At 71.7% G+C, this 57,014-nt stretch carries 46 protein-coding genes and 1 tRNA gene (1 of these 47 only partly in view); 23 read left to right on the top strand and 24 right to left on the bottom strand.

What is annotated here, in order from left to right:
• Together ACFC51_RS23055 and ACFC51_RS23050 are read left to right on the top strand one after the other, a co-directional pair.
• Positions 1–1,051, top strand: the 3' portion of a protein-coding gene (locus tag ACFC51_RS23055) for a P1 family peptidase (protein ID WP_376530561.1). The gene continues 71 nt to the left of window position 1, outside the view; only the last 1,051 of its 1,122 coding nucleotides appear in the window; its start codon lies beyond the left edge, outside the window; its stop codon occupies positions 1,049–1,051.
• 131 nt (positions 1,052–1,182) lie between these two features.
• On the top strand, positions 1,183–1,929 hold the full coding sequence (locus ACFC51_RS23050; RefSeq protein WP_376377664.1) for a DUF6227 family protein: 747 nt from the start codon (positions 1,183–1,185) through the stop codon (positions 1,927–1,929).
• Between the two features lie 31 nt (positions 1,930–1,960).
• Here ACFC51_RS23050 and ACFC51_RS23045 read toward each other — a convergent pair whose 3' ends face one another.
• A complete protein-coding gene (locus tag ACFC51_RS23045) occupies positions 1,961–3,559 on the bottom strand; it encodes an MFS transporter (RefSeq protein ID WP_376530558.1) in 1,599 nt (532 codons plus the stop codon).
• A gap of 61 nt (positions 3,560–3,620) precedes the next feature.
• Between ACFC51_RS23045 and ACFC51_RS23040 the strand changes: the two genes are divergently transcribed.
• Positions 3,621–4,631: a helix-turn-helix transcriptional regulator gene (locus tag ACFC51_RS23040; protein WP_376377668.1), complete on the top strand. Its 1,011-nt coding sequence runs from the start codon at positions 3,621–3,623 to the stop codon at positions 4,629–4,631.
• 109 nt (positions 4,632–4,740) lie between these two features.
• Here ACFC51_RS23040 and ACFC51_RS23035 read toward each other — a convergent pair whose 3' ends face one another.
• Positions 4,741–5,742: a sigma-70 family RNA polymerase sigma factor gene (locus ACFC51_RS23035; RefSeq protein WP_376377669.1), complete on the bottom strand. Its 1,002-nt coding sequence runs from the start codon at positions 5,740–5,742 to the stop codon at positions 4,741–4,743.
• Positions 5,743–5,889: 147 nt separating this feature from the next.
• Between ACFC51_RS23035 and ACFC51_RS23030 the strand changes: the two genes are divergently transcribed.
• The gene (locus tag ACFC51_RS23030; protein WP_376530555.1) at positions 5,890–6,471 is read left to right on the top strand and encodes a GNAT family N-acetyltransferase; all 582 of its coding nucleotides are present in this window, start codon (positions 5,890–5,892) and stop codon (positions 6,469–6,471) included.
• Here the strand turns inward: ACFC51_RS23030 and ACFC51_RS23025 are convergent.
• Complete coding sequence (locus ACFC51_RS23025) at positions 6,419–7,201, bottom strand: dioxygenase (RefSeq protein ID WP_376530553.1); 783 nt, start codon at positions 7,199–7,201, stop codon at positions 6,419–6,421. The two genes, ACFC51_RS23030 and ACFC51_RS23025, sit on opposite strands and share 53 nt — an antisense overlap.
• Before the next feature lie 184 nt (positions 7,202–7,385).
• Between ACFC51_RS23025 and ACFC51_RS23020 the strand changes: the two genes are divergently transcribed.
• Positions 7,386–7,898, top strand: coding sequence for a MarR family winged helix-turn-helix transcriptional regulator (locus ACFC51_RS23020; protein ID WP_376377675.1), 513 nt, complete (start codon positions 7,386–7,388; stop codon positions 7,896–7,898).
• An 87-nt stretch (positions 7,899–7,985) separates the two neighbouring features.
• Here ACFC51_RS23020 and ACFC51_RS23015 read toward each other — a convergent pair whose 3' ends face one another.
• Together ACFC51_RS23015 and ACFC51_RS23010 are read right to left on the bottom strand one after the other, a co-directional pair.
• Complete coding sequence (locus ACFC51_RS23015; protein WP_376377677.1) at positions 7,986–9,506, bottom strand: MFS transporter; 1,521 nt, start codon at positions 9,504–9,506, stop codon at positions 7,986–7,988.
• A gap of 189 nt (positions 9,507–9,695) precedes the next feature.
• Complete coding sequence (locus tag ACFC51_RS23010; protein ID WP_376377689.1) at positions 9,696–10,358, bottom strand: TetR/AcrR family transcriptional regulator; 663 nt, start codon at positions 10,356–10,358, stop codon at positions 9,696–9,698.
• A 262-nt stretch (positions 10,359–10,620) separates the two neighbouring features.
• Here ACFC51_RS23010 and ACFC51_RS23005 point away from each other — a divergent pair, with 262 nt between their 5' ends.
• Positions 10,621–11,898: a M6 family metalloprotease domain-containing protein gene (locus ACFC51_RS23005; protein WP_376530550.1), complete on the top strand. Its 1,278-nt coding sequence runs from the start codon at positions 10,621–10,623 to the stop codon at positions 11,896–11,898.
• Here the strand turns inward: ACFC51_RS23005 and ACFC51_RS23000 are convergent.
• Positions 11,885–13,621 carry a class I adenylate-forming enzyme family protein gene (locus ACFC51_RS23000; protein ID WP_376530547.1) on the bottom strand — a complete coding sequence of 579 codons (1,737 nt, stop codon included), beginning with the start codon at positions 13,619–13,621 and terminating at the stop codon, positions 11,885–11,887. The two genes, ACFC51_RS23005 and ACFC51_RS23000, sit on opposite strands and share 14 nt — an antisense overlap.
• Before the next feature lie 310 nt (positions 13,622–13,931).
• Positions 13,932–14,777: an SDR family oxidoreductase gene (locus ACFC51_RS22995; RefSeq protein WP_376378901.1), complete on the bottom strand. Its 846-nt coding sequence runs from the start codon at positions 14,775–14,777 to the stop codon at positions 13,932–13,934.
• Between the two features lie 276 nt (positions 14,778–15,053).
• On the opposite strand from ACFC51_RS22995, the gene ACFC51_RS22990 reads away from it, so the two are divergent.
• The 3 genes from ACFC51_RS22990 to ACFC51_RS22980 all read left to right on the top strand — a co-directional run bounded on the left by ACFC51_RS22990 (position 15,054) and on the right by ACFC51_RS22980 (position 16,148).
• Entirely contained in the window at positions 15,054–15,479 is a 426-nt protein-coding gene (locus ACFC51_RS22990; RefSeq protein ID WP_376378904.1) for a winged helix-turn-helix transcriptional regulator, read from the top strand.
• 168 nt (positions 15,480–15,647) lie between these two features.
• Positions 15,648–15,720, top strand: a tRNA-Arg gene (locus ACFC51_RS22985).
• Positions 15,721–15,926: 206 nt separating this feature from the next.
• Entirely contained in the window at positions 15,927–16,148 is a 222-nt protein-coding gene (locus tag ACFC51_RS22980) for a cold-shock protein (protein ID WP_376378907.1), read from the top strand.
• Positions 16,149–16,301: 153 nt separating this feature from the next.
• Here ACFC51_RS22980 and ACFC51_RS22975 read toward each other — a convergent pair whose 3' ends face one another.
• Together ACFC51_RS22975 and ACFC51_RS22970 are read right to left on the bottom strand one after the other, a co-directional pair.
• Positions 16,302–16,691, bottom strand: a complete 390-nt coding sequence (locus ACFC51_RS22975; protein WP_376530544.1) for an FKBP-type peptidyl-prolyl cis-trans isomerase — start codon at positions 16,689–16,691, stop codon at positions 16,302–16,304.
• 494 nt (positions 16,692–17,185) lie between these two features.
• Positions 17,186–18,067 carry an aminoglycoside phosphotransferase family protein gene (locus ACFC51_RS22970; protein WP_376530541.1) on the bottom strand — a complete coding sequence of 294 codons (882 nt, stop codon included), beginning with the start codon at positions 18,065–18,067 and terminating at the stop codon, positions 17,186–17,188.
• An 83-nt stretch (positions 18,068–18,150) separates the two neighbouring features.
• On the opposite strand from ACFC51_RS22970, the gene ACFC51_RS22965 reads away from it, so the two are divergent.
• Positions 18,151–18,900, top strand: a complete 750-nt coding sequence (locus tag ACFC51_RS22965) for an ATP-grasp domain-containing protein (protein WP_376530538.1) — start codon at positions 18,151–18,153, stop codon at positions 18,898–18,900.
• 125 nt (positions 18,901–19,025) lie between these two features.
• On the opposite strand, the gene ACFC51_RS22960 is transcribed toward ACFC51_RS22965, so the two are convergent.
• The 3 genes from ACFC51_RS22960 to ACFC51_RS22950 form a co-directional block, all read right to left on the bottom strand.
• Positions 19,026–19,916 (bottom strand): adhesin, encoded by an 891-nt coding sequence (locus tag ACFC51_RS22960; protein WP_376530535.1) that lies wholly within the window; start codon positions 19,914–19,916, stop codon positions 19,026–19,028.
• A 48-nt stretch (positions 19,917–19,964) separates the two neighbouring features.
• Entirely contained in the window at positions 19,965–21,797 is a 1,833-nt protein-coding gene (locus ACFC51_RS22955; protein ID WP_376378920.1) for an MFS transporter, read from the bottom strand.
• A gap of 252 nt (positions 21,798–22,049) precedes the next feature.
• Complete coding sequence (locus ACFC51_RS22950) at positions 22,050–24,827, bottom strand: D-alanyl-D-alanine carboxypeptidase (RefSeq protein ID WP_376530532.1); 2,778 nt, start codon at positions 24,825–24,827, stop codon at positions 22,050–22,052.
• A gap of 195 nt (positions 24,828–25,022) precedes the next feature.
• Between ACFC51_RS22950 and ACFC51_RS22945 the strand changes: the two genes are divergently transcribed.
• The 4 genes from ACFC51_RS22945 to ACFC51_RS22930 all read left to right on the top strand — a co-directional run bounded on the left by ACFC51_RS22945 (position 25,023) and on the right by ACFC51_RS22930 (position 29,464).
• A complete protein-coding gene (locus tag ACFC51_RS22945) occupies positions 25,023–25,736 on the top strand; it encodes a GPP34 family phosphoprotein (RefSeq protein WP_376378926.1) in 714 nt (237 codons plus the stop codon).
• A 238-nt stretch (positions 25,737–25,974) separates the two neighbouring features.
• Complete coding sequence (locus tag ACFC51_RS22940) at positions 25,975–26,832, top strand: helix-turn-helix domain-containing protein (RefSeq protein WP_376378929.1); 858 nt, start codon at positions 25,975–25,977, stop codon at positions 26,830–26,832.
• A gap of 293 nt (positions 26,833–27,125) precedes the next feature.
• Positions 27,126–27,332 carry a DUF397 domain-containing protein gene (locus tag ACFC51_RS22935; RefSeq protein WP_329229919.1) on the top strand — a complete coding sequence of 69 codons (207 nt, stop codon included), beginning with the start codon at positions 27,126–27,128 and terminating at the stop codon, positions 27,330–27,332.
• Between the two features lie 551 nt (positions 27,333–27,883).
• The gene (locus tag ACFC51_RS22930; RefSeq protein WP_376378932.1) at positions 27,884–29,464 is read left to right on the top strand and encodes a sodium:solute symporter family protein; all 1,581 of its coding nucleotides are present in this window, start codon (positions 27,884–27,886) and stop codon (positions 29,462–29,464) included.
• Between the two features lie 101 nt (positions 29,465–29,565).
• Here ACFC51_RS22930 and ACFC51_RS22925 read toward each other — a convergent pair whose 3' ends face one another.
• Positions 29,566–30,684 carry an ADP-ribosylglycohydrolase family protein gene (locus ACFC51_RS22925; RefSeq protein WP_376530530.1) on the bottom strand — a complete coding sequence of 373 codons (1,119 nt, stop codon included), beginning with the start codon at positions 30,682–30,684 and terminating at the stop codon, positions 29,566–29,568.
• Between the two features lie 174 nt (positions 30,685–30,858).
• Positions 30,859–31,131: a hypothetical protein gene (locus tag ACFC51_RS22920; protein WP_376378938.1), complete on the bottom strand. Its 273-nt coding sequence runs from the start codon at positions 31,129–31,131 to the stop codon at positions 30,859–30,861.
• 129 nt (positions 31,132–31,260) lie between these two features.
• On the opposite strand from ACFC51_RS22920, the gene ACFC51_RS22915 reads away from it, so the two are divergent.
• Positions 31,261–32,088 carry a helix-turn-helix domain-containing protein gene (locus ACFC51_RS22915; protein WP_376378941.1) on the top strand — a complete coding sequence of 276 codons (828 nt, stop codon included), beginning with the start codon at positions 31,261–31,263 and terminating at the stop codon, positions 32,086–32,088.
• Positions 32,085–32,285: a DUF397 domain-containing protein gene (locus ACFC51_RS22910; protein ID WP_376378944.1), complete on the top strand. Its 201-nt coding sequence runs from the start codon at positions 32,085–32,087 to the stop codon at positions 32,283–32,285. Before ACFC51_RS22915 ends, ACFC51_RS22910 begins: the two co-directional genes overlap by 4 nt.
• Positions 32,286–32,335: 50 nt before the next feature.
• Here ACFC51_RS22910 and ACFC51_RS22905 read toward each other — a convergent pair whose 3' ends face one another.
• Positions 32,336–33,460, bottom strand: a complete 1,125-nt coding sequence (locus ACFC51_RS22905) for an alkene reductase (RefSeq protein WP_376530527.1) — start codon at positions 33,458–33,460, stop codon at positions 32,336–32,338.
• 166 nt (positions 33,461–33,626) lie between these two features.
• On the opposite strand from ACFC51_RS22905, the gene ACFC51_RS22900 reads away from it, so the two are divergent.
• Positions 33,627–34,022 (top strand): MerR family transcriptional regulator, encoded by a 396-nt coding sequence (locus ACFC51_RS22900; RefSeq protein ID WP_376378950.1) that lies wholly within the window; start codon positions 33,627–33,629, stop codon positions 34,020–34,022.
• A gap of 122 nt (positions 34,023–34,144) precedes the next feature.
• Here ACFC51_RS22900 and ACFC51_RS22895 read toward each other — a convergent pair whose 3' ends face one another.
• Both ACFC51_RS22895 and ACFC51_RS22890 read right to left on the bottom strand, forming a co-directional pair.
• The gene (locus ACFC51_RS22895) at positions 34,145–35,014 is read right to left on the bottom strand and encodes a hypothetical protein (protein ID WP_376378952.1); all 870 of its coding nucleotides are present in this window, start codon (positions 35,012–35,014) and stop codon (positions 34,145–34,147) included.
• Between the two features lie 59 nt (positions 35,015–35,073).
• Complete coding sequence (locus ACFC51_RS22890; RefSeq protein WP_376378955.1) at positions 35,074–37,650, bottom strand: bifunctional FO biosynthesis protein CofGH; 2,577 nt, start codon at positions 37,648–37,650, stop codon at positions 35,074–35,076.
• 119 nt (positions 37,651–37,769) lie between these two features.
• On the opposite strand from ACFC51_RS22890, the gene ACFC51_RS22885 reads away from it, so the two are divergent.
• Positions 37,770–38,609, top strand: a complete 840-nt coding sequence (locus ACFC51_RS22885; RefSeq protein ID WP_376530525.1) for an HAD-IA family hydrolase — start codon at positions 37,770–37,772, stop codon at positions 38,607–38,609.
• Between the two features lie 113 nt (positions 38,610–38,722).
• On the opposite strand, the gene ACFC51_RS22880 is transcribed toward ACFC51_RS22885, so the two are convergent.
• Entirely contained in the window at positions 38,723–42,205 is a 3,483-nt protein-coding gene (locus ACFC51_RS22880) for a hypothetical protein (RefSeq protein ID WP_376530522.1), read from the bottom strand.
• Positions 42,206–42,502: 297 nt separating this feature from the next.
• On the opposite strand from ACFC51_RS22880, the gene ACFC51_RS22875 reads away from it, so the two are divergent.
• Positions 42,503–43,717, top strand: a complete 1,215-nt coding sequence (locus tag ACFC51_RS22875; protein ID WP_376530520.1) for a hypothetical protein — start codon at positions 42,503–42,505, stop codon at positions 43,715–43,717.
• A 60-nt stretch (positions 43,718–43,777) separates the two neighbouring features.
• Here ACFC51_RS22875 and ACFC51_RS22870 read toward each other — a convergent pair whose 3' ends face one another.
• Together ACFC51_RS22870 and ACFC51_RS22865 are read right to left on the bottom strand one after the other, a co-directional pair.
• Positions 43,778–45,262, bottom strand: a complete 1,485-nt coding sequence (locus ACFC51_RS22870) for a peptidoglycan D,D-transpeptidase FtsI family protein (protein WP_376380488.1) — start codon at positions 45,260–45,262, stop codon at positions 43,778–43,780.
• A 136-nt stretch (positions 45,263–45,398) separates the two neighbouring features.
• The gene (locus ACFC51_RS22865; protein WP_376530518.1) at positions 45,399–46,244 is read right to left on the bottom strand and encodes an LLM class F420-dependent oxidoreductase; all 846 of its coding nucleotides are present in this window, start codon (positions 46,242–46,244) and stop codon (positions 45,399–45,401) included.
• Between the two features lie 181 nt (positions 46,245–46,425).
• On the opposite strand from ACFC51_RS22865, the gene ACFC51_RS22860 reads away from it, so the two are divergent.
• The gene (locus ACFC51_RS22860) at positions 46,426–47,157 is read left to right on the top strand and encodes a siderophore-interacting protein (RefSeq protein WP_376530516.1); all 732 of its coding nucleotides are present in this window, start codon (positions 46,426–46,428) and stop codon (positions 47,155–47,157) included.
• 5 nt (positions 47,158–47,162) lie between these two features.
• Here ACFC51_RS22860 and ACFC51_RS22855 read toward each other — a convergent pair whose 3' ends face one another.
• From ACFC51_RS22855 to ACFC51_RS22845, 3 genes are all read right to left on the bottom strand, one after another.
• Positions 47,163–48,731 carry an APC family permease gene (locus tag ACFC51_RS22855; RefSeq protein ID WP_376530514.1) on the bottom strand — a complete coding sequence of 523 codons (1,569 nt, stop codon included), beginning with the start codon at positions 48,729–48,731 and terminating at the stop codon, positions 47,163–47,165.
• 263 nt (positions 48,732–48,994) lie between these two features.
• Entirely contained in the window at positions 48,995–50,908 is a 1,914-nt protein-coding gene (locus ACFC51_RS22850) for an AMP-dependent synthetase/ligase (protein ID WP_376380500.1), read from the bottom strand.
• A gap of 400 nt (positions 50,909–51,308) precedes the next feature.
• On the bottom strand, positions 51,309–52,586 hold the full coding sequence (locus ACFC51_RS22845; protein WP_376380512.1) for an acetyl-CoA C-acetyltransferase: 1,278 nt from the start codon (positions 52,584–52,586) through the stop codon (positions 51,309–51,311).
• Positions 52,587–52,660: 74 nt separating this feature from the next.
• On the opposite strand from ACFC51_RS22845, the gene ACFC51_RS22840 reads away from it, so the two are divergent.
• The gene (locus ACFC51_RS22840; RefSeq protein WP_376530512.1) at positions 52,661–53,983 is read left to right on the top strand and encodes a 3-oxoacyl-ACP reductase; all 1,323 of its coding nucleotides are present in this window, start codon (positions 52,661–52,663) and stop codon (positions 53,981–53,983) included.
• A gap of 3 nt (positions 53,984–53,986) precedes the next feature.
• Entirely contained in the window at positions 53,987–54,817 is an 831-nt protein-coding gene (locus ACFC51_RS22835) for a MaoC/PaaZ C-terminal domain-containing protein (RefSeq protein WP_376530510.1), read from the top strand.
• Positions 54,818–54,827: 10 nt separating this feature from the next.
• Here the strand turns inward: ACFC51_RS22835 and ACFC51_RS22830 are convergent, their stop codons facing one another.
• Positions 54,828–55,451 (bottom strand): TetR/AcrR family transcriptional regulator, encoded by a 624-nt coding sequence (locus tag ACFC51_RS22830; RefSeq protein ID WP_376380514.1) that lies wholly within the window; start codon positions 55,449–55,451, stop codon positions 54,828–54,830.
• 233 nt (positions 55,452–55,684) lie between these two features.
• On the opposite strand from ACFC51_RS22830, the gene ACFC51_RS22825 reads away from it, so the two are divergent.
• A complete protein-coding gene (locus tag ACFC51_RS22825) occupies positions 55,685–56,893 on the top strand; it encodes an alpha/beta hydrolase family protein (RefSeq protein WP_376380509.1) in 1,209 nt (402 codons plus the stop codon).
• The last annotated feature ends 121 nt before the right edge of the window (positions 56,894–57,014 follow it).

Here is a 57,014-nt window from a genome sequence, read left to right as displayed (position 1 = left end):
CGCCCGGGTTCCGGGCGAGGGCGCACTGAGCGGGACCACCGTCGTCCTCGCCCCCGAGGGCGGCGCGGTGGCCGCCGTCGATGTGCGCGGGGGCGGTCCGGGGACCCGCGAGACGGACGCGCTCGACCCGCGCAATCTGGTCCAGCGGATCGACGCCGTCGTGCTGACCGGGGGCAGCGCCTACGGACTCGACGCCGCCTCAGGCGTCATGGCGTGGCTGGAGGAGCAGGGCCGCGGCGTCCGGGTCGGCCCGGACCCGTCCCAGGTGGTGCCTGTGGTGCCGGGGGCCTGCCTCTTCGACCTGGGGCGGGGCGGTGACTGGCGGGCACGCCCCGACGCGTCGACCGGCCGGGCCGCCGTCGAGGCGGCCGCAGCCTCCGAGCCGGGTGCACCGGTCACCGAGGGCACGGTGGGTGCCGGCACGGGCGCGGTGGCCGGCGGACTGAAGGGCGGGGTCGGCACGGCGAGCGTGCGACTGCCCTCCGGGACCACGGTCGCCGCGCTGGCGGTCGTCAACGCGGCGGGCTCCGTCCTCGACCCGCGGACCGGGGTCCTGTACGGGGAGTACGGCGCGGGGGAGCCTCCCGTACACCCCGCGCGCACGGTCCACGAGGCCGCGAGCCGTCGGCTGGCGGAGCTCCGGGCCGCACGGGCCGCCGCGCGGGAGGGCGGCACCGGGACCGGCCGAGCGCGCGGAGGCAGCGCCTTCAACACCACGATCGCCGTCGTCGCCACCGACGCCGCCCTCACCCGCGCCCAGGCGCAGAAGCTCGCGGGGACGGCGCACGACGGCCTGGCGCGCGCCGTACGGCCGGTCCACCTGCTCACCGACGGGGACACCGTGTTCGCCCTCTCCACCGACAGCCGCCCGCTGCCCGAGAACTCCGTCGTCGCGCTCAACGAGATCCTGGGGGCCGGGGCCGACGCCCTGAGCCGCGCCGTCGTGAAGGCCGCCAGGGCCGCCCACGGGGTCGACGGCCCCGGGGGCACCTTCCCCTCGTACAGCGAGCTCTACGGCGCATCCCCGGAGGGCCGGGAACCTCTTGCGTGAGAGTGCGACGCAGACCGGGAACTTTCTGCGTGCGCGGTACGTTTTTTGCGAACCCCGGTCACGATGTCAGACCCAGGGACTACGTTATGCACGCATCGGGTAACACGCGGCAACGGCCTGGAGACAGCACCTTGAGCGATCCGTACGAGACAACCGAGCAGCACCTCGAGCGACTCCTGCGATGCGCCCTCAACTCCTTCGATCTCTCCGACTCCACGGTCGACCGGCTCGGGACGGCACTGGCGCACAGCAGTGCCCTGTACTCGTCCCACCACAGCGCCGTGCTGCACCGTGAGACCTACCGGCACACCTATCTCCTCTCCGACGGCACCACGCTCACCCTGTGGGAGCTGGTGCACGGCGGCGGCAGGGAGGTCCCGGCACCCCGCCGGCACGAGCTGTACGACGACGAGGGCGACGCGCAGCTCGCCGCCGCCCGCCTCGCCGGCAGCTTCTGGGACACCCCCGCCTTCGGTGACGACAGCCTCCGGGAGGACCTGGAGGCCCTCACCCTGCTCATGAGCGTGCCTCCGGCTCCTCTGCCCCGCATGTACGCCCCGGACAACTCCGCGGACCACGCCCGCCGCGTCCTGCGCCGCGCGGAGAACGGCGACCGCCCGGGCGACGGGACGGCCCGTCTGCTCCGGGCGGCCTTCGCCCACCACATCACCCAGGTCTTCGGCCGGCAGTACCGCGTCGACGGGCGGGACGCAGGCTTCACGCTCTACGAGCACGCCTTCCTCCTCCTGGACGGCACCGAGACGAGCCTGTGGGAGGTCGAGCACACGGCCACGCCCGACGGCCGCCACATGTGCGAGGTCTACGACGAGGAGCGGACCGCCCGCATGGCCATGGAGAACCGCACCCACATCTGCTGACGCGCGGAAGGCCGGTTCCGCGGGGACCGGCTCAGCCCGCCGGCACGGGCTCCTTCGGGGGCGCGTCGTCCTCGGCCCGTGCCGGGTCCGTGGCGTCCTCGGCGTGTGCCCGGTCCGTGGCGTCTTCGCCGCCCTCCGGGAGCGCCCGGTGCCTCGCGGGGAGGGCGAACATCACGAGGAAGATCACCGTGAGCACCCCGGCCACCCACCACAGCGACTGCTGGAACGCGTCCACGAACGCCGCGCGCATCTCCTCCGGCGGCAGCCGGTCACCGACGGCGCCGAAGAAGACGACCGAGACGAGGCCGAGCCCCAGCGCCGTACCCATCTGCTGGACGGTGTTGATCAGGCCGGACGCCGAGCCGGAGTGCTCCCTGGGCACCCCGGAGAGCACCGTGTCCGTCAGCGGGGCCACGATCAGCCCCATGCCCACACCCATGACCACCAGGGGAAGCGCCATCTGCCAGGGGCTGATGCCCTGTCCGTAGCGGCCGGCCTCCCCGATGTAGAGGAGCAGCCCGGCGATCATCAGCAGTGCGCCCGCCTGGAGCACCTTGCGGCCGAAGCGGGGCACCAGCTTCTGCACGGAGATCCCGGCGGCGCACGAGACGGCGACCGAGAACGGGATCCCGGTCGTACCGGCCTTGAGGGCGCTCCAGCCGAGCCCCATCTGGAGGTAGAGCGTCCAGACCAGGAAGAAGATGCCCAGGGCGATACCGAAGGTCAGCTGCACGACCGTGCCCGCCGCGAAGCTCTTCACCCGGAACAGCGAGAGCTCGATGAGCGGTGAGCCGTCGCGGGAGGCCTTCCTGCGCTCGAACACGACGAGCACCGCGAACACCAGGAGACTGGCCGCCATCGACAGATGGCCCCACAGCGGCCAGCCCAGCTCGCGTCCCCGGGTCAGCGGGTAGAGCAGCATGAGGAGGCCGAGGGTCACCAGGGCAACGCCCGTCAGGTCCAGCCTCAGCGCCTTCGGCGCCTTGGACTCGGTGATGAACTTCCGTCCGAGCACCAGTCCCGCGATGCCGACCGGCAGGTTGATCAGGAAGATCGGCCGCCACTCGAGACCGAAGAGGTTCCACTCGGTGAGCAGCGCGCCCAGCAGGGGCCCTGACACCGCGCCGAGGCCGACGATCGCGCCGAAGAGCCCGAAGACCTTGCCGCGCTCGTGCGCCGGGAAGGTGGCGTGCACGATCGACAGCACCTGCGGCACCATCAGCGCGGCCATGCCGCCCTGGAGGATGCGCGAGGCGACCAGCATCTCCGGGTTCACGGCGAAGCCGCAGAGGGCGGAGGCGATCGTGAAGCCGCCGATGCCGATGAGGAAGAGGCGCTTGCGGCCGTGGATGTCCCCGAGCCGGCCGCCGGTGATCAGGCCCGCCGCGAAGGCCAGCGCGTATCCCGCGGTGATCCACTGGATCGAGGTGAACGAGGCCCCGGTGTCCCGCGTGATGCTCGGGATGGCGATGTTGACGATCGTGACGTCGACCAGGTCCATGAAGGCCGCGGTCATGACGATCGCGAGCGCGAACCAGCGGCGCCGGTCCGCGGGGTCCTGCGGTGTGGCCGGCTCCGGTGACGCCGTGCGGGCGGCTGCCGGGGTCGGCAGGGTGTCGGGTGAAGTCATGGGAGGAAGGTAGAGGCGCAACAGGTCAGCTTGTGACCTAATGGGCGGGCATCCTGTTCCCATGACCGACACCCCGGCACGACTGCTGAAGCTGCTGTCACTCCTGCAGACGCCGCGCGAGTGGCCGGGCAGCGAGCTCGCCGACCGGCTCGACGTCACCCCGCGCACCATCCGCCGTGACATCGACCGGCTCCGCGACCTGGGCTACCCGGTCGAGGCGTCGCGCGGTTCCATCGGCGGCTACCGCCTGGTCGCGGGCTCCGCCATGCCGCCGCTCCTCCTGGACGACGAGGAGGCGGTGGCCATCGCGGTGGGCCTGCGGGCGGGCGCCGGTCACGCCATCGAAGGGGTCGACGAGGCGTCCGTACGGGCCCTGGCCAAGCTGGAGCAGGTCCTTCCGTCACGGCTGCGGCACAGGGTCTCCTCCCTGCAGAACGCCACCGTGCCGCTGACCCGCGGCGACGGTTCGACCATCGACCCCCGCACGCTCACGGCGATCGCCTCGGCGGTCACCGGCCGGGAGATACTGCGCTTCGCGTACCGCTCGGGGGACGGCACCGGGTCCAGGAGGCGGGCCGAGCCGTACCGGCTGGTGAGCACCGGAAGCCGTTGGTATCTCGTCGCGTACGACCTGGGGCGTGAGGACTGGCGCACCTTCCGGGTGGACCGGGTGAGCGAGCCGCTCCCCACCGGGGCCCGTTTCACCCCGCGCGAGCTGCCGACCGACAGCGGGGACGCGGCGGAGTTCTTCGCCGCGTCCATGTCCCGCACGCAGCCCGAACTTCACCTCGACGTGACCTTCCGGGCTCCGGCGGCCTTCGTGTCGGCCCGGCTGCCCGCGACGCTCGGCGCGGTGGAGCCGACGGGTGAGCACAGCTGCCGGCTGCGCACGGTCTCCAGCGACTCGCTGGAGTGGGTGGCCCTGCGGCTGGCGCTCGTGGACTGCGAGTTCGAGGTGCACGGCCCCGCGCACCTGGTGGAGCATCTCAGCGGCCTCGGCGCCCGCCTGACGCGCGCCGCGGCGGGTGGACGGGGGCCGGGCGGACGGGGAGGGCGGGCCGGACATGGATGAGCCCCGGCGCCGGGGGGGTGGGCGCCGGGACTCAGCTCAGGGGACCGGAAGGAGACCGGTCGTCGGGCCGGTGCGAACCGGCTTGATGGGGAGATTACGGGTTATCGGCTCACGCCGCAGCGTCAAAGCCCGTGTCGTGAGCCATTCGCTTCAATTCGAGCAGTGCGTGCTTCTCGATCTGGCGGATCCGCTCCCGCGTCAGACCGTGCTGCTTGCCCACTTCGGTGAGGGTCCGCTCCCGGCCGTCCTCGATCCCGTACCGCATCTTGATGATGGAGGCGGTGCGGTGGTCGAGCTTGCCGATCAGCTCCTCGAGCTCCTCGCTGCGCAGCAGCGTCATCACGGACTGCTCGGGCGAGACGGCGGAGGTGTCCTCCAGCAGGTCGCCGAACTGCGTGTCCCCGTCGTCGTCCACGGACATGTTCAGGCTGACCGGGTCGCGGGCCCAGTCAAGGACGTTGCCGACGCGCTCGGCGTTGGAGTCCAGCTCGGCGGCGATCTCCGCGTGCTCCGGGTCGCGCCCGTGCTCGCGGTTGAACTCACGCTGCACACGCCGGATCCTGCCGAGCTCCTCCACCAGGTGGACGGGGAGCCGGATCGTGCGGGACTGGTCGGCGATGGAGCGGGTGATGGCCTGCCGGATCCACCACGTGGCGTACGTCGAGAACTTGAAGCCCTTCGCGTAGTCGAACTTCTCGACCGCGCGGACCAGGCCGGCGTTCCCCTCCTGGATCAGGTCGAGCAGGGGCAGACCCGCCCTCGGGTAGCGCCTGGCCACGGCAACGACGAGCCGGAGGTTGGAGCGGATGAATATGTCCTTGGCGCGCTCGCTCTCGGCGACCAGCGCCTCCAGCTCCTCACGCTTCGCTCCGCCGGCGTCGCTCTCCACCTCGCCCGCGAGGATCTGCTGGGCGAAGACGCCCGCCTCGATCGTCTGTGAGAGCTCGACCTCCTTGGCGGCGTCGAGCAGCGGTGTGCGAGCGATCTCGTCCAGGTACATGCCGACCAGGTCGCGATCGGCGATCTCCCCGCCCACGGCGCGAACACTGCTTGCCCGGTCGGTCCCGCCGGTGCTGGCGGACGAACGACGGGCGACGGCACGGGTTGCCATGCGTGCTCCCTTGTTGAGTAGGTCGCGACACCCTTTCGGGTGCCCTGCATCCGATGGAAACAACGACTGGAATCCGGACAGAATTCCCACGGAGGCCATTCACTTTCGAGATCATGCAGTACCCTGTCGCCCCCAGCCCGAGGACACATGGTGCAGATACCCACAGAAGTGCAGGTCAGACCTGGCGTCGAGGCGGACCTGGAGGCCCTCACCGACATCTACAACCATTACGTCCGTGAGACGGCGCTCACATTCGACACGGTGGCCTTCACGCCCGACCGGCGCCTGCCGTGGCTGCACTCCCACCCGGAAGACGGCCCCCACCGGCTCCTGGTTGCTCTGGAGCCGGGTACCCGGGACGACGCGCCGCATGTCCTCGGCTACGCGGCCAGCAGCCCGTACCGCCCGAAGGCGGCCTACAGCACCTCCGTGGAGGTGAGCGTGTACTGCGCCCCCGACGCCACAGGCCGCGGGATCGGCACCCTCCTCTACAAGGCCCTGTTCGAGGCATTGGCCGGCGAGGACCTCCACCGCGCGTACGCCGCGATCGCGCAGCCGAACGAGCCGTCCGCCCGGCTGCACGCCGCGTTCGGGTTCCGCCACGTCGGGACGTACTCGGAGGTGGGCAGGAAGTTCGGCCGCTACTGGGACGTGTCCTGGTACGAGAAGCCGCTGCTCAGCCGAACTGCACCGAGCGCTTCGCCAGACCCATCCAGAAGCCGTCGATGACACTGCGCCCCTGATCGAGCTCACCCTCGGCCGCGCCGAGGGTGACGAACAGCGGCGCGAAGTGCTCGGTACGGGGGTGGGCGAGGCGGCCCGCCGGTGAGGCGTGCTCGAAGTCCAGCAGGGAGTCGATGTCCTGGGCCTGGAGCGCCCGGTGGCCCCAGTCGTCGAACTCCGCCGACCAGCCGGGCGTGCCGCCGCCGGCGTGCCGCAGGGCTGCCAGGTTGTGCGTGAAGAAGCCGCTCCCGACGATCAGCACACCCTCGTCGCGCAGCGGGGCCAGCTTGCGCCCGATGGCCATCAGCTTCTGCGGGTCGAGCGTGGGCAGGGAGACCTGGAGGACGGGGATGTCCGCGTCGGGGAACATTTCCACCAGCGGGACGTACGCACCGTGGTCGAGACCGCGCTCCGGGATGTCCTGGACCGGGGTCCCCGCGCCGCGCAGCAGCTTGCGGACGTCGTCCGCGAGCTTCGGGGCGCCCGGGGCGCCGTAGCGCACCGCGTAGTAGTGCTCGGGGAAACCCCAGAAGTCGTAGACCAGCGGCACCGTCTCGGTGGCGCCGAGGGCGAGGGGCGCCTCCTCCCAGTGCGCGGAGACCATCAGGATCGCCTTGGGGCGCGGCAGCCCCTCCGACCAGGCGGCCAGCTCGCCCGGCCAGACCGGGTCGTCGGCGAGCGGCGGGGCCCCGTGGGACAGGTAGAGGGCGGGCATGCGTTCCGCGGTGACTGTCATGACACTCCCCATTCCTCTGCCGATCAAGGTATGTGTGTTCTCTACAGGTACCGGGAAGCGGCATCTGCGCGGGCACCGGGATTCGGCAGATCAGCCCCTCGGGGCCAAGGTCTTTGAACCTTCAAGTTCCAACTACCGGAGACCTTAGCTCTATCTAGTTCAACTTTCAAGAAAAGGTCGTACAGTGGAGTACATGACCACGGCATCCCCCGGCGGGCCCCGGTGGCTCACCGACGAAGAACAGGGCGTGTGGCGCGCCTATCTCCACGCCACCACGCTCATGGAGGACCACCTCGACCGCCAGTTGCAGCGCGACGCGGGCATGCCGCACATCTACTACGGACTGCTCGTCCATCTGTCCCGTGCCCCGCGGCGGCAGAAGCGCATGACCGAGCTGGCCAAGGACGCCAAGATCACCCGCTCCCGGCTCTCGCACGCCGTCGCCCGGCTGGAGAAGAACGGCTGGGTACGCCGCGAGGACTGCCCCTCGGACAAGCGCGGCCAGAACGCCGTCCTGACCGACGAGGGCTACGCCATGCTGGAGCGGTCCGCGCCGGGGCACGTCGAGGCGGTGCGCCAGGCGATGTTCGCCCGCCTCACTCCCCGGCAGGTGCGGGACCTGGGCGAGATCATGCAGGTCATCGCCGCCGGCCTGCAGCCGGAGGACACGGACGCGGATCTGCCCTGGCTCCGCTGAGCGGAACCAGGGCAGAGAGCGCCGGGCCGGTGGCCGTCGGGCGTCACGCCGGGCGGCCGGGCCTCCGGCCCGGGCCCGTCGCCGGGCTCAGTGTGCGACGACGGGGATCTTGAACTCGTCCTCGACGCCGTCCGCCAGGTCGCCCGAACCGCCGACCGCTCCGGTACCCGGGCGGCCGGTGTTGATCAGGGTCACCGCGATCGCCGAGGCGGCGACCAGGATGCCGACCGCCCACCAGATCGCCGCGGCGAATCCGCTGACCATGGCCTGCAGCTGGAGCAGCTTCGGGTCGCTCGCACCGGCGGCGTGATCGACGACGTAGGCGGTGGTGGCGCTGGCGGCGATGGTGTTGAGCAGCGCTGTACCGATGGCGCCGCCGACCTGCTGCGAGGTGTTCACCATCGCGGAGGCGACACCGGCGTCACGCGGTTCGATGCCGTGCGTGGCCAGGGACATGGCCGGCATGAACGCCGTGCCCATGCCCAGGCCGAGGAGCAGCTGGCCGGGCAGGATGACGGCCGCGTACGAGGTGTCGATGTCCAGCTGGGTCAGCAGGAGCATGCCGACGGCCGCCACCAGGAAGCCGGGGCCCATGAGCAGCCGCGGCGGGACCCGGGTCATGAGCCGGGCGCCGATCTGCGTGGAGCCGGTGATCATGCCCACGATCATCGGCATGAACGCGAAGCCGGTCTTGACCGGGGTGTAGCCCTTGACCACCTGGAGGTAGTACGTCAGGAAGAGGAACAGCCCGAACATCGCGATGATGGCGAGGCCCAGCGAGAGGTAGACGCCCCCGCGGTTGCGGTCGGTGACGACGCGCAGCGGCAGCAGCGGCGACGTCACGCGCGACTCGGTGACGACGAAGGCCAGCAGCAGCACGGCGGCGGCCACGAACATGCCGATGGTCAGCGAGTCCGACCAGCCGGCCGACTCGGCGCGGGTGAAGCCGTAGACCAGCGAGACCAGGCCCAGCGTGGACAGGACGACGCCGGGGATGTCGAGCGGCGAGCGGTTGCGGCCGCCGGCCGGCTCACGGATGACGAGGTAGGCGCCGACGGCGGCGACGATCGCGAACGGGATGTTGACGAAGAAGGTCCAGCGCCAGTTCAGGTACTCGGTCAGGAAGCCGCCCAGGATCAGGCCGACCGCGCCACCGCCACCGGCGATGGCCCCGTAGATACCGAAGGCCTTGGCGCGCTCCTTGGCGTCGGTGAACATCACGGCGAGCAGGGAGAGGGCCGCCGGTGCGAGCAGTGCGCCGAAGACGCCCTGCAGGGCACGGGAGCCGAACATCATCGCCTCGCCCTGGGCCGCGCCGCCCAGCGCCGAGGCGGCGGCGAAGCCGATCAGGCCCACGACGAAGGTGCGCTTGCGGCCCCAGAGGTCGGCGATGCGTCCACCGAAGAGCAGGAGCCCGCCGAAGGCCAGGGCATAGGCCGTGATGACCCACTGCTTGTTGCCGTCGGAGATGCCCAGGTCCGTCTGGGCCGAGGGGAGGGCGATGTTCACGATGGTCGCGTCGAGCACGACCATCAGCTGGGCGAGGGCGATGAACGCCAGCGCTTTCCAGCGACTGGGGTCCGGGAGGGTACCGGCTGTTTTCGACATGGGAGTAGCCACCTAAGGAGCGCGAGGAGTTGCTGGGCCGGCGAACGGGCCGCGCGAACGGGCCCGGCCGCGTGACCGGAAAAAGGGCGAGAGGTACCGGCCGCCGGACCTGTCAGGTCCGGTCGCAGGACTGGTGCGGCCCGTCGAGGGCCTGGGGTCTGAGGGTGTCGGTTCTCCGGTGCGCGGACGTCAGTGCCCGCTGCGCAGGACCTCCAAGGTCGCCGCCGATCCGGGCAGCTCGGAGCGGGCCGGGGCTTCCAGGCCGTCCAGGAAGAGCTGCAGATGACGGTGGGTGAACCGGTCGATGTCCGGGCAGGCGATGCCGGGCAGCGGCCGGGTGAGCTGGGAGAGGGCGACGAGGACGTCACCGACGGCGATGTCGGTGCGCAGCCTCCCTGCGGACATGGCGCGCTCCACGAGGCCTTCGACGGCCTCTTCGAGGCGACGGCGCTCGCTGAGCAGTTCGGGATGGTCTTTGTCGAAGCCGCCGGAGAGCATCGGGCACAGGGCACCGATCCGCTCGTCGGCCGCCGCGTGCACGAAGCGGCTGAGCGCGGCGAAGGGGTCGGGCTCGGCCGCGACGGCCTCCTCCAACCGGTCGGTGGTACGGGAGGTGACGGCGAGCACGACCTCGTGGGTCAGAGCCGCCCGGTCGGGGAAGTTCCGGTAGAGCGTGGCGTTGCCGACCCCGGCCCGTCGCGCGACCTCGTCGAGCGGCACATCCGGCCCGAACTCGACGAACATCTCGCGCGCGGCCGTCACGACCCGCTCCCGGTTGCGCAGCGCGTCGGCCCGCGGACGGGGCGTACGGCGCTCCACGGCGCAGGGGGCGGTTCCGGCGGCGGACTCCACGGCCACGGTCCTTCCCTTCAGGTGTCTGTCCGGCCTCCGGAAGGAACCGGGGACCGTGTCCCCGTTTCGCCGGGGACACAGGTGTAAACGGGGAGAGGATCCCCGGTTATTTCACCCCCGGATGTGACCTGCATCACAGGACGTCCGAGGTAAAAACCCTCCATCGGCGCACCCAGCGAGCGGTCCCCCGGCACCCGGAACAGGCTGATCGCCAGAGCGCAGTCAGGTCCGGCCGGCTGCCGCGGACCGAAGGCGACGCCCTATGCAGCAGCCCCGCCACCGGATACGCGCATACCGCCGCCCCCTCGCTCTCGCCGGAGCATCAGCCCTGGTCATCGCCACGATGGCCTCGGCGAGCTCCACCCTCCCCGTCGCCAGCCGCGCCTCCGCCGGACCGGTGGCCGCACCACGGGGGACCGGCCTCGCACCGTGCCGGATACCCGCGGCCATGGGCGTCCAGATGTCGGAGGGGATGCCCACACCACCCGGCTACGCCCGCTCGACCGGGGAGATCAGAGCCCTCAACCTGATGATCGACTTCCCCGACGCGCAGGCGACGGAACCGGCGGCCGACCGTCTCGCGGAATTCTTCCCGCAGACCGCCGACTGGTTCCGCACCAGCTCCTACGGACGGCTCACCTACCTGCCCGAGGCGCCCGTGAAGGACTGGCTGCGCATGCCCCTCCCGTTCTCCGAGTACGGGATCGAGCGCGGCTCACCCTACGAACCGGGCTACCGCAGGATGGTCAAGGACCTGGTGTCCGTCGCCGACCCGAAGGTCGACTTCTCCGCGTACGACCTGGTCAACGTGCTGGTCACTCCGAACGCCGGCCCCTCCGCGCTGGACACCGTCCTGTCGGTGACCTTCTCCGGCAACGACGACGCCCCGTTCGCCGACGGCATCCCGCTCGCCAACACGTCGTTCGTCTACAGCCGCCAGGACGACGGCTCGGGCTCGTACGCGGAGACCGGCTACCGCGTCCTGCCCCACGAGAACGGCCACGTCTTCGGGCTGCCCGACCTCTACACGACGGAGGGCGGCGGCTCCGTGGGGCACTGGGACATCATGTCCGAGGACTGGGGGGCCAACAACGACCTCCTCGCCTGGCACAAGTGGAAACTCGGCTGGCTGGACGGCGACCAGGTCAGCTGCGCCGCCATGCCCGGCACCAGCGAGCACCTGCTCGGACCGCTGGCCACGACGGGCGGCCCGAAGCTGGCCTTCGTACCGGTGAGCGCGCAGTCCGGCTACGCGGTCGAGGTACGGACCCCGGAGGGCAACGACGAAGCCGTCTGCCGGCCCGGCGTCCTCGTCTACAAGGTCAGCTCCGACGTGGACACCGGCCAGGGGCCGGTCTCCGTCGAGGACAGCACCGAGGACAGCGGCGGCTGCACCCGCCGGCCGAACGTCCACGCCGAGCTCTCGGACGCGCCCTTCCAGCCCGGCGAGACCTTCACCGACCGGGCCAACGGCATACGCATATCCGTGCTGGACAAGGACAGCGACGGGAACTACCGGGTGCGCATCACCCGCCCGTGAGCGCTCCGCCCCCGCCCCCACGCCCCTCGAACACCCCGCGCAGCTCCCGCTTCAGGACCTTCCCCGTGGCATTCCGCGGCAGCGGATCCGGTGTCACCAGCACATGGGCCGGCACCTTGAACGCGGCCAGACTCCGGCCGGCGTGCGCGCGAAGCGCGTCCGCCGTGACGGTGGCACCCCGGCGCAGCCGCACGACCGCGGCGACCTCCTCACCGAGCACCGGATGCGGGACACCGAGCACGGCCGCGTCCTCGACGTCGGGATGGCCGTGCAGAGCGGCCTCGACCTCCACGCAGTACACGTTCTCACCGCCCCGGATCACCATGTCCTTGATCCGGTCGACGACGGCCACCCGCCCGTCCCGGCGGACCGCGAGATCCCCCGTACGGAACCAGCCCCCGGTGAACGCCGCCGCGGTCGCCGCCTCGTCGCGCCAGTAGCCGCGGACCAGGGACTGGCCGCGCAGCCACAGCTCGCCGGTCTCCCCGTCGGGGAGCGCCTCTCCCGCGGGGCCCGAGATCCGCACCTCGGTGACGGGCGTCGGGGTGCCGACGGACTCCGGGTGCGCCCGGTAGGCGGCGCCGAAGTTGGCCAGCACCCCGCCGCTGGTCTCCGTCAGCCCGTAGCCGTTGCGCGGCTCGATCCGCTCCCCGTACCGGGCCGTGAGCCGCTCGACCAGGTCCGGCGGAGCCGCAGCGCCGCCCGTGTTCAGCATCCGCAGGCCGTCCAGGCCGTCGCCCGACCGGTCGGCCGCCGCGAGCAGCTGGAGCGCCGTGGCCGGTACGCCCGCGAAGGCGGTGGCCCCATGGCCGCGGATCAGCCGCAGGGCCTCGTCGGCGTCCCACTTGGGCATCAGGACGAGGGTCCCGCCCGCCGCCATGGCCGCGTAGAGGCTGGTGAACGCGGCGACGTGGAAGAACGGGAACGTCATCAGGGTGACCGGCGGCGCCCCCTGCCCCGGGATGACCCCGCGGCCCAGCGCCGAGGCCGCCGCCTGGTAGCGCGGGTTGAGGGCCGCGCCCGCCTGGGCGAGCTGGGTGGCCACGGCGCCCTTGGGCCGCCCGGTGGTGCCCGAGGTGTAGAGGATCGTGGAGTCGTCCTCGGGCCGGACCTCCACGTCGGGCGGCGCGGCCGCCGGATCGGGCTCCGGCAGGTCGGCGTACCGCTCGGCCCCCTCCGGCACCTCTCCCGCGTGGTGGAAGACGACGAAGCGCACCCCGGCCTTCACGCCCCAGGCCGCCGTCTTGGGCAGCTGCTCGCCGTCGACCAGCAGCACCCTCGGCCGGCAGTCGTCGAGGGCGTACCCGAACTCCTCCTCCGTCCACCAGGCGTTGAGCGGTACCGCGACGAGGCCGGCCAGCTGCGCCGCCCAGAACGCGACCTGCCACTCGGGGTGGTTGCGCATCGCGACGACGGCACGGTCGCCGGGGCGCAGCCCGTACGTCTCGGTGAACCGGCGGGCCAGCGACGACGCCGCGGCGAAGAACTCCCCGTACGAGCAGATCCGTTCACCCGCGATCAGGAAGGGCTGGTCACCGAACGCCCAGGTGGTCTCGACGAACTCCCGCAGGGTGCGCGGGCCGTGGGCGTAGACGAGCGGGCCGTGCTCCGCGCGTACGACTTCGAACGGCGCACCGGGCGCGGTCAGCGACGCCTCGACACGTGCTGCCGGATCGTCGGCGGGCGTGGACGAAGGGGAACTGCTGTGATCTGCGTGCGGCACGGACGGCCTCTCAGGTACTGCGGAGGTACTACGGACGGACCCGGCGGGACGGGGACGCTATGCCCGCACCGCGCCCCGGTCAACCGGGGCTGCCCTGCGGACCCGGAAACGGGTCGACGGATCCGGGACCAGGCCGGCGGCCCCGGTCGACCGGGGCGGCGGACCCGGGAAGGGGCTGGCAGGCCCGGGAACAGGGCGGCGGACCCGGTCGACCGGCGACGGACCCAGGACGGGCTGGCGGACCCGGGAACGGGGCGGCGGCCGCACCCGGACGGGGTGCGGCCGCCCGCCACCCAGGAGGGGTCTGCCCCTAGCGGAAGGCGGGCAGGGCGCGTTCCGCCCAAGCGGCGAAGGGAGCGGCCGGGCGGCCGAGGATCTTCTCCACGTCCGGGCTGACCTGCTGCTCCGCCGGGAGCGGCAGCCCCAGGATGTCGAGTGTCCCGTCGACGACACCCTCGGGCATGAACTGCGCCATGTGGGCGAAGGCGGCCTCGCGCGACAGCTCGACGAACGCGACCTCCTCGTCCAGCAGTCCGCCCAGGACTGCCGCCTGCTCACGCGGGGTGACCGCGACCGGTCCGGTGAGCTCGTAGGTCCGGCCCGCGTGCCCCTCCTCACCGAGGACGACCGCGGCGACCTCGGCGATGTCGGCAGGGTCGACGACCGGGAGCGCGACATCGCCGAACGGCGCGAACACCGTGCGCTCGGCGCGCACCGACTCGGCCCACGCGAAGGCGTTCGAGGCGAAGCCGCCGGCCCGCAGGACGGTCCACTCCATGCCCGAGCCGCGCACGGCCTCCTCGTACTCCCGCAGCCGGTCGTGCGAGCCCGCGTCCGGGCGGGTCACGGTGATCTGCGAGGAAAGCAGCACGACCTTGCGGACGCCCTCCTCCTCGGCGGCGCGCAGCAGGGCCTCCGCACTCTCGCCGCCTGCCAGCAGCTCTCCTGCCAGCAGGACGAACAGCGCGTCGGCCCCCTCCAGCACACCGCGGAGGCTCTCCGCGTGGCCCAGGTCGGCCTGCACATGGCGTACGCCTTCGGGCAGTTCACCGGCGTGCGGCCGGCGGGACACGGCCGTGACCTCGGCGCCCCGCACGGCGAGGGAGGCGACCAGCGTGCGGCCGACGTTACCGGTGGCTCCGGTGACAACAATCATGAGAATGCTCCTCGTTGACGGGCGTGATGGAGGAACAACCGCTGCCGGCAACGTCTCCACGACGGCCGCACGGCGCTCACTCTCCGCGACATCGCCGAAGCTAGCATCCTCAACATAGTAAGTACCTAGAGGAAAGTGACTATCCAGCTTCCCCACCAGAGGAAGTGAGATGCCCCTGACGGCTGTTGACGATCACGTCCCCTCGGTGTCGGCTGGAAAGTCGGCATCCTGCATAAAGTGGGTACACCAAGGAAAGTGACCACCGGGAGGGCTCACATGACCACCAGCACGCCCATGCCGGGCACCGGAACCGAAGGCGGGCACGGCTCGGCCCCGGCCCAGGCGTGCCCGATCTCCCCGGTGCTCGATATCGTCTTCAGCCGGTGGACGACCCCCATCCTGTGGACGCTCCACACCTTCGGCCGCCAGCGCTTCGTCGTACTCCAGCGCACCATCGGCACCATCACCCCGAAGGTGCTCACCCAGCGTCTGCGGCAGATGGAGCGCGACGGAATGGTGGTGCGCACGTACTACCCGGAGGTACCCCCACGGGTGGAGTACGAGATCAGCGAGCTCGGGCGCAGCCTGGCCCCGCTCTTCGCCCACCTCGCGGACTGGTCCGCGGACAACCTGCCGCGTGTCGAGGAGGCACGGCGGGCCTACGACGACGCGGAGGAGGCGGCCGCCGGCCGCGGTCACTGAACCCGCGGGGCGGGGAACCACCGCACCCGTGCGCCCACCGCCCCACCCGCTACACTGTCGGCGGTGGCCCGGCCCTCACCTGCCGGATCACCACACCTGTCGGCAAGCCGACCCGAGGCCCCTCGCCCACCCGGGCAGGGCTCAGGGACACGCTTACGGCAGATCCTCGCCTTCGTAGCTCAGGGGATAGAGCACCGCTCTCCTAAAGCGGGTGTCGCAGGTTCGAATCCTGCCGGGGGCACAAGCGAGAAGGCCACCTGGGAACGTTCCTGGGTGGCCTTTCGGCTTCCGCTTCCCGGCTCGACGCGGGCAGGCAGCACGGCCGGGGCGCAGCTGCCCGGGCGGTTGGGTGAAGGCCCTGGTCCGAGCGTCTTGTGTGTTCTCGGCCATGGACGAGGAGAGCGAACGATGGGTCGGCGCAGAGGCACTCGTACGGTCGCCGCAGCCGTGAGGGCGACTGTGCGTGAGTGGAGCGACGAGGAGGGCTGGGGCGTCCTCGACTCGTCCGAGACTCCCGGAGGGTGCTTCGGCCACTACGCCGACATCCAGGCGCCCGGCTTTCGCACGCTGTCACCGGGACAGCAGGTCGATCTCGTCTGGGAGGCACCCGGCTTCAAGCAGGACGGTTACGACTACCGCGCCGTGAGCATCGTCCCCAGGGCCGTCTGACCTCCACGCCTGGCATCAGCGTTCCGGTGCCCTGCGCCGTACGGTGATCCGACGCGTGAGGCGGGTGCCGCCGGTTCGGTCCTTCCCAGCGCGCAAGCGGAAAGGCCGCGGACGGACCGGGCATGCTCCGGGCCGGGGCCGCCGACCTGCACGTCAGGTGGGCCAGCCCACGACGGTGAGCAGGTCCACGACGAAGATCAGCGTCGAGCCCGCCGGGATCAGCGAGGAGGGGGACTGCTTGCCGTAGCCGAGGCGCGGGGGAACGGTGATCTCGCGCCGGCCGCCGGCCTTCATCCCCCTCACTCCGCGGTCCAGGCCCTTGATGACCTTGCCGCCGCCCACGGCGAACTTGAGCGGCCGGTCCGGCTCCCAGGAGGAGTCGAACTCCTTTCCCGACGCGAACGTGACCCCGACGTAGTGAACCCGGACGACCCTGCCCGGCAGTGCCTCGGGCCCGTCCCCGACCACGAGGTCCCGGATCGTCAGCTCAGTGGGCGCTCCACCCTCCGGAACCTCAATCCCGGGCTTCTCCAGTTCGCTCATCAGGTCCCCTCGCTCGCCACCGGAGCCCTCGCACGGGCCGGCCGGACACATGGGCCTTCCATGCGGGCAGGACGATCACGCTATCGGCAACGCCCACGCGCCGATGGGCTCCCCGCCCCCACGACTCCGGGAGAAGGCACGCCGGCGCGCGGCCGGCTCTGGCAGGTCGTCCGTTGGCCATCGACGAAGCCCGACCGTCGGTTGGGTCCCGGACGATTTCTCCGGGCCGCCCGCGACAGGCCGGGGATGCAACCATTCACTTCAGAGCTGGAACCCCCGGAAGCCGACCGCGCGTGATCGAGAGCCTAGAGGCCGGCACTGACAACGGCCCTGTGAATGACGAGCCGTTGAGCGGGTGAACAGGTACGAGGCCGGCACCGGGCGCCGCATCCTCGACGCCGTCGCCGGCAACCGCCGGGTCCGGGGGATTCGCCGGCGGCTGGGCCGCGGCCGCGCCGCGCGCCGAGGCGTCCGGGGTGCGGTGGACGGTGGGCTCAGTGGGCGTCCGCCAGGATCTCTTCGATCACGTGCCGGGCCGTCGCCGCCATCACGGGGTTCGTCGTCCGGTAGGCCGCGAGCTCCATGAGCGCGATCGACAGCGCCCAGCCCCGGCCCCGGGTCCACTCGGCCGCGTCCGCGCCCGTCCCCGTGCGGAAGATCCTCGCCCGGAAGACCCGCCTCGCGCCTTGCGGCAGCAGGTACCAGGCCGCGATCAGGTCGACCGCCGGGTCGGCCAGGCCCATGCAGCCGAAGTCGATGACCCCGCCGAGCCGGCCGCCCGCGACCAGGACGTTGCCGGGTTGCAGGTCCCCGTGGACCCAGACCGGCCCCCGGGGCCCGGGGACGCGCAGCGCGTCGGACCAGACGGCGGCCGAGGCCTCGGTGTCGACGACGCCGTGCAGCACCTCCAGGGCGTTCCGGGTGGCCGTGTCCCGTGCGGCGAGCGGCTCGTCCCGGTAGGCGGACGGCCCTCCGGTGGTGTCGAGGCGGCGCAGCGCGAGCACGAACTCCGCCACGTCGACGGCGAATTCGGCACTCCCCGTACCGGGGCCCGGGGTGTCGCCGTCGATCCAGCGGCACACCGACCAGGACCAGGGATAGCCCTCGCCGGGCCGGCCCTCGGCCACCGGGAGGGGGACGGCGACGGCCACGTGGGGCGCGAGACGGGGCAGCCAGCGGTGCTCGGTCGCCACGTCCTCGGAACCGCCCTCGACGCGGGGCATCCGCACGGCCAGGTCCGGCCCCAGCCGGTAGACGGCGTTCACCGTGCCGTGGGAATCGACGGGTTCGAGGGGAAGCCCAGCCCAGGCGGGGAACTGCGCGGCGAGCAGCCGCCGTACGAGCGCCACGTCGGTCTTCGTCCCGTTGCTGTGCATGCGGTCATGCAAGCCGACCCGGCACGTGGTGTCGAACGAAATCCGGTGGGACGCGGACCCCAGCTGGGGCAGAATCCGTGACCATGCCCCTCGTGCTCCCGCCCCGTCTCACCGCCTCCGCCCGGTCCCTGCGTGACACCGCCCGGCGGCGCGGCCTGGAAACCGTGCAGCTCACAGCGCCGGAGGTGCCCGGGGAGCTGTGCGGCGGGGACGCGTATCTGCACGCCGGCCCGTCCTTCGCCGACGCCGTGGCCCCCGCCCTGGGTGTCGTACCGCTGGAAGCTCCCCCCGACTGGCTGGCCCGGCTGCCCGACGCGTTCCTCGGGCGCGGGGTCCGTGCCGTGCCCCTCCGTGAGGCGTACGGGCTCCGCCGTCCGGTCTTCGTGAAGTCACCGAACGACAAGAGCATTCCGGCGCTGGTCTACTCGGACGGGTCCCGGCTGCCCGGGCCGGACGCGGTCGATCCCGGGACGGTGGTGCTGCTGAGCGAGATCGTCGTCTTCGAGGCGGAGTACCGGCTGTACGTGCTCGACGGCCGGGTGCACACAGGAAGCCGGTACGCGGCGTCGGGACAGCTGCGCCCGGCTCCCCTGTCCGCCGGTGCGCGGGCGTTCGGCACGGAGCTGCTCGACGCCGTCGCGCACACCCTGCCGTCCGCGATCGTCGTCGATGTCGGATTCACGGACGCGGGTCGATGGGCGGTCGTCGAGGCCAACGCGGCGTGGGCCAGCGGCTGTTACGCCTCCGACCCGGACCTCGCCCTGGACGTGGTGCTCAGGGCCGCCGGCCCCGCCGCACACCTCACGGAACGGGACAGCGCGTTCGTCCGGTGACCGGCGGGCGCGGTGTCGAGCGGCCCGGTGTGACCGGCGGCGCGGTGTCGGTCAGCCCGCTGTGACCGGCCGGCGCGGTGGGGAGCGGCCCGCTGCGACCGGCCCGGTCGCCGGCCACGCGGGGGTCAGCGGCAGGACGCCTTCAGCTGCGCCGCCGCGTGGTGCGCCCCCACCAGCTCCGCGTCGCCCCAGTCCCGGCCCCGGTCGACCATCTGCACGGCGAAGGTGTCCCCCTTGACCGGATAGGTCCGTACGTCGACGGCCGTCCCCCGGTGCTCGGGCTGGTCCACGGCGAAGCCCGTATAGGCCGAGTCGGCGTTCCGCGGGTCGGAGAGGACCCGGTAGACGGTCGGGTCTCCCGCGACATCGCGGGCGCGGGCGCTCCGTGGCACGAAGACCGTCACCGCGCACTCGCTGAAGCCGTCGCCCAGGTGCCAGGACCAGACGGCGTTGCTCCCCCGGTCCTGGCCGGGGCTCCCCGACATCGGGACGGCGCTGAACCGGCCGTCGCACGAACCGCCCGCGAAGCCGCCCGACTCGACGGTGTACCAGCCCGCGTCGCCGTTCTCGAAGCGCCCGTTCTCCATGTACACGCCGGTCGTGCAACCGGGCCCGGCCCACGCCGAGAAGCGGTAACGGCCGGTGCCCGCGGACGGTTCCGGCTCAGCCCCGTTCCCGCCGGGCACCTCGGTGTCCTCGGGTCCGATGCGGGTGGGTGCCCCGCCGCCGATCGGTGCCGGTACGGCGCCGGCCCGGCCCGTGGCCTCCGGGCGTGCGCCCCCGGCTCCGGCGGCGAGCAGGGACACGGCGGTGGCGAGCCCGCCCACGGCCACCGCCACCCCCGCGGCCAGCAGGACCTTCCGCCGCCGGGGCAGCGTGGAGACCCGGCCCGTCAGCGTCTCGTGGGCGACCCAGGACCCGCTACCGCGGGGCGAGCGCTCCGCGGAACCGCACCCGGGGCAGGCCATGCCCGGCAGCGGGCCGATGCGTTCGCCGCCGCAATGTTGGCACTTCATGGCAGCACACCTTGCCAGTGCCGCCCGCCCGGAGGGAGAGTTCCCGCACTATTGGCGCAGTTCCTCAGGACACGGCGTACCCGGCTGCAACTGGTACGGGGCCGCGAGGCGGTAGACACCCGGCCGCGGGGCGAGGAGCTCCGTCCACTCGTCGCCGTCGCCGTCCTCGTCCACCTTGATCAGACAGCCGTGGGCATTGGTGTAGTCCTTGGGAGCGTCCTCGTCCTCCGCGGTCCGCTTCTTGGAGGCCTCCGTCTCCTGCGGACGCTCCACGCTCCTGCCCTCGTCGTCCACGACCGCGAGCCAGCGGGAGTACGGGATCCTGATCAGGACCCGGCCGGCCGACTGCACGCGGATCGTCAGCTTGTCGTCGCCGGCGCGCTCCACGGTCGCGGGCGGGTCGGCGAGAGGCACCGGGTCCAGGACGCGGAAGAGCTTCCAGTTGGCGTCGCTCCAGACCGCCTTCAGGTAGGGCGTCCCCTTCTCGACGAGGGCCGCCTCCTGCTCGCCCCCGGAGTCCGGCTCACCGGTCGGCAGCACCACGTAGTGCACGGCCCAGCGGTCCAGCCACGAGCGGTAGTTCACTGCGTCGAGCGTGTCGTCGTAGAAGAGCGGGTTGCGCTTCATGTCGGCCTGCCGGTTCCAGCCACGGGCCAGGTTGACGTACGGGGCGAGCGCCGATGCCTCCCGGTGGCTGCTGGCGGGGACCACCTCGACCCGGCCCTTCTCCGCGCCCGCGGTCTGGAGCTGGTTGACCAGCGGGGCCAGCTCACGCGTCCAGGACGCCGTGGGGGCGGTGCGGACGATGTCGTCGACCCCCTTGAAGCCGATCCAGAAGTTCAGCCCCGCGAAGACGATGACCAGGGCGTACCAGCGGCGGGTGCGCGGCGCCGTGTACGGCAGGGCGGCGAGCAGGACGACGCCGGCGAACAGCATCGCCATGCGCGACACGTTCGAGCCGATCTGCGAGTCGACCACATAGGTCAGCAGCGTCCCCGCCCCGTAGACCGCGGCGGCCGTGCGCACGGTGCGCCAGTCACCGGGCACCAGGAAGAAGACGAAGACGGAGTACAGGAACGGCAGCGACAGGGTCCCGAGCGCCATCGGCTGCGTGCCCGAGAAGGGGAAGAGCCACGCGGAGAGGACCACCACCACGACGGGTGCCAGCCCGAGCGCGTACGCCCCGGGGCGCCGTTTGTTCAGGAACAGGGCGGCGGCGACGACGCCGAGGAAGAGCCCCGCGACCGGGCTGCCCGCCGTCGCGAGACCGGCCAGCGGCGCCGCGACGACGGCCTTCGCCCACCGCTTGTAGCGCCAGCGGTGCGGCCAGCAGAAGACGGCGGCGACGGCGCCGAGCGCGAACATCATGCCGAGCCCGAACGTGACCCGGCCGGACAGGGCGTTGCACAGGTACGCGAAGACCCCGGCGAGCGCGCACGCCAGGGGGTTGCGGACGGCGGGGACCCGCACCAGGATCAGCGCGGTGAGCGCCGAGGACACCGTCCCGGCGACCATCATCGTCGTACGCACGCCGAGCACGGACATCAGATAGGGCGACACCACGCTGTACGACACGGGGTGCATGCCCCCGTACCAGGCGAGGTTGTACGCGGTGCCGGGGTGACGGCCGACGAACTCGGCCCACGCGTCCTGGGCGGCGATGTCGCCACCGCTGTTCGCGAAGAAGAAGAACCAGAGCAGGTGCACGGCCGCGGCGATCGCGGTCGTCAGCAGGACCGGGTGGCGGAGGAGACGGCTCCGTATCGAACCGTCGGCGCCGTCGCTGTCGCCGGCCGACTGGGCCGGGATGTGGACGGCAGGGCGGGCGGCGGGCGGCGCGGGCGGGCTGTCGTTCGCCCGTGTCGGCTCAGCGGTGGTCACTGCGACTCTCCCCGTCCTTGCCCGGGCCTGCCGAACCGTCGGTGTACTGCACGGACCTCATCCGTACCCGGAGGGACGCGTCCCGGCGCCCGATCGTTGCCTCGGGACGCTAGCACGCGGGATTTCCTCCGGTCCGGTCCATCGGCGGATGCCTCCGTCACCGGGCCGCCGGCGGATGGCCCGGCGCACCCGGCCCGCTCCCGCCGGCGGACCGGCTCCGCGCCGCCGTGACGGGACGCGGAGCCGGTCCGCTCAGGTGATGCGGGTGAGCTTGTCGCCGAAGGCCGGCTCCGTCGTGGCGCTCTGCAGGGCGACGGGGACCGAGACCTTGCCCGTGCCGCTGCCGACCGTCACCTCGCCCACGACGGTGCCCGCCGCGGCTTCGTGCGCCGGGGTCCTGCCACCGTCGGTCATCTTGAGATCGACCTCCAGCCCGCCCCAGCCGACCGCCTTCAGGTCCTTGGTGGCGACCACCGGGGTCTGCCCGCCCAGGCCGTCGTCGACGTAGCCGACGACCTGGCCCTTCTTGACGACGGTGGCGGAGTCGACCCCCTTCTGCGCGGCCTGGATCAGCTTCAGGCTGTTCTGCCGCGCGCGCTCCAGCTTCTCGTCCAGCGTGCCGTCGAGCGTCGCTCCCATCACGGCACCGATGATGCGGCGGGACTTGCCGTCGACGACCGTGTCGGCCGTCCAGAGCAGGTTGCCGCCGGCCGGAGTGGACGAGCCGGTCTTGATCCCGCTGACGCCGGGCTCCAGCAGGATGTAGTTGTTGTTGTAGATCCTGCCGACGTTAGGGATGTCGGCCTGCGGCTGGTTCACGATCTCCCGGAAGACGTCGCTCTGCATGACCGCCTTGCCGAGCTTGATCTGGTCGGCGGGCGTGGAGACGGTGGAGGACTTGAGGCCACTCGGGTCCGTGTAGGTCGAGTTGGTCATACCGAGATCCTCGGCAGCCTGGTTCATCTTCTCGACGAACGCCTTCTCCGTCCCGGCGTCCCAGCGGGCCAGCAGCCGGGCGACGTTGTTCCCCGAGGGGATCATCAGCATCTCGAGCATCTGGTGTTCGGTGTACTTCTGGCCCTCCTCGATCGCCACCCGCGACTCGTCCTCGAGGCTCGCCTCCTCACCGGCGCGCTTGTCCACCGCGATCTGCCCACCGGTCTCCTTGCCGGTGATCGGGTGCCCCTTGAGGATCACGTAGGCGGTCATCACCTTCGCCATGCTCGCGATCGGCGCGGACTTCTCCTTGCCGTACGAGCCGATGGCGCCCACGCCTTCGACCTCCACGGCGCCCTGGCCCTCCGCGGGCCACGGCATGTCCAGCTTCTCGCCGCCGAAGGCGTACGTCGGGGAGGCGGTCAGCGTCAGCGCCGGGTCGGGAAGCGGGCGCACCGCCTGCGCGATCGCAAAGACGATCAGGGCGAGCAGGACCAGCGGCGTCCAGATCTTCACCCGGCGGACGGCCGTGCGCACCGGGGTCTCCCGGGGCGGCGGGGTGTTCGTGAGCTCGGCCAGCAGGTCGAGCGGCGGCTTCGGCGGCATGGGCTGCTGCCTGGTCCGCTCGGCCTCGGTCAGACCGGCTCCGGGACTCGCGGGGGTACCGGGGCCCGCCGCGACGTCCGGGGTGACGGTGGGGCCGACCACGGCCGCGGGGCGTACGTCGTCCGAGCGCAGCGGCACGAACTTGCTCGTCCGCTCGGCGGGCGCCTCGGAGGTGCCGGAGGCCTTGGCGGCCCAGGACGCGGGCTTCCGGGGGGCCTCCGCGGCCTTCCGGGGAAGCTTCAGCGCGGTCGTCGGCTGGTCGACCTGATCGGTCCGCAGCGCCTTGAAGACGGTGGTCGGATGATCGATTCCTCGCCCGTCGGACACGGGTTCCGCGTCCTCTGCCGGGGTCGCCTCCTCGCGAGTCCTCGGGACGCGGGGAGCGTCCTCGGAAGCGTCGGAGTCGTCGGAGGCCGGTGCGGCGACGTCGGCGTCAGTGGCAGGCGTCTCGACGTCGGTGTCGGCATCGACGTCGGCGTCGGCGTCGGCGGCAGCGGCAGCGGCAGGCGTCTCGGCGTCGGCAGCAGGTTCGGACGCAGGCTTCGCCTCGGTCCGGGTCTGGGTCTTCTTGACCTCGGCCTCGGGCTCGGACCCGGCCTCGGGCTCGGCGTCGGCCTCGGCCGCGGCATCGGAGCCGGTCTCGGTGTCGGAGCCGGTGTCGGAGTCCGACTCGGGTTCGGGGTCCGCGTCGGACTCGGCGGACCGGGCATCGCCGTCACCGTCCGCCGTGGCTTCGGTGTCGGTGTCGGTGTCGGTGTCCGCCGTCTTCCCCTCGGCTGCGGACGCGTCTGCGTCGGCCGAGTCGCCCTCGCTCCCGCCCGCGGAGGCACCGCCAGGAGCTGCGGTTTCCTCGTCCGGACCGGTCGCCACCCACGCGGCGACAGCGGCACGGAGCCTGGCGTCGGTGGGCGTCGCGGCATCGGCGCCGGACGAGTTCCCGGAGTCGGCAGCGGTTTCCGCCCCGGCCTCCGCCTCGGCCTCGGCCTCCGAGGGCTCGTCCCGTAGGGAGTCCGGCGCGGGCCCGTCCTCGGCAGCACCGGCGCCGGACCGTGCGCCGTCCTCGCTCCCGGCGTCGGCAGTGCTCCCGGCGTCGGCAGTGGATTCCTGCTCGGCCTCGGACCTGTCGTCCGAGTCCGCCCCGGGTGCTGCCTCGGCAGCTCCGTCCGCGACGTCCGAGGCATCCGCGGACGCCTCAGGCGCGGTCCTGGCCGCTCCGGCCCCGCCCGGAGCCTCCGGGGTCCCGTCAACCCCCTCGCGGGGCTCAGAGGCCCACTCAGGGCTCTCCGTGCCCTCGGCGGGGTCCGCGGCGCCCTCGGACCCGCCGGCCTCACCGGAGGCCGGGAGGCGGAGGACCGCCGTCCTGCTGTCCGCCTCGGAGCCGGTCTTCCCGGCGCCGGGTTCACGGAACACGGCAAGACGCGGATCGCGCTCCCCAGCCGTCCCCGACGACTTCCGCTGCTCCGACCTGTCGGGGGACTCGCCCGCCACCGATTACCTCCTTGATGCGCCGCGGGGTCACGCCCGCACTGTCCGAACCATCTACCAGTGTCCTGTGTGAACCCCTGGCCGAGCCGCTAGACGAGAACGACATACCTAACGGTTCCCTTACAAAGCACCCAGGCACTCTCGACAGACCAATGTGAGAGGGGTCACCCTGTCACTCATCCACGCGGGGAGGCATGGATGGGCAGGAGCCGCAGAACAATTCCGGAGGAGCTTCTGCTGCTCGCTCTGGACCCGACCACGGGTACCACAGCGCAGCCGCAGTCGCTCGACCTCGGCCTGGCCGGGGCACAGCTAGTGGAGCTGGCTCTGGCAGGACGGATAGCCCCTGACGGGGATCGTATCGCCGTGGTGATGCCACGGCCGACAGGAGATCCGACTCTGGACTCCGCACTGGAACTGCTGCGCCGTCGTGGCAGTCCGGTTCGGGCGGTCCACTGGATCGGCGGGCCCCGACTGGGACTTCGCCAGATCTACCTCGCTCATCTGGAGCGGTGCGGCATGGTTCATGCCGTGGCGGGCCAGATGTGCGGAGTGCTGCCGACGACTCGCTACCAGGCGACGGACACGGCGATCAGCCGGGACATCAGAACCCGGCTGGACAGTGCGATCCGCACCGGCGTACCGCCGGACCCGCGGACCGCGGCGCTCGCCGCACTGGCCCACGCGGTCGGACTCGGCAAGCACCTGTACCCCGGGAACGAGGGGCGCTCGTCGCGCTCCCGGCTCCGGGACCTGATCAGACACGACCCGATGGGCGGCCTCGTGGCGCATGCCGTGATGGACGTCCAGAACGGTGTGGCCGTCCAGCCACGCCGCAATCAGCAGACGGCGGCCGTGCCGTTGCAGCCGCAAGCGCACCGCGGCAGCATGGCGCACACCTCCGTCCACTGACAGCACGACCGCGCGGACACTTGCGCGGAGCACCGAATACCGCCGCACCGATGTCCCCATGACCCGGTTCGGGAGCCGCACCAGGCGCGGGGCAGCCGGATCCACCGGCTGCCCCGCGCTCTTGCGTGCCCTCGGTGCGTGTGGCGATTTCCCAGCGCGGCCGGGTGCACGGGTGGCAATCTGCTGAGCAGTAGATACACACAGCTACAACAGCTGCATAGCCGGAGGTGCCGTTCCCGTGCCGACCAACGTCAATCCCACCGTCAGGCGACGCCGGCTGGGCCAGGAATTGCGCCGCCTCCGCGAGATCAAGGGCATGACGGCCGAGGAGGTGGCGGAGCGCCTGCTGGTCTCGCAGTCGAAGATCAGCCGTCTGGAGAACGGCCGCCGCTCGATCAGCCAGCGCGACGTACGCGATCTCTGCGGGGTGTACGAGGTCGAGGACCACCGCGTCGTCGACTCCCTGATGCAGATGGCCAAGGACTCCCGCCAGCAGGGCTGGTGGCACGCCTTCGGCGACATCCCGTACAGCGTGTACATCGGACTGGAGACGGACGCCGAGTCCCTCCGGGTGTACGAACCCCAGGTGGTCCCGGGGCTGCTGCAGACCCGGGGCTACGCGGAGGCCCTGATCAACGGGGCGCTGCCCGAGGCGCCGCCGTCCGACATCGAGAAGCGGGTCAACGTACGGGCCCGCCGCCAGGACCGGGTCAACGCCCCGGAGCACCCCCTGCGCCTGTGGGCCGTCATCGACGAGTCCGCCCTGCGCCGGCTCGTCGGCGGCAAGCAGGTCATGATCGAACAGCTGGAGCACCTCGTCGAGCAGTCCCAGCTGCCCCATGTGACCGTGCAGGTGCTGCCCTTCGACATGGGTGCGCACCCCGGCATCAACGGCCAGTACGCGATCCTGGAGTTCCCGGACGCCGCGGACTCCAGCGTCGTCTACATCGAAGGGGTCACCAGCGACCTGTACCTGGAGAAGGCGAACGACGTGCAGCGGTACAGCGTCATGTACGAGCACCTGCGGGCACAGGCGCTGAACGTGGACCAGACCCGCCAGTTCATCAGCGACATCACCAAGAGCTACACCCGCTGAGAGTCTTCGCGCGCATCCGCCGAGGCCCTCACGGCGACCCCGGGAGGCCCTCCGGGCACCCACGGGAACAGGACAGCCCGACAAGGACTGATGTGCGGGCGAATGCCGTGATGTAAGTGAGGTGGGGGCGGGACGATACACCGCCACCACCTCACGGCGGAAGAGCCGCATGGAATATGCCATCCGGTCGAGTGAACGGCCCCACCACCAAGCGATGTTGGCGAGTAGCGTCGATCACGCCAACAGGAACGAAGTTGGTGCCACTCACATCAACTCTCTGAACCGGAGTGAACATGGCCATTCTTCAGGGTGCTACGGATAACTGGACGAAGTCGTCGTACTCCGGCGGCAACGGGGCGTGCGTCGAAGTGAAGTCGCCGGTCACGCAGGCCATCGCCGTGCGTGACTCGAAGGCCCCGGAAGGCCCTTCGCTCTCCTTCGTCTCCGGGGCGTGGAACACCTTCGTGCGCGACGTCGCGTCGGGTTCGATCAACGCCTGACCGACACGCCGGTCACCACGCGCCGCACCGTGTCCGGTCATCGCGCACGAACGCCAGGAGCCCTCTCGACTGGTCCGCCGTCCTGGCCGAGAGGGCTCGGCCCACCACCGGACACAGCGCCGCCGATCGGCGTACCGCACACACCGGAACCCACCGGCCCGCACGGACAGCGCGCGAAGCGCCATCGGTGCACAGGCCTCGCATGGTTCAGCGTTCCCCCTTCTCCGGCCGCACGGGACCCGCATCCCGTGCGGTCGTTCTGCGTTCTCGGGCGTTCCTGCTTTTGGCGTCGATCTCTGCACAGCCTGACGAAGTGCTCGCTCATCGTGTGGCCGTGGTCACGTTCACGACAACGCCCCACAAGGTCAAGAACGAGTAAAATCGTTCGGCTTACTGATCCGCGTTCACATCCCTGACCGAGGAGACCTTGACCGAGGACCCGGACAAGCGGTTCAATCCCCGAAGTCCCCGTTCCCGCACGGGGGCCCCGCTGAACGGCCGTACTGACGAAGAGCGTTCCCGTTCACAAGGCGGACCCCTGGAGGGGGCACATGAACAGTCTCGACTGGGCCGTGCTCATCGGATACTTCGGTGTGATGGTCGCGATCGGACTCTGGTCGCACAAGCGCGTGGACAATGTCAGCGACTTCTTCACCGCCGGCGGCAAGATGCCGTGGTGGCTCTCGGGCATCTCGCACCACATGTCCGGCTACAGCGCGGTGATGTTCACCGGCTACGCGGGTATCGCGTACCAGTACGGCGTCACGTCCTTCGTGACCTGGTCCCTGCCGATCGCGATCGGCATCGGCATCGGCGCGAAGCTCTTCGCACCCCGGCTCAACCGGCTCCGTTCGCGCCTGCACGTCGCCTCGCCGCTCGAATACCTCAAGAACCGCTACAACATCCAGACCCAGCAGGCCCTGGCCTGGTCCGGGCTGCTGCTGAAGATCGTGGACGTCGGCGCGAAGTGGGCCGCCATCGCCACCCTGCTCTCCGTCTTCACCGGCATCACCCTCACCCAGGGCATCTTCATCACGGGTGCGATCACGGCCGTCTACTGCACGGTCGGCGGACTGTGGGCCGACGCGCTCACCGAGCTCGGGCAGTTCATCATCCAGCTCTTCGCCGGTCTCGCCATGCTGTTCATCGCGATGAGCAAGCTCGGCGGCTTCAGCTCGCTGTGGACGGTCTGGGACAAGCTGCCCGAGGGGCACACGGACCCGACGGCCGGCCCGTACACGGTGACGTTCCTGCTCGCCTACCTCTTCATCAAGACCTTCGAGTACAACGGCGGCATGTGGAACCAGGCCCAGCGCTACATGGCCACGGACTCCGCGCGCTCCGCGACCCGCTCGGCCCGGCTCTCCGCCGTCCTGTGGCTGGTCTGGCCGACGGTGCTCTTCTTCCCGATGTGGGTCGCCCCGCTGCTCGTCGAGGCGAAGAAGCCCGACGCGTCGGACAGTTACGCCCTGATGACCGAGCAGCTGCTGCCGCACGGCCTGCTGGGCCTGGTCGTCGTCGGGTTCTTCTCGCACACGATGGCCATGTGCTCCTCCGACGCCAACGCCATCTCGGCCGTCTTCACCCGGGACATCGCCCCGGTCTTCTCCAAGGCGGCCCGCACCTGGAGCAACCGCAGCGGTCTGCTGGCCGCGCGGCTGTCCACGCTCGCCTTCCTCGGCCTGTCGATGGCGCTGGCGACCCAGATCAACTCGCCGACGTTCAAGGACATCATCTCCGTCGTCATCAAGTGGGTGGCCGGTCTCATGGGCCCGATCGCGATCCCGTTCATGCTGGGCCTGCTGCGCAGGTTCCGCCGGTCCGGCCCGACGGCGGCGCTCACCAGCTGGGCGGCCGGGCTGCTCGCCTTCTACTTCACCAACTACAACTTCGACGGTTCGGTGAAGACGGATGTCGCCCTGCAGTACCAGGTGGCACTTCCGCTGGCGATCTCGCTGGTGCTCTACATCGTCATCGGCTTCATCAAGCCCGAGGACACACCGGAGCGCGACGCCCTGATCGAGAAGATCAACACGGACGACGGAGGGCCTGCCGGCGCCGCTGCGGCGGCCGTTCCCCAGCAGAAGTCCGGCCCCGAGAGCACCGGGGTCCCGGAGAGCGTGAAGGACTGATCGTCCCGCACGCGGGGGCACATGGACGGTGGGCGGGCGCGGCGGCGTCCGTCCACCTCTCTCCTCCGGGACGGCGCGGCCGCGTACGGCCGGGGCCCGGCTCAGTCCCTCGGGTAGCGGGCCAGCCAGCCGGGCGCGACGGCCGTCGGGCTGTGCAGGGCCGGGCCCTGGGTCATCTCCATCGCGAAGTCGTCGGAGAGTTCGAGCAGGGTCGAGCGCCCCTCCAGTTCCGCGAGCCAGGCCGGGGGCAGCGCCGTCTCGCCGTGCAGGGCACCGAGAAGAGCCCCGCAGACGGCCCCCGTGGCCGCGGACGGCCCGGAGTGGTTCACGGCGAGCCGCAGCCCGTGGCGTACGTCCTCACCGACCAGGGCGCAGTACAGCGCCACCGCAAGGACCTCCTCCGCCGAGTCGGTGTCGCCGAGCGCCTCGATGAGAGCGGGTCCGGGGATCCCCTGCCGTACGGAACCGAGGGCCTGCCGGAGCGCCTCGGTGACCTGCTCGCTGCCCGGACGTTCGGCGAGCAGGGCGAGGGCGTGCTGCACCGCAGCATCCAGCGTCTCGCCGCGGGCCAGTCCGTGCACCAGGACGGCGAAGGCCCCGGCCGCGAGCTGGGCGGTGGCGTGCCCATGGGTGTGGGCGGCGCACTCGACGGCCAGTTGGAGCACGAGCTGGGGCTCCCAGCCGACGAGCAGCCCGAAGGGCGCGGAGCGGGTGAGGGCGGCGGAGTCCCGCGCGGCCGGGTTCTTGGGCACGGCGAGGGTGCCCATCCTGGTGTCGCCGAAGCCGATGAGGCACTCCCGGGTGGGGGCGCGGCGCGCGTACAGCCACTCCTCCCCGGCCAGCCAGCCGTTGTCCTTGCGGCGTTCGTCGGGCCCCCAGGCGCTCTGGGTCGCCGCCCAGCGCAGATGGGCGCGGTGCACGTCGGTGGGCGGATGCCACGCGCCGGTGTCACGGCGGACCTGGGCCCGGATCAGGCCGTCGACGGTGAAGAGGGTGAGCTGGGTGACGGCGGTGACGGCACCTCGCCGGCCACCCTGCACCGGGACGAAGTCGGCCACCCCGTCCACCCCGTGGGCGGCCCGGATCGCCTCCAGGGGCAGTCCTGAGACACCGGCCCCGAGCGCGTCCCCGATGGCTCCGCCGAGCAGGGATCCACGCACCCGGCTGCGGAAGTCCTGCTGCTGGACACGGCCCCAGACAGCTGTGGTCCCTGTGCTCACCGTGCCCCTTCCGCCGGCCTACCGTGTGCGACTGCGCAAGCACTGTAATCGAACGGGAACGGGCGGTTCAGGGACGGAACACTATGTACGGACTCGGCCGCGAGAGCACTGTTGAACGCCATTCCTCACGGTTTCCGGCACCGCGTTCCGGGCCCGCTTCCCCCGGACCACGCCCTACGGCCGCTCCCTGCACTCCGCGACCCGCAGCACGTCCTGGAGCGACTCGGCCGTGCGGGCGAGGGCGAAGCGCACCGCCACCTCCCCCGCGACCGGATCGGCCAGCACGGCCTCCGCCCCGGCCAGTACGGTCGCTCCGCAGGCGAGCAGCTCTGCCTCCACCTCGTCGGCCAGCCGTGACATCCTGCTGCCGGGGTCGTCCGTGCTCAGGTAACAGGGTCTGCCTTCGGGCGAGTTCCAGGGGAGCAGGCGCAGAGGGGGCTCGGTCATGGGGTGCCTCGCAGGAGTGGGTGTCTTCCATCGGGTGATCCTCACCTTTCGTATCCCGATGATCACGCTCCGCCCGTAGCCTCGGAAGACGCGCCCGATTGCCGGCGCACAGGACAACGGGAGGCCGCGATGACCGCGCGACCGGCGGACGTGGACGAGGAGTCGGGGCGCGCCGCCCTGGGGCGGGCGCTTCGGTATCTCAGGGAGCGTGCGGGGAAGTCCCTGGGGCAGCTCGCCGAGGAGACCCGGTACGACAAGAGCTACCTGTACCGGCTCGAGGTCGGCCAGCGGCTGTCCAAGCTGGCGGTGATGGAGGACCTGGACCGGCACTACGGCTCGGAGGGCCTGCTGGTGCAGCTGTGGAAGGCGGCCCGCCGGGAGGTCTTCAAGGACAAGTACAAGGAGTTCATGCGGCTGGAGCCGACAGCGACGGTCATGCACCTCTTCACGCTCGGGATTCCCGGCCTGTTGCAGACGGAGGACGTCGCCCGGACATCGCTGTCCGGCGCCCAGGAACCGCACGAGGACGCCGAGTCGGTGGAGGAACAGGTGGTGGCGCGGATGGACCGCCAGCAGCTGCTGCACCGCCGGCCCGCCCCCTCCGTCCGGATCATCGTCGACGAGTACGCCCTGCGCCGGCCCGTCCCCGACGCCAAGGTGTGGCAGGACCAGCTGACCCATCTGCTCGACATGGCGGAACTGCCGTCGCTCGTCCTCCAGGTGCTGCCGTTCTCCGTGGGCGCCCACCACCTCATGGACGGCTCGCTGACCCTGCTCTGGCAGGAGGACGGCACGGCGGTTGCCTACACGGAAGGCAACGGCTGCGCCGAGCTGATCGAGGATCCGGCGGCGGTGACGCGCTACCGGCTGTCCTACGATCGCCTCCGGGACCGCGCGCTGCCCCCGCCGGAGTCCGCCGGTTTCATCAGGGGCGTCCTTGAGGAGCAGACATCATGAGCCGTACCCCCGATCTCGGACCCGTGACGTGGCGCAAGTCCAGCTACAGCGACGGCGGGGCGAACAACTGCCTCGAAGTCGCCGACGGCCTCCCGGGCGTCGTCCCCGTGCGCGACAGCAAGGTCCCGGCCGGGCCCGCTCTCCTCGTCTCCGCCCCCGCGTGGACGGCCTTCGTCGGCTTCGCCGCCAGGCTCTGAGGAGGTCCGGGGCCGACGAAGCCCCGGCCGCGTGAGGCACGCCCGCCGCCTCACGCGCCGGTGGGGAGAGCCGGATAGTCCGTGTAGCCCGTCGCCCCGCCCACGTACATCATGTACGCGTCCCGGACCTGGTTCACCGGGGCACCCGTGCGCAGGCGGTGGACCAGGTCGGGGTTGGCGAGGAAGGGGCGGCCGAGCGCGATCACGTCGGCCCCGGCGGCCAGCAGCCGCTCGGCGTGGGCGAGGCCTCCGTCGTCCGGGATACGGTCCTTCGGCAGCACGGGGTTGGCGATCAGCGTGCCCGGCCAGTCCTTACGGATGCGCCGGAAGACCGGGTCCTCCGGGTCCGCGTACCCCACGTGCAGATAGGCCAGGCCCCGGTCGGCCAGCGCCGCCAGGAGCGCCGGGTAGATCGCCTCGGTGTCGCCCTCCACCATGCCGTTGACCGTGCTCCACGGCGAGATGCGCAGGCCCACCCGCTCGGGGCCGACCTCCGCCGCCACGGCCTCGGTGACCTCCACGACGAAGCGGATGCGGTGTCCCACCGGCCCGCCGTACTCGTCCGTCCGCCGGTTGGTCCCCTGCCCCAGGAACTGGTGGAGCAGGTGGCCGTTGGCGCTGTGCACCTCGACCCCCTCGAAGCCCGCCTCGACCGCGTTGCGCGCGGCGGAGGCGAAGTCGGCCACGGTGGTCCTGATGTCCTCGGCGGTCATCTCCCGGGGCACGACCGAGGGCACGCGCCCGGCCCGGGTGTGGATCGTCTCGGGCAGCGCGATCGGAGAGGGGGCGACGGGCGTCAGCCCGCTGGTGTCCGGGTGCCCGGCGCGCCCGCCGTGCTGGATCTGGAGGAACATCAGCCCGCCCTCCGCCCGGACCGCCTCGGTCACCCGGCGCCACCCGGCGACGTGGTCGGGACGGTGGATGGCCGTGATGTTCGGGTACGTCTGACCCACGGCGTTCGGCGTGGACGCCTCGGCGATGATCAGCGCGGCCGATGCGCGCTGGGCGTAGTAGGTGGCCATGAGCGGGGTCGGGACCCCCTCGGCCGTGGCGCGGTTCCGGGTCAGCGGAGCCATCACCAGGCGGTGCGGCAGGGTGAGGGGGCCGAGCGCGACGGGCTCGAAGGGCTTCCGGGAGGACGTGGCCGCGCTCGCCTCAGTGGCTGCGTTCGTCACAGTGGCTGCGTTCGTCACAGTGGCCGCGCTCGCCTCAGTGGCCGTGTTCGCCTCAGTGGCTGCGCTCGCCTCAGTGGCCGTGTTCGTCTCAGTGGCTGCGTTCGTCATGCCGGAACGGTAAGAATTGACACCGGTGTCAGGTTCAAGTCCCGGAGGCGAGGAATCCATGAGGATCGGCGAACTGGCCCGACGTACGGCCGTGAGCGAGCGCTCCCTGCGTTACTACGAGGCGCAGGGGCTGCTGACCGCCGACCGCACCCCGGGCGGCCACCGCGACTACCCGGACTGGGCGGTCGACCGCGTGATCCGCATCCAGGAGTTCTACGCGGCCGGCCTGTGCAGCTCGAAGATCGCCGAACTGCTGCCCTGCGTACGGGACGCGGACGGCGGCCCCTCCGCGATCGCCACCCCGCGCCTGGTCGGCGACCTGTCCGTGGAGCGCGACCGCATCGACCGGAAGATCGAGGAGCTGCGCCGCTCCCGCGAGGTGCTGGACGAGGTGATCGCGACGGCGGCGGGCGAGGACGCGAGCGAACAGCGAACCGCGCGCCGCCCGTTCTGAATCGTCCCGTACAGACGGTGCCGGTGCCCTCCCCATGGCCCGACCACACCGGACCTGGTCGAGGGCACCTGCGAACCGGCCGACGCGGCGGGGTACCGCTGGCGGTCAGGCCGTTCGGGGTGTCACTGCGGTTGAGAAGCCGCCTGCTCCTCGCCGAAGACGTCCTCGACCGACCGGGCGGTGGGGGCCCGCAGAAGCCACCGGTTCAGGGTGTCGAGGTCACCGCAGGTGGTGATCCGCCCACGCGCCTCGTCCGATACGTCGATGTCCGCCTGCGCGAGGAAAAGCAGAATGCCCTGCGCAATGCCCTCCGTCCGGCCCTCGTCCCGGATTTCCTCAGCCATGAAGGACTTGTAGAAAGAGAGGTCCACGGCCACCAGGTTCCTCCACTGTTGTGCGGCCGGGCGATTGCCCAGGCCTTGTGCGGTGAGTTCGACAAGGGGGTCGGCGATGATTTCCGGTACGTCCCGCAGAGCGCTGGACAGCGTTTTCAGTATGGCACCGATGTCCGGATCGGCGGCATGTGTGATAGCCGCCAGTGTGGTGAGTGCCAGGTCCTTGCGAGCCTCGGCGACGTCGGTGATCACCGGCATGTTGTGAGGGCCGGCGACGAGTGGGCGCAGAGTGAGCGCGGGCCACTGGCGGGGGCCGATGGAGACAGGGCCGGAGGCCCATTCCGCGGTGGCACGGTCCTGGCAGACGACGAGCAGCAACGGCGGGAGCCGGTATTTCGTGTACAGGTAGGACAGGTAGTAGGCCCAGCTCGCCGGCTTGTCCGTGTCTTTCTTCCCTTGGGCCTCAATGGCCAGGAGGAGCGGCTCGTCGTTCTCCGTGTCCAGCCGCAGCAGCGTGTCCACACGCCGTTCGAGTGGACGGTTCTCGGTCAGGTCGGTAGGCATCACGGTGACGGAGACGGGTGGGGCGATCGTGATCCCCAGTAATTCCGAGACACGGGAGAACAGGCCCGGATGCTCCTGGAAGATGCGGTGCATGGTGCGCCCAGCTGCCTCCGGAGCCCGGCCGTGCGGCTCCGGAAGCGGCCCGTGTTCCGCTATTGCGGCAGCACCGGCAGCAGCTCCGGCAGGTGGCCGTCCGATGCCGCCGCGGCCGTGACGCGCTCCTCGGGCACCTCGCCGTAGAGCGTCGTACGGGGCTTCGCCGGGCGGCCCGCGAGGTCGGCGATGGCGACGAGGTCCTGGATCGAGCGGTAGGAGCCGTAACTCGACCCGGCCATACGGGAGATGGTCTCCTCCATCAAGGTCCCGCCGAGGTCGTTGGCGCCCGAGCGGAGCATCTCGGCCGCACCCTCTGCGCCGAGCTTGACCCAGCTGGTCTGGATGTTGGTGATGTGCGGGTGGAGCAGGAGGCGGGCCATGGCCGTGACCGCCCGGTTGTCCCGGTCGGTCGGGCCCGGTCGGGCGATGCCCGCCAGGTAGACCGGGGCGTTGGTGTGGATGAAGGGGAGCGTGACGAACTCCGTGAAGCCGCCGGTCTCCTGCTGGAGCCGGGCCAGCGTCCTGAAGTGGCCGAGCCAGTGGCGGGGCTGGTCGACGTGGCCGTACATCATCGTGGACGAGGAGCGCAGGCCCGTCTCGTGGGCCGTGCGGATGACATCCAGCCAGTCGGCGGTCGGCAGCTTGCCCTTGGTGAGGATCCAGCGGACCTCGTCGTCGAGGATCTCCGCCGCCGTGCCCGGGATCGAGTCGAGACCGGCCTCCTTGGCGGAGGTCAGCCAGTCGCGGACGGACATCCCCGTGCGGGTCGCCCCGTTGACGACCTCCATGGGCGAGAAGGCGTGGACGTGCATGCCGGGCACGCGCTCCTTCACGGCGCGGGCGATGTCGAAGTAGGCGGTGCCGGGCAGGTCCGGGTGGATCCCGCCCTGCATGCAGACCTCGACCGCGCCGACGTCCCAGGCCTGCGCCGCACGGTCGGCGACCTGGTCGAGGGAGAGGGTGTAGGCGTCGGCGTCCGTACGCCGCTGGGCGAAGGCGCAGAAGCGGCAGCCGGTGTAGCAGACGTTGGTGAAGTTGATGTTCCTGGTGACGATGTAGGTGACGTCGTCGCCGACCACGTCGCGGCGCAGGGTGTCCGCGATCCGGCACAGCTCGTCCAGCGCCGGTCCGTCCGCGTGGAGCAGGGCGAGCGCCTGGTCGTCGGTGAGCTTCGTGGGGTCGTCGGCGGCCTGGCTCAGGGCCTGGCGCACGTCGGCGTCGATCCTGGAGGGGACCATGCCGGGAGCGGCGGCCTCGCGCAGTGCCTCCCAGTCGCCGTAGACCTCGTCGAAGTCGTCGCGGCGGTCGCCGGTGCGGCCGTCCGTGTCGATGGTGCGGTGCAGGTCGGTGCGGCCGGACGCGCTGAAGCCCTCGTCGGGCTCCTGCCAGGGCAGCCCGGCCGGGATCGCGCCCTCCTTCGCCAGGCCCGTTTCCGGGTCGGCGAGGGCGCGCACGTGCGGGAGGAGGCGCGGGTCCAGCCAGGGCTCGCCCCTCTGGATGAACTCGGGGTAGATGGTGAGGCGTTCGCGCAGCTCGAAGCCCGACTCCGCTGTACGGGCGGCGAGTTCGTCGATGTGCGGCCAGGGGCGTTCGGGGTTCACATGGTCCGGGGTGAGGGGCGAGACCCCGCCCCAGTCGTCGATGCCCGCGCCGATCAGCAGGGCGTACTCGGCGTCGACGAGATTCGGCGGGGCCTGGATCCGGGCCGAGGGTCCGAGGATGTGACGGGCGACGGCGATCGCGGCGGCCAGCTCCTCCAGCTCGGCGTCCGGCATCCCGCGCATGGCGGTGTCGGGCTTGGCACGGAAGTTCTGGACGATGACCTCCTGGATGCCGTGGTAGGCGCGGGCCGTCCTGCGCAGCTCGAAGAGGGAGTCGGCCCGCTCCTCGTAGGACTCGCCGATCCCGATCAGGATGCCGGTGGTGAAGGGCACGTTGGACCGGCCCGCGTCCTCCAGCACCCGCAGCCGGACGGCCGGTTCCTTGTCGGGGGAGCCGTGGTGCGGACCGCCCTTCTCCGACCAGAGCCGGGTGGCCGTCGTCTCCAGCATCATCCCCATCGACGGGGCGACGGGCTTCAGCCGCTGGAGGTCCGTCCACGTCATCACCCCCGGGTTCAGGTGCGGCAGCAGCCCCGTCTCCTCCAGGACGCGGATCGCCATGGCGCGCACGTACGCGAGGGTGTCGTCGTACCCCTCAGCCTCCAGCCACTCCCGCGCCTCCGGCCAGCGGTCCTCGGGCCGGTCGCCGAGCGTGAACAGCGCCTCTTTGCAGCCCATTTCGGCACCCTTGCGGGCGACGTCGAGGATCTCGTCGGGCGACATGAACATCCCGTGCCCCGCCTTGCGGAGCTTGCCCGGCACAGTGACGAAGGTGCAGTAGTGGCAGGTGTCACGGCAGAGCCGGGTCAGCGGGATGAAGACCTTGCGCGAGTACGTGATCACCCCTGGCCGGCCCGCGGTGTCGAGCCCCGCGTCCCGCACCCGGGCGGCGGACGCGGCGAGATCGGTCAGGTCGTCCCCCCGCGCCTGGAGCAGGACGGCGGCCTCGGCCACGTCGAGTGCGACACCGTCGCGGGCCCGCCGGAGGGCGCGCCGCATGGCGTTGGTCGTGGGGCGCTGAGGATCGGTCATGATCCGAGCATACGAGCGCGTCCCTCCGTCCGGACCAGGGCCTCTGCCAGGCCCGACCCCCCTCCCGCACTGGCGCCTTGGCCGTTATGTCCTGGTTGCCCCGTAGGTTAGGAGAGGTGATGGAAACGATCGTCTTCGACATCGGAGAAACCCTCGTCCGCGACGACCGCCACTGGGCCTCGTGGGCCGACTGGCTCGGGGTCCCGCCGCACACCGTCAGCGCGCTGGTCGGCGCCGCGGTCGCCCAGGGCCGGGACAGCGCCGACGCCCTGCGGATCCTGCGCCCCGGCATGGACGTCGCGGAGGCGTCCCAGGCCCGCGCGGCGGCCGGCCGCAGGGAGCACCTGGACGAGACCGACCTCTACCCCGACGTCCGCCCCGCCCTGGCCGAACTGCGCGCGCTCGGCCTGCGGATCGTCGTAGCGGGCGACCGGTCGGCCCGTGCGGGAGAGCTGCTGCGCGCCCTGGACCTGCCGGCGGACCTGGTCGTCACCTCGGAGGAGTGGGGCGTCTCCAAGCCGGACCGGGAGTTCTTCGCCCGCGTGCTGGAGGTGTCGGGCGCCGCACCGGGGACCACCCTCCACGTGGGCGACCACCCGGCCGACGACCTGTTCCCGGCGAAGTCCTCGGGACTGCGCACCGCCCACATCCGCCGCGGCCCGTACGGGCATTGGTGGGCGGACCATCCGGACGTCGTGGAGACGGCGGACTGGCGGATCAGCGCCCTGACCGAACTCCCGGCGCTGCTGGGCGGAACCGCCGCCGGACGCCGGAAGCCGTACGCCGTCCCCCGGGAGCACCCCGCGCCGCGCGAACCGTCCGCCTCCCCCGCGCAGCCCGTGCTCCCCGGGCAGTCCACGTCCCCGGGCCACTCCGACCGGCCGGAGCGCTCCGGCCGACTGCACGCCGTGCGGCCCGAGCCGCCCACGGCCCCGGAGGAGGGCGGCCCGCCTGCCTGAACGGACCCGGTACCGACCGCCGACCCCGCGCTCGCTTCTCCCGCGGGACGGGCCGGGCCCTCCATCGAGGATGGAGGGCCCGGCCCTTTCGTGTACCCGCCCCGTTCACGGTGTCACCGAACGACCGCCTTGGTGGCCTTGCTGACGGCGGAGCCGTCACCGTGGCCGGATCGGCGCGCCGTCACCTTGACCGAGATCTTCTTCCCCTTCTGGGCCGCCTTGAGGCTCAGCGAGGCCTTGGTCGCTCCCTTGATCGCCTTGCCGTTCTCGTACCACTGGAACACGTACGCGGACGGGGCGGGCGTCCAGGTGCCCCGGGAGGCCGTCAGCACTCTGCCCACCTTCGCGGTGCCCGAGACGGCAGGCGCCTTGGCGGCCTTGGGCGCGGCCCCCTTGGCCACGGCCGCCGTCGCCGTCGTCGTGGCTGCGCCACTGTCGTGGCCGGTGCGCAGGGCGGTGACCGCCACCGAGATCTTCTTGCCCAGGAGCGATGCCGGAAGGACGTACGACGAAGCGGTCGCCCCGGACACCGCCTTGCCGTCCGCCTTCCACTGATAGGCGTACGACGTGGCGGCCGGTGACCAGACACCCGGCGACGCGGTCAGCCTGGAGCCGACCTTCGCGCTCCCGGTGATCTTCGGGGCGGTGGTGGCCTTCGGCGCCACACCTCGGGCGACCACGACCGCCGCCGATGTCCCCGTGGCGTCCGGTGTCCCGGCCCTGCTGGCCGCCACCGTGACGGTGACCTTCTTGCCGAGCAGCGATGCCGGAAGGACGTACGACGAAGCGGTCGCCCCGGACACCGCCTTGCCGTCGGCGTTCCACTGGTAGGTGTGGGACGACGGGTCCCCTGACCAGGTGCCGGTACCGGCCGTCAGCGTGCCGCCGACCTTCGCGGTGCCGGTGATCGCCGGGGGCGTCCGGTTCAGCAGCGGGGCCGCGCTGACGGTGAACGAACCCTTGCCGAACTCCCACGCGTTGTGGGTGACGACGCTGAGACCCCAGGTGTCGACGGCCACTCCGGTCAGGTCGAGCACGGCCGTCAGTGTCCTGCGGTCCGCCGAAACCGAGGTGGTGGTCGCCTCGACGACCTTGCCGGACTTGTAGATCCGGACCTTGTCGTCCTTGTGCAGCGCCGTGCCTGTCACCTGGAGCGTGGTCCTGGTGCCGGTGACCCCGGTGACCGGTGTCACCTCACCGACGGTGACCTGCTCCGTGCCGCAGCGGACGGAGGTGCAGACCGCTTCGGCCGAGTAGGAGGTCTGCGAAGCGGTCTCCGGAAGGGACAGCACGAGGATGCTCGACGTGTCGTCGGCACCGGAAGGCTCGCTGACGTAGCACTGGTATCCGCTCGGCACGAAACGGAGGCAGCCGTTGTCGCGGCTCGCGTCGTACAGGGCCGGGACCGCGGTGGCGGTCGCGCCCGTGGTGTCGCTGATCTTCATGTCGAACCGGTCGTTGTACGCGGTGGGAAGCACCGCGCACACCGCGCTGTGCGACTCGTCCAACGTGCCCGTGACCGGACCGTACCCGTAACTGACGTTGGGCACCTTCACGCACGCGTCGGAGGGGCCCGACGCGCCGGCGATGCGCAGGGCGTCGAAGCGGTAGGCGGGCGCCGTCTTCAGACCCGTCCGGACGGTCACCAGGACCTGGTAGGTGGTGGAGCCGGTCACGGCACACGCAGCGTTCTTGTTGCACAGGGCTTCGCCGTCGGCCCCGTAGGCGACGACGTTCGCGGTACCGAGGGCGTCACGCACGTCGAGGTGCAGCGTGTCCTTCGCATCCGCCGTGGTGACCTGGCGGCAGACCAGCGTGCCAGGGGCACCCAGGGCACCGCCCGCGGAGGCACCGCCCACCTCGACCGCAGGGTTCGCGGTACAGCCCTTGGCGGTCGAGGTGACGTCCCGGCGGGTCAGGGTGTACTCCGCCGCGGTGTCGCGGCCGGTGACGAGCACCGTGTGGGCGACGCCGGGTGTCAGGGCGCAGGTCGCCCAGGAGGAGAGGGACGCGGAGACGGAGCAGACCTGGCGGCCGCCGGCGTCCAGGACGGAGACCGCAGCGGTGGACGTGGTGTCCGGAGCAGCCTGGAGCTGGATGTTCTCCCGGGCGCTGTGCGCGTCGGCAGGGATGCTCAGGCAGCGTGAGAAGGCCCCGTCACCGGTGGAGAAGCGGGCCGTGGGGCTGTCGGCCGAGAAGTCGCCCGCCGGGATGGCCTCACAGCCGCTCGCGATGTCCGTGCGGTGCACGGCGAAGGTGTAGGAACCGGTGGGCGAGTCCTCGCTGTCGGTCGAGACGAGGGCGCGGAAGGGCGCCTTGCCGGTGAGTTCGCAGGTGCCGGCCGAGAGGTCGCTCCCTGCGCACCGCTGCGCCCCGTCGGCGTCCACCACGGTCACGTTCACCCGTGGTGCGGCGCCGCTGAGGGGCTTGAGCACGGCCATGCGGGCACCTGCCGGGAGCGGCAGCGCGAGGCAGTCGATCTCTCCGGCCGCGGTGAAGGAGGAGGTGTGGAGGCCGAGTTCGGCCGACTCGCAGCCTGCAGTGGAGGAGCGGTCGATGATCAGGGTCGCGTCGTCGGTGAGGACGGTGTAGTCGCCGGCCGCCGGGAGGGTGCATCCCGACCACGTCGTGCAGACGGTCCTCCCCTCCTGGTCGAGGACGGCCAGCACGGTACGGGTGGTCGAGCCGACCCCGTAGGCGTCGTAGCGTCCGGCGGCCGGGGCGTGGAAGATCTTGCACCCCGTGGCCGGGCCCGCGGCCGTGGGGGCGGCGCCGTACGCGTTCAGAGGCACACGCACGCAGCCGGCCGGATCGGACAGTCTGCGGATCTTCAGGGTGTACTCGGCGGGGTAGCCCTTCTCCGCGTAACCGACCACGGACAGCACCCTGTAGGGCCCGTCACCGGGAAGGACACAGCCCTGGCTGTCGTCCTCGTTGAAGTGGGGGCAGATACGCGCCCCGGTCCTGTCGGTGATCCAGGCCCCGCTGTCACCCGACACGGTGGTCCTGATCTCCTGGGTGATCCGCTCGCCGGGCTCCGCCGTGAAGGGCTGGCACTGGAGGGACGTGGGCCCGGCGGCGAATCCCTTGAGCGGGGCGCTGTCCCACGCGGTGCCGGTCTCCGGGGCGCAGCCCTCGTCGGTCCGGAGGGGAGTGAGTGCGACCGTGGGCCTGCTCGCCTCGGGCCAGTTGTTGTGCAGCTGGAGCGTGTACGCGCCCTCATGTGTGAGGTCGCACCAGCCGGCCCCCCACTCCGGGTCGTAGCAGTCGACCTCGGTCTCGCCGTCGAAGACGGACGGATAGGTGTTCTCCGCACCGCTCCCGGCCATCAGCAGCCGGTGCAGGCCGGGCTGCTCCACGGTGACGGTGAAGCAGACGGTCCCGTCGGCGGGGACCTCCACCGTGCCCTCGGCGGGAGCTGCTTCCCCGAACGAGGACAGCGGAAGTGAGGCACAGTCACCGGCGGCGGCTGCCGGGGACCGGCCCGACGCCTGCGCCGCACCGGCGGGCAGGACCAGTGACAACAGGACCGACAGCGTCAGGAGCAGGGCGGTACGGACTGCGGTTCTCGCAGCCGTACCCACAGGGTGTGGCATTCCGTTCCCCCCGGAGCGGTGAAAGTTGGGACGCACGTCTCAGCGACCGCGTACCGGAACGGCTCGGAGACGCCGAGCGCACAACTGTCATGTGTAGGACACGTGAAGAGTGCACGTGATGATCGCACAGTAACGCCCTTGCACCGATGCCCATTTCTTCCGCCGCCGGCATCCGCCGGGCCGGGTGCCGCCCCGGGCACGGGGCCGGGTGCGGCCGTGACCCCCGTGTGATCGCCGCCCCGTAATCTCTCCCCGCCGGAGGTAATTCACGGGGTGCGATCACATCGGGGGACGTTCATGACCTACAGACGCGCGGCGATACCGGCCCTGACCGGGGCCCTGCTGCTCACGGCGCTGCTCTGGTGGGCGGGGGCGAGCGCGAGTGCGCTGCACCTGCAGGGCGCCACCGACACCCTCGGCGGCCGGACGGTCGCCGATCTGCAGTACTGGCTCTCGCCCTGGTCGTACGATCCGCCCGGCTCCGGAGTGCCTGGCGGTGCGGACGTCGCGCGCTACCGCACCCTGTACAGGACGGGGATGCAGATCCGGTTCGCCGCCGTCTTCGTCCTCTTCGTGCCGGGGGCGCTGCTCCTCGTGCGCAGGCTGCCTCCGGTGAAGGGCCGGATGCCCGTCGCGATGTCGGCGGTGTGGGCCTGGGGCATGGCTGCCGGAGCTCTCGCGTCCACCGTATCCGCGCCGTGGCTGATCGCCTCGCACGGGCGTGGGAGTTACCGGATCCTGCCCCAGCTGGCCGGTATGGCCTCCTCCGGCCAGCAGATCACCGTGATCGCCTCGTTCGTCACCGCGGTGGCCACGGTGCTCGTGGCACGCATCGCCACCGAGGGTTCGGCCGCACCGGGCCCGGCGGCCGTTTCCCCGCGGGCGGCCCGCCTGGCCGCGACCGCCGGTACCGCGCTGGTCGCGCTGTCCCTGGTCGTCCTCTCCTACGAGTCGGTGGCCGCGTCCATCCAGTCGGTCTCCGTGTCCGGCGGGCTCCTCGCCGAACCGGGCGACCTCCTGCGCGCCTGGCTCCTGCTCGGCGGCTGGTCGGCCCCGCCCAGCGGCGCGGTCGGCGGATCGGTCGGCTCATGGGCCCTCTACCGCCTCGCCGACGTGCTGCTGCTCGTGGTGGTGTGGTGGGCGCTGCGGCTCCTGCCCGCCCTGCTGACGCGGGCGACCGTGCCGGCGATGGCGGTCGGCGGGTTCTGCGCGACGGTCATCGGGCTGCTGGTCTCCCAGCTGTTCCAGTGCGCGGTGATCGGGGCGGACACGGGCGGGCGGTGGGCCTGGCAGTACCTGAACGGCGCCCTCGGCGGCCATGTGCCGGCCGCCCTGACCTGGGGTCTGCTGGCCGGCCTCACCACCGTCACCGTGCTGCGGCTGGCCGGCGGCCGTCCGGAGGCGGCCGGCACCGCGCCCTCCGCCCCGCCCGCGCCCTCCGCCCCGCCCGTCCCGCCTCCGCCGCCCGTCCCGCCGACGCCGGCCGACGGACCCGACCGGCCCGTCGGATGACCGAAGCCCCCGCCCGGTGCGTCACCGGGCGGGGGCTTCCGTGTCCTGCGGGTGTCGGCGCTACTTGCCGAGCACCGCCTGCATCACCTTCCGCGCGATGGGGCCGCCGAGGCCGCCACCGGAGATGTCCGAGCGGGAGATGTCCATCGCGGTCGGGTCGATGAAGACGGCGACCGCCACCGACCGCCCGTCGGGGGTCTTGCCGTAGGAGACGAACCAGCCGTACGGGACCTCCTTGGTCACGTCGTTGCCGCGCTGAGCCGTACCCGTCTTGCCGCCCACCGTCACACCGTCGATCAGGGCGCGCTGGGCGCTGCCCTCCTTGGCGGTGAACTCCATCATCTCCTGGATCTTCTTCGCCGTCTCCTCCGAGACGGCCTGGCTCTTGAGCTGCGGCTCCTGCTCCTCGAGGATGGACACGTCCGGGCCCCGCAACTGGTCCACGATGTACGGCTGCATCAGCTTGCCGTCGTTGGCGAGTGCCGCCGTGACCATCGCCATCTGCATCGGGGTGCTGGTGAGGCTGCCCTGGCCCATGCCGGTGAGGGCGGTGCCGGGCTTGTCGAGCTTGTCGGGGTAGAGGCTCTTCGTGGCGAGCATGTCGCCGAAGGCCTCGGAGTAGACGTCCTCGTTGAAGCCGAACTTCTCGGCCGTCTCACGCATGCCCTGGTCGCCCACCTTCAGGGCGGCGTCCAGGAAGACGTTGTTGCAGGAGAACTGCATGGCCACCTTCAACGACGCCTTGTTGCAGGCGGCGTCACCGGCCTCACTGCTGATCTTGTTCGACGACAGCGGCAGTTGGTACGGGGAGACCGCGTCCGTCGGCGCGTCGACATCCGTGACGACCCCGTGCTCCAGGGCCGCGGCGGCCGTGAGGATCTTGAAGGTGGAGCCGGGCGGGAAGGTCTCACGCAGCGCACGGTTGGCCAGCGGCTTGCTCTTCTCGTCGACCAGCGCCTGGAACTTGTCGCCCTCCTTGAAGGAGTTGCCGGCGAAGACCGAGGGGTCGTACGAGGGGGTCGAGACCAGGGCCAGCACCTTGCCGGTCGACGGTTCGAGGGCGACGACGGCACCCCGGGCGTCGAGGTCGCTGAGGCCCTTGTAGGCCACCTCCTGCGCCTTGGGGTCGATGGTGGTGACGACATCACCGCCCCTGCGCTCCTCGCCCGTGAGGATGTCCTTGGCGTGACGGAAGGCGAAGCGCTCGTCCTGGCCGCTGAGGATGCTGTCGTACGTCTTCTCCAGCAGGGACATGCCCTGGGCCTGGGAGGCGTAGCCGGTGACCGGGGCGTACATCGGCCCCTGCTTGAAGGTCCGCTGGTACTTGAAGTCGGTCCCCTGGACCTCCTTCGACCCCGTGATCGCCTTGCCGCCCACGATGATGTCGCCCCGCGGGGTGGCGAACTGAGTGATCTTCACCCGCCGGTTGTGCTCGTGGGTGGCCAGCTCTTCACTCTTGGCGTACTGAAGCCAGTTGGTCCTGATCAGCAGGGCCAGCATCAGCAGCCCACAGAAGATCGCTATGTGCCGCAACGGCCTGTTCATCGTGCTCCCGCTCCCAGGCAGCCGGGTACACACGCACGCGGGCCGCACCATTGATGTCCGGAGGTGATAGATGCGATTTTAGCGTCGGCGGTTGCACCGGACGATCACCTCGGGTGGCTTTCCGGCCACGGCCCCCTCACAGATACGCCGCGTACGCGTCCAGCGCGCGCAGCACCTCGGCCTCGCCGGCCGGGGGCAGTTGCAGGACGACCTCGTCGATGCCCAGATCCGCGTAGTACGCCAGCTTCCCCGGGGCGGGCCGGACGGCGTAGGGCACCACCTGGAGATGCTCCGGGTCGCGTCCCGCCTCCTCCCAGGCGGCACGCAGCTTCGGCACGGACTCCGACAGGCCCCGCCCGCCGATGGGCAGCCAGCCGTCGGCGTCGCGGGCGATCTGCGCGAACAGCTTCGGCCCTGCCGCCCCGCCGATCAGGGTGCGCGGGCCGTTCACCGGGCCCCGCGCCTTCTGCACCGGCTTCGGATAGGCGTGGCTCGCCCGGACGGAGCCGAACTCACCGTCGTACGCCATGGGTTCCTCCGCCCACAGGGCGCGCATCAGAGCCAGCCGGTCGCTGCCGAGTGCCCGCCGCGTCGCCCACTCCACACCGTGGTCGGCGGCCTCCTCCACGTTCCAGCCGAAGCCGATGCCGAGCGTGAGACGGCCGCCCGAGAGGTGGTCGAGCGTGGCCGCCTGCTTGGCCAGGTCGATGGGGTCGTGCTGGGCGATCAGCGTGATGCCGGTACCGAGGGCCAGCCGCTCGGTGACGGCCGCGGCCTGCCCCAGGGCGACGAAGGGATCGAGGGTGCGGCCGTACTCCGCGGGCAGTTCCCCGCCCGCCGGATAGGGCGTGTCCCTGCTGACGGGGATGTGCGTGTGCTCCGGCAGATACAGGCCGCCGAACCCTCGCTGCTCCAGCTCGCGCGCGAGCCGGACCGGCGTGATCGTCTCGTCGGTGAGGAAGATCGTTGTGGCGATCCGCATGCGAGGCACCTCCGTCGTCGTCCGTGACGGCTCCACGGTATGCGGTGGAGCGCGCCGCCGTCCCCACTCGGCGGACCCGGGCCCCCGGTTTCGGCCGCAACTCCCCCCGGAATCCTCCGGAATCGAATAACTTAGGCTACCCTAAGTTTTATTCCGGCCAGTCGTTCGAGGGAGAGCATTCATGGGTCACGGCTGGGAAGGCGTCGTCCTCAAGCTCTTCCGCGGGCAGGACTTCACGTTCACCGTCACCGGAGCGGAACAGGTCACCGAGGACTTCCGGCGGGTGACGGTGACCGACGGCGGCCTGCTCGCGGCGACGGGCGGGGCGCACCCGACCATGTGGGTCAGGCTCTGGTTCGAACGGGACGGCAAGCCGCACCAGCGCGGCTACACCCTCGTCGACCCCGACCCCGCAACCGGGACATTCAGTCTGGAATTCGCCCTTCACGACGGCACGGCGAGCGACTGGGCCCGCTCCGCGCAGCCGGGCGACACGATCGACGCCACTCTCCAGGGCACCCGCTTCACCCTGCCCGAGCCGAGGCCCGCACGGCTCTTCGCCGTCGGGGACGCGGCGTCGCTTCCGGCCGTCAACTCGCTGCTGGAGGCGTTCCCCGGCACCCCGGCGACGATCTGGTGCGAGACCGTCCACGCCTCGGACGAGGAGCTGCCGTTCCGGCTGGACCCGGACCACCACACCCTGCACACCGTCCCGCGCCGCGACGCGGGGGCGCACCTGGTCTCCGAGGTGAAGGCCGCCCTGCCGGGCCTGCTCGGCGAGGACGCCTCGGACGCGTACGTCTGGATCGCCTGCGACACCGCGACCACCCGGGCCCTGGGCTCCTGGGCCCGCAAGGAACTGGCCCTCCCCAGGGACCGGGTGAACGCGCTGGGCTACTGGCGCGCAGGCTGAACCGTTCAGTCCTCGGCCACGAGGGCCGGGGTCTCCTTCGTCAGCACCTCGCCGCGGAAGAACGCCGGGCTGCGCCGCCGCATCACCTCCATCAGCACCACGCCGAGCAGCAGCAGCCCGACACCGATGACGAAGACGGAGCCGACGCCGAGGACGGAGGATCCGGAGCCGTAGGCCGGGTCCCACATGTCGTACAGGGTCTTGCCGAAGACCGCCGCGAGCAGGACCCCGCCGACGACGGGGAAGAGGCCCTTGAAGACGAGGTCGCGAACGGACCGGGTGAGTTCGGCGCGGAAGTACCAGGCGCAGGCGAAGGCCGTCAGCGCGTAGTAGAAGCAGATCATCAGGCCGAGCGCGTAGATCGTGTCGACCAGGACGTGCTCGCTGACCAGGGTCATGACCGTGTAGAACACACCGGTCGCGACCCCCGCCACGACCGTGGCACGGCCCGGTGCACGGAAGCGCGGGTGCACCCGGGCGTAGGAGGCGGGCAGCGCCTCGTAGGCCGCCATCGCCAGGACCGTGCGCGCCACCGGGATGAAGGTCGTCTGCAGGCTCGCGGCGGCGGAGGCCAGCACCGCGAGGAAGAGGAGGACACCAAGTCCGGGGCCCATGACCGGGCCGGCCAGGGCGGCGAAGACGTTGTCGGAGGTGTCCGGGTCGGCGAGACCCCGCCCCGAGTCGCCGGTGCCGACGGCCATCTGCGCGGCGATGCCCGTGGCGAGGTAGGAGGCGACCAGGACGACCATCGCGATGAGGGCGGCGCGGCCCGGGGTCTTCTCGGCCCCGGTGGTCTCCTCGTTGGCGGTGAGACAGGTGTCCCAGCCCCAGAACATGAAGATCGAGAGGGAGAGTCCGGCGGTGAACGCGGCGAACGACCGGACGGCGAACGGGTTCAGCCAGGACCAGGAGAAGTCCGTCGAGGTCGCGGCGAAGTCTCCGGTGCCGGCCTTCTGCACGGCCATCGTCACGAACAGGGCGAGCACCACGAGCTGGAGGGCGACCAGGGTGTACTGGAGGCCCTTGGTGGCCGTCATCCCCCGGTAACTGATCGCCGTCGCGACGGCGATCAGGAGGAGGCAGGTGACGATGTGGACGGGCTTGCTGTCGTCCAGGGCGGCGACGGAGTCACTTCCGGTGACCTCGCCGGCGAGCAGCCAGAAGTAGGAGGTGGCGACACCGGCGAGGTTCGACAGGACGATGATCGTGGCGATCACCAGCCCCCAGCCGCACATCCACCCCAGGCGCGGGCCGAAGGCCTTCACCGTCCAGGTGAACGAGGTGCCGCAGTCCGGCACGGCCTTGTTGAGCTCCCGGTAGGCGAAGGCCACCAGCAGCATCGGGAGGAACCCGGCCAGGAAGACCGCCGGCATCTGCACACCGACCTCGCCCGCGGTCGATCCGAGGGTCGAGGTCAGGCAGTACACCGGGGCGACGGTGGAGATGCCGAGGACCGCGCTGCCCATCAGGCCGACGGAATTCCCGCCGAGGCCCTTCTCGCGTACGCCGCCCTCGGCCGGGGTGCTTCCCCGTACCGTGTCTCCGGCCTGTGGCCGCGCGTCCAGCTCAGTCATGGAGAGGACGCTATGCGCTGCGGTTTCCACATCCGGAGGATGAGACTCCAACGTCTCACCCTTGACTCGCCACAGCGTGCGTCCAGTTGACCCGCTGCATCCAAGGTGATGAATGAACGGGACCTTGCAATCAATGCTCCGGAATGAGACTGAAACGTATACGAGAACCGCACCACTGTCCGTTTTGTGCGGGTTCAAAAATTTCCCGCGGCCCGGATCACGAGGTCGTTCCAGGCCGCGGGGACGGTGGTCCGCCGGTCCGGCTACTTCCGGTACAGCTCCTCGATCTCCGCGTCGAAGTCCCGCGTGATCGCGTCACGCTTCAGCTTGAGCGACGGGGTGAGATGGCCGCTCTCCTCCGTGAAGTCGACCGGCAGGACGGTGAACTTGCGGATGGACTCGGCACGCGAGACGAGCCTGTTGGCCTCGTCGACCGCGCGTTGCAGTGCCGCGCGCAGCTCCTCGTCGTGGACGAGCTCCCGCAGCGGGACGCCCTCCTTCTTCCGCATCCGGCGCCAGTGGGCGAGCCCGTCCTCCTCGAGCGTCACCAGGGCGCCGATGAACGACCGGTTGTCCCCGACGACCATGCACTGGCTGACCAGCGGATGGGCACGCAGCCAGTCCTCCAGCGGGGCGGGAGTGACGTTCTTGCCGCCGGACGTGATGATGATGTCCTTCTTGCGGCCGGTGATCGTGAGGTAGCCGTCCTCGTCCAGGGCCCCCAGGTCGCCCGTGGGGAACCAGTCGTCCTCCAGGTACGGCACGGCCTCGCCGCGCCCGGTGTCCCAGTAGCCCCGGAAGACCTGCCCGCCGCTGAGCAGCACCTCGCCGTCGTCGGCGATCCGCACGGCGGTACCCGGCAGCGGCCAGCCCACCGTCCCCAGGCGGGGCTTGAGGGGCGGGGTGACCGTGGCGGCGGCGGTCGTCTCGGTCAGGCCGTACCCCTCGAAGATCTCGATGCCCGCACCCGCGTAGAACGCGGCGAGCCTGCGCCCCAGCGGGGAGCCGCCGCAGATCGCGTACCGGACGTGGCCGCCCAGCGCCGCACGGATACGGCGGTAGACCAGCGGGTCGTACAGGGCGCGGGCAGCGCGCAGCCCGAGGCCCGGACCGGGGCCCGTGCCGTGCTGGGCGGCCTCCACCGCCTCCCCGTAGCGCCGCGCGATCCGGGCGGCACGGTCGAAGGACGAGGCGCGGCCCATCTTCTCGGCGGTGGCCCGGCCCGTGTTGTAGACCTTCTCCAGGACGTAGGGGATGGCCAACAGGAACGACGGCTTGAACCCCGCCAGGTCCGCGAGCAGGTCCTCGGTCCTGATGGACGGCGCGTGCCCCAGCCGCACCCGGGCACGCAGGCAGCCGATCGCCACCATCCGGCCGAAGACGTGCGACAGCGGCAGGAACAGGAGGGTCGAGGCGGGCTCCTTCGACACCGATGTGAAGACCGGGTGGAGCAGCTCGATGGCGTTGTCGACCTCGGCGAAGAAGTTTCCGTGCGTCAGGACGCAGCCCTTGGGCCTGCCTGTGGTGCCCGAGGTGTAGATGAGGGTGGCGGGGCTGTCCGGCTCCAGGGCCGCGCGACGGGCGGTGACGGCCGCGTCGGGCACGTCCTTGCCGAGCGACTTCAGCCGGCCGATCGCGCCCGTGTCGAACTGCCAGAGATGGGCGAGGTCCCCGAGCTGCTGCCGCTCCTGGCTGACGAGCCGGCCCTGCTCCTTCGTCTCGACGGCGCAGGCGACCGCGCCGGAGTCCTGGAGGATCCAGCGCGTCTGGAAGGCCGAGGAGGTGGGGTAGACGGGCACGGTGACCAGCCCGGCCGCCCAGGACGCGAAGTCGAGCAGCGTCCACTCGTAGGTCGTGCGGGCCATGATCGCGATCCGGTCCCCGCTCCGGAGACCCTCCGCGATGAGGCCCTTGGCGACCGCCCGGACCTCGTCGGCGAACGCGGCGGCGGTCACGTCCCGCCAGGCGCCGTCCGCCTGCTTGCGGCTGAGGACGGCCTCGGCCGGGGCCTGGTCGGCGTTGTCGAAGGGGATCTCCGCGAGCGAACCGCGCCGCACGGTCGGTGCGAGCGGCGGCACGGAGACTTCCCGTACGGTGCCGTCCGCCGCCCTGACCTTGGTCGGCTCGACCAGGACAGGAACGGCGGGCGCGGCGGATACGGCGGCGGGCGTGGACACGAGCGGCTCCTCGACATGGGGTCCGGCACCGGTCCCGTCCCTGGGGTCCGGCGCCGAGGCGGCTGCTGGGTGCGCGGGGTCGTTCACGTACGGATGGGCGGGGAAGGGTGCGGGGGCGGTGCGGCGGTGGCCGCCGAGCGAATCCGGAGCGGCCCGGAGGGCGTTCCAGGATGCAGGGACCCTGTGGAGGTCAGGGCGTTCCCGCATGCAGGTCCTGTGTGGGTCAGGGGGCTCCCGCACGCGGGTCCACCGGCCGGATCCGGGACGCTCCCGCACGCGGGTGCCCGGCCGGATCCGGGGCGCTCCCGCACGCGCGCCCCTCGCCCGGATCGGAGGTCCTCCCGCACGCGGTCCCCCGAGGGGTCGGAGGTGTTCCCGCGTGCGGGTCACCGCGTGCAGGTCAGGGGCGCTCCAGGATGGCGGTGACCCCCTGTCCGCCGGCGGCGCAGACCGAGATCAGCCCCCGGCCCGGCGCGTCCCGCTCCGCGAGCAGGCGGGCCAGGGTCGCCACGATCCGGGCACCCGTCGCGGCGAAGGGGTGGCCGGTGGCGAGGGACGACCCGGCCACGTTGAGCCTGTCCCGGTCGACGGGGGCCAGGCCCTGCTTCTCCCAGGCGGCCAGCGTGGCGAGCACCTGGGAGGCGAAGGCCTCGTGGATCTCGACGAGGTCGAAGTCGGCGATGCCCAGCCCCGCACGCTCCAGCATCCGCGGCACGGCGTACGCGGGCGCCATCAGCAGCCCGTCCTCACCGTTCACGTGGTCCACGGCGGCCGTCTCGTACAACGACAGGTAGGCCAGGGGCTCCAGGCCGTGCGCCTCGGCCCACTCCTCGCTCGCCAGCAGCACGGTGGCCGCGCCGTCGGTGAGCGGCGTCGAATTGCCCGCCGTCATCGTCGCGTCGGGGTGGCCGGCCCCGAACACCGGCTTCAGCGTGGCGAGTTTCTCCACCGTGGAGCCGGGACGGAGGTTCTGGTCGCGCTCCAGACCGAGGTACGGGACGACGAGGTCGTCCAGGAAGCCCCGGTCGTACGCGGCGGCCAGCCGCTGGTGGCTGGTGGCGGCCAGCAGGTCCTGGTCCTCGCGGGTCACCCCCCACTTCCGGGCGGTGACCGCCGCGTGCTCGCCCATCGAGAGGCCTGTACGCGGCTCGGCGTTGCGCGGGATGTCGGGGACGAGGTGACGGGGGCGTACGGCGGCCAGCGCCTTCACCCGCGCGCCCGTCGACTTCGCACGGCGTGCCTCCAGCAGGATCCGGCGCAGCCGGTCGTTGACGCCGAGCGGCGCGTCGCTGGTGGTGTCCGCTCCGCCCGCGATCGCCGAGTCGACGGCGCCGAGCGCGATCTTGTTGGCGGCGGCGACGACGGCCTGCAGACCGGTGCCGCACGCCTGCTGGATGTCGTAGGCGGGTGTCCTCGGGTCCAGGGCGGAGCCCAGGACGGTCTCGCGTGCCAGGTTGAAGTCCCGGCTGTGCTTGAGGACCGCCCCGGCGACGAACTCGCCGACCCGCTGCCCCTGCAGACCGAAGCGTTCGACGAGTCCGTCGAGCGCGGCGGTCAGCAGGTCCTGGTTCGAGGCCTGCGCGTAGGGGCCGTCGGAGCGGGCGAACGGAATGCGACTGCCACCGATGACCGCGACCCGGCGCGGCTGCGGAAGTGCGAGGGGAATCAACTCGACCAGCTCATCTCGACAACTCCTGACCCTTGAGTAACCTTACTCTGGAGTAAATCTACGACCGAGCAGGAGTCCAGACAATGGCCGACCGCTATCTGCACTTCACCGGCACGGCACCCGGCCGCTTCCTGACCCGCAGGCTCGGCCTGCCGCAGCCCGCACCGCTCCGCCGCTGGACACTGGAAACCCCTTCCCTCGACGGGCCGTTGCTCCACCTCACCGCAGGTGACTCCGCGCACACCGGCGCGCTCGGCCCGGTGCTCGCCGCGACCGGCCTGGAGGTCACCCACCGGGCCGCCCGCCCGGCCGCCGTCGTCCTGGACGCCACCGGCATCACCACGGCGGCCGGACTCGCCGGCGTACACGCCGCACTCCACCCCGTCGTACGGTCCCTGGCCTCCGGCGCCCGCGTCGTCGTCCTGGGCACCACCCCCTCCCCCGACGACCATCACCAGGCTGCGGCCCAGCAGGCTCTCGAAGGCTTCGTACGCTCGCTCGGCAAGGAGATCGGCAGGGGCGCCACCGCGCAGCTGCTGCGGCTCGCGCCCGGCGCGGACGCCGCGTCCGCCGAGTCCACGCTCCGCTTCCTGCTGTCCCCCCGCTCCGCCTACATCAGCGGCCAGGTCGTCGAGCTCACCGCCGACGAGGCCGGCGTGGTGGCCGACTGGGACGCGCCCCTGTCCGGACGCACCGCCCTCGTCACCGGGGCCGCACGCGGCATCGGCGCGTCCGTCGCGTCCGTCCTCGCCAGGGACGGCGCCCAGGTGTTCTGCCTCGACGTCCCGCAGGCCGAGGAGGAGCTCGTCCGGACCGCCGCCCGCCTCGGCGCCACCGCCCTGCCGCTGGACATCACCGCGCCCGACGCCGCGGACCGGATCGCCGCGGCCCTCCCCGACGGCCTCGACGTCCTCGTGCACAACGCGGGCATCACCCGCGACCGCCGGCTCGCCAACATGCCCGCCGACCGCTGGGCCTCGGTCATCGACGTCAACCTGGACAGCGTCCTGCGCACCACGGACGCCCTCATCGGGTCGGGGACCCTGCGCCGCGGCGGCCGGATCGTCGCCACCGCGTCCATCGCCGGGATCGCGGGCAACAACGGCCAGACCAACTACGCGGCCAGCAAGGCGGGCATCATCGGCCTGGTCCGCTCCCTCGCCCCGCGCGCCGCCGCCGACCACGGCATCACCGTCAACGCCGTCGCGCCGGGCTTCATCGAGACGAAGATGACGGCCGCCGTACCCCTCTTCATCCGGGAGGCGGGCCGCCGCATGAACTCCCTGTCCCAGGGCGGCCTCCCGGTCGACGTCGCCGAGACCACCGCCTGGTTCGCCCAGCCCGCCTCCGGCGCCGTGAACGGCCAGGTCGTCCGGGTCTGCGGCCAGAGCCTGCTGGGGGCGTGAGCCATGACCGGACTCGGCCTCTCCCTCGTCCGCGGAGCCGTCACCTCGCCCTTCAAGCGCGCCGGGCGCCCCGGCGCCGCACTGCCCACCGGCCGTGAGGAACGCCCGCCCGCCCCCGCCGCCCCCGGCCCCCTCGCCGCGTACAGCAGGATCTGCGGCTTCGCAGAATCGGGCCCGCTGCCGCTCACCTACCCGCACGTCCTGGGCTTCCCCCTGGCCATGCGGCTCATGACGGGACGGCGCTTCCCGCTGCCGGTGCTGGGACTGGTCCACACCTGGATCGAGATCACCGGACACCGGGCCCTGCACCCGACGGACGCACTCGAACTCACCGTGTACGCAGCCGAACTGACCCCCCACCGGCGTGGAACCGAGGTCACGGTGGTGACCGAGGCACGGCACGCGGGGACGCTCGTCTGGGAGTCCCGCAGCGGCTACCTCTCCCGGCACGCGACCCGAGCCTCCGCTCCCCCGCCCGGACGGGCCGCCCCCCGGGAGCTGCCCGCCGTGGCCGAGTGGCGACTGCCTGCCGACCTCGGACGCCGCTACGGCGCCGCGTCGGGCGACCGCAACCCGATCCACCTCCACCCCGCGACGGCCCGCCTCTTCGGCTTCCCCCGGCACATCGCACACGGCATGTGGACCGTCGCCCGCTGCCTCGCGGAGACCGGGGACACCACCGGGGAACAGGGCCGCGTCCGCACCGTACGGGCGGACTTCAAGGCCCCCGTCCTGCTGCCCTCCACCGTCACCTACGCCGCGGACGGCAACGCCTTCCAGGTGCGCGGCGGCAACGGCGTCCACCTCACCGGCAGCGTGACCCGGGAGGTCTGAGCGCGCCGGCTCAGTCCCCCCGGGGGGACTGCCAGCCGCGCCCCTGCATGAGGTTCTCCAGACCCGCCCACGAGAAGTTCATCAGGGTGGAGGCGGCCTCCTTCGCGGAGACACCAGGAGTGACGTTCGCCCACCCGGCGAGCGCCTCCGCCGCCCCCACCAGCGCCTGCGCGAGCCCCGCCACATCCCGGTCGGGCAGCGCCGGATCGCTGTGCGCCTCACGCGCCGCCGCCCCGATCAGACCCGTCACGAACGCAACGATCTCCTTCCGCAGCGCTCCCACCTCACTGACGAACGGCTCCCCGTGCGAGCTCGCCTGCTGGTGCAGCACCGCCCAGCCGTCCGGGTGCTCGGCGGTGTGCGTGAAGAACGCCCGCAGCCCCGACCACAGTTGCCGGTCCGCCGGAATCCCCGGCTCCACACCCGCCTGGACGGCCTCCACCAGCGCCTTCGCCTCACGGCGGATGCACGCGGTGAAGAGCTCCTCCTTGGAATTCAGGTACAGGTAGACCAAGGGCTTGGACACGCCGGCCAGTTCCGCGATCTCGTCCATCGAGGCGGCCCGGTAACCGCGCTGAGCGAACGTCCGCACGGCGGCGTCCATCATCTGCTGCTCACGCACCGCGCGCGGCATCCGTTTGCTCTTCACTGCACCCACGTCAGACTTCCCTCCCGCCCCCACTGCGCTACTCCTCGGTAAGAGTACGGCTCGGCCCTGCCCCTCGTCGTACGGAACTGATGGGACCCGGCCACGATGGCCGGTAGTCACCTCAACCCCTGGCGGACTGCCCGGTACGACTCAGGTACCTCTGGCGTCGTCCCCGGGGGCGACGCATCATCCCGATCGCGCCGCCTAGTGTCCCCGGCATGACGATGAGAATCCGCAGACGGACCGCCGTCGCCGCCCTCTCCACCCTGCTCCTGCTGGCCCCGCCCGCCGCCACGGCCCACGCGTTATCGGGCCCGGCGGGAGCATCCGCCCCGGCGGTCACCCCCGTCGCGCTGGAACTGCCCCGCCCCACCGGACCGTACGCCGTCGGCACGGAGGTGCTGCACCTCGTCGACCACGGCCGCACCGACCCCTGGGTGCCCGCAGCCGGGGCCCGGGAACTGATGGTCTCGCTCCACCACCCCGCCCGGGCCGGCGGAGCGGGCGCCTCCGCGCCGTACATGAGCACCGAGGAAGCGCGGCTGATGCTGGAACAGCGGGGGCTGGAGGACGTCGTGCCCGCCACCGCCGTCAGCTCCACCACCACCCACTCCCGCCTGGACGCCCGCCCCGCCCCCGGCCGCTTCCCCCTCGTACTGCTGTCCCCCGGCTTCGGCACACCGCGCGCCACCCTGACCTCCCTCGCCGAGGACCTGGCGAGCCGGGGCTACGTCGTGGCGAGCGTGGACCACGCGTACGAGTCCACCGGGACCTCCTTCCCGGGCGGGCGGGTACTGACCTGCGCCGCCTGCGACGCGGACAACGCCACCCCGGACGAGGCGGCGGCACGGGCCCTGCGGAAAAGGGTCTCCACCGGAAGGGCCGCCGACCTCGCCTTCGTCCTCGACCGGCTGACCGGCCCCCGCCCCGCCTGGGATCACGCCCGCATGATCGACCGGCACCGCGTCGCGGCAGCGGGACACTCCATCGGCGGCAGCGCGGCGGCCTCCGCGATGCTCGCCGACCCTCGTGTGGACGCCGGGACCAACATGGACGGCACCTTCTACGAGGAGATCCCGGCCACCGGCCTCGGCGGCCGGCCGTTCATGATGCTGGGTACCGACGCCGGCCACAGGCCGGGCACCACGGACACCTCCTGGAACGACGGCTGGAGGCACCTGGACGGCTGGAAGCGCTGGCTGACCGTCAAGGACTCGGGGCACTTCACCTTCACCGACACCCCGTACCTGGCCGAGCAGGCAGGCCTCCCGGTGGACCCCACGGCCCCCCTCTCCGGCGACCGCTCGACGTCGATCACCCGCACCTACGTCGCCGCCTTCCTCGACCAGCACCTGAAGGGCCGGCACCAGTCGCTCCTGGACGGCCCGGCCCCGGACCATCCCGAGGTCGTCCTCCATCGCCCGTGACCGGCCCGTACGCAGGGCGGCGCCCCCGGACCCAGCGGCGGGGGGGCCGCCCCCCGGGCGGGGGGGGGGGGGCGGCCGCGGCCGGGGCCCCCCAAGGCGGGGGCGCCGGGGGGACCACCGG

This window comes from Streptomyces sp. NPDC055962 (assembly GCF_042270185.1).
Taxonomy (GTDB): Bacteria; Actinomycetota; Actinomycetes; order Streptomycetales; family Streptomycetaceae; genus Streptomyces.
Note: the sequence above shows the minus strand (reverse complement) of the source record. Positions and strands in the feature narration are given on the sequence as shown.

Bases quoted from the DNA above. Each gene is read 5' to 3' on its own strand.
- ACFC51_RS23045 (WP_376530558.1), bottom strand. From the start codon at position 3,559: ATGACTTCACCCGACACCCTGCCGACCCCGGCAGCCGCCCGCACGGCG.
- ACFC51_RS23040 (WP_376377668.1), top strand. From the start codon at position 3,621: ATGACCGACACCCCGGCACGACTGCTGAAGCTGCTGTCACTCCTGCAG.
- ACFC51_RS23035 (WP_376377669.1), bottom strand. From the start codon at position 5,742: ATGGCAACCCGTGCCGTCGCCCGTCGTTCGTCCGCCAGCACCGGCGGG.
- ACFC51_RS23030 (WP_376530555.1), top strand. From the start codon at position 5,890: ATGGTGCAGATACCCACAGAAGTGCAGGTCAGACCTGGCGTCGAGGCG.
- ACFC51_RS23025 (WP_376530553.1), bottom strand. From the start codon at position 7,201: ATGACAGTCACCGCGGAACGCATGCCCGCCCTCTACCTGTCCCACGGG.
- ACFC51_RS23015 (WP_376377677.1), bottom strand. From the start codon at position 9,506: ATGTCGAAAACAGCCGGTACCCTCCCGGACCCCAGTCGCTGGAAAGCG.
- ACFC51_RS23005 (WP_376530550.1), top strand. From the start codon at position 10,621: ATGCAGCAGCCCCGCCACCGGATACGCGCATACCGCCGCCCCCTCGCT.
- ACFC51_RS22995 (WP_376378901.1), bottom strand. From the start codon at position 14,777: ATGATTGTTGTCACCGGAGCCACCGGTAACGTCGGCCGCACGCTGGTC.
- ACFC51_RS22990 (WP_376378904.1), top strand. From the start codon at position 15,054: ATGACCACCAGCACGCCCATGCCGGGCACCGGAACCGAAGGCGGGCAC.
- ACFC51_RS22975 (WP_376530544.1), bottom strand. From the start codon at position 16,691: ATGAGCGAACTGGAGAAGCCCGGGATTGAGGTTCCGGAGGGTGGAGCG.
- ACFC51_RS22970 (WP_376530541.1), bottom strand. From the start codon at position 18,067: ATGCACAGCAACGGGACGAAGACCGACGTGGCGCTCGTACGGCGGCTG.
- ACFC51_RS22965 (WP_376530538.1), top strand. From the start codon at position 18,151: ATGCCCCTCGTGCTCCCGCCCCGTCTCACCGCCTCCGCCCGGTCCCTG.
- ACFC51_RS22960 (WP_376530535.1), bottom strand. From the start codon at position 19,916: ATGAAGTGCCAACATTGCGGCGGCGAACGCATCGGCCCGCTGCCGGGC.
- ACFC51_RS22945 (WP_376378926.1), top strand. From the start codon at position 25,023: ATGGGCAGGAGCCGCAGAACAATTCCGGAGGAGCTTCTGCTGCTCGCT.
- ACFC51_RS22935 (WP_329229919.1), top strand. From the start codon at position 27,126: ATGGCCATTCTTCAGGGTGCTACGGATAACTGGACGAAGTCGTCGTAC.
- ACFC51_RS22930 (WP_376378932.1), top strand. From the start codon at position 27,884: ATGAACAGTCTCGACTGGGCCGTGCTCATCGGATACTTCGGTGTGATG.
- ACFC51_RS22920 (WP_376378938.1), bottom strand. From the start codon at position 31,131: ATGACCGAGCCCCCTCTGCGCCTGCTCCCCTGGAACTCGCCCGAAGGC.
- ACFC51_RS22915 (WP_376378941.1), top strand. From the start codon at position 31,261: ATGACCGCGCGACCGGCGGACGTGGACGAGGAGTCGGGGCGCGCCGCC.
- ACFC51_RS22910 (WP_376378944.1), top strand. From the start codon at position 32,085: ATGAGCCGTACCCCCGATCTCGGACCCGTGACGTGGCGCAAGTCCAGC.
- ACFC51_RS22900 (WP_376378950.1), top strand. From the start codon at position 33,627: ATGAGGATCGGCGAACTGGCCCGACGTACGGCCGTGAGCGAGCGCTCC.
- ACFC51_RS22895 (WP_376378952.1), bottom strand. From the start codon at position 35,014: ATGCACCGCATCTTCCAGGAGCATCCGGGCCTGTTCTCCCGTGTCTCG.
- ACFC51_RS22890 (WP_376378955.1), bottom strand. From the start codon at position 37,650: ATGACCGATCCTCAGCGCCCCACGACCAACGCCATGCGGCGCGCCCTC.
- ACFC51_RS22885 (WP_376530525.1), top strand. From the start codon at position 37,770: ATGGAAACGATCGTCTTCGACATCGGAGAAACCCTCGTCCGCGACGAC.
- ACFC51_RS22880 (WP_376530522.1), bottom strand. From the start codon at position 42,205: ATGCCACACCCTGTGGGTACGGCTGCGAGAACCGCAGTCCGTACCGCC.
- ACFC51_RS22875 (WP_376530520.1), top strand. From the start codon at position 42,503: ATGACCTACAGACGCGCGGCGATACCGGCCCTGACCGGGGCCCTGCTG.
- ACFC51_RS22870 (WP_376380488.1), bottom strand. From the start codon at position 45,262: ATGAACAGGCCGTTGCGGCACATAGCGATCTTCTGTGGGCTGCTGATG.
- ACFC51_RS22865 (WP_376530518.1), bottom strand. From the start codon at position 46,244: ATGCGGATCGCCACAACGATCTTCCTCACCGACGAGACGATCACGCCG.
- ACFC51_RS22860 (WP_376530516.1), top strand. From the start codon at position 46,426: ATGGGTCACGGCTGGGAAGGCGTCGTCCTCAAGCTCTTCCGCGGGCAG.
- ACFC51_RS22855 (WP_376530514.1), bottom strand. From the start codon at position 48,731: ATGACTGAGCTGGACGCGCGGCCACAGGCCGGAGACACGGTACGGGGA.
- ACFC51_RS22840 (WP_376530512.1), top strand. From the start codon at position 52,661: ATGGCCGACCGCTATCTGCACTTCACCGGCACGGCACCCGGCCGCTTC.
- ACFC51_RS22835 (WP_376530510.1), top strand. From the start codon at position 53,987: ATGACCGGACTCGGCCTCTCCCTCGTCCGCGGAGCCGTCACCTCGCCC.
- ACFC51_RS22830 (WP_376380514.1), bottom strand. From the start codon at position 55,451: ATGCCGCGCGCGGTGCGTGAGCAGCAGATGATGGACGCCGCCGTGCGG.
- ACFC51_RS22825 (WP_376380509.1), top strand. From the start codon at position 55,685: ATGACGATGAGAATCCGCAGACGGACCGCCGTCGCCGCCCTCTCCACC.